Consider the following 41,310-nt stretch of genomic DNA (forward strand, 5'->3'; position numbering starts at 1 on the left):
ACTGAAAGCCACACCCGACACCCCTGGGAACCAGGACCCTACGACTGGCCCGGTACTCCCGGAGCAAAACGGTAGGGACTACTGACCGGGAACGTTCAATGCAGTCCGGGTCCCGCGAGTACAACCCGGCGAGCAGACTGCGCCGCTACCAGTACTGATGCCGTTTTCCGTCGGTGCCGGCGACGCATGACCGCGCCGGTGCCGTCCAGGTCTGCCGGGTTGAGCGGGATGTGGCCGGGCACGATCGGCTCGCGCCGATCGACGGGGCAAGCGCGGCAGGTCGTCGGTTCGGGGGCTTTCGTCAGTTCGGTGCGGGTTCCGTGCTGGGTTCCGGCCGTTCGAGTTCGGTGGTGGTGAGGTCGAGCAGGATCCTCAGCAGGTCGTCGGGGGCGTCGCGCATCAGGTTGTGTCCCCCGTCCAGGGCGTGGGTGGACCAGTCGGCGTCTCGGCACAGGCGTTCGTAGACCGGGGTGAACGGTGAGGGGGTTTCCCAGCCGGCGGCGTAGACGTAGGTTCTGCGCCGGATATGGGCGAGGTCGGTGGCCAGCTTCAGCGGCTGGAGGAGCGCGGCCAGCGGGTGGGGCGTGGTTCGCGGGTCGAAGAACGGTAGGGGGAGGACCGCGGCGCCGGTGTCATCGACGTCGAGATACCACTGCCTTTCTCGGTCGGAGACGAGGTCGAAGCAGGAGTCGCCATGTCCGGGAACCATGGCGTCCACGTAGACCAGCGAGCTGACCCGGTCGGGTGCACGGCCGGCGGCGCCGGTGATGACCATGCCGCCGTAGCTGTGGCCGACGAGTACCGCGTTGCGGATGTTCTCGGCTTCCAGCACGGCGGTGACGTCCTGGATGTGGGTGTCGAGGTTCACGAGGGTGTGTCGTAGATGGCGGCGTTCAGCGATTCCGGTCAGCGTCAACGGTATTACCCGATGACCGTGCCGGTGGAGTTGGTCGGTGAGCTGGTCGAAGCACCAGCCACCGTGGCACATTCCGGGGATCAGAACGAACGTTGTCATGGCGGATCTCCTTGTCGGGATGGGTGGGTGTGGCGATGGGTTGGGTCGCGGCGATCACTGCAGCGGCAGCGCAGAGAATCGCTGCCCATGCCAACGTCGCGACAGTGCCGGTGTGATCGGCGACGAAGCCGGCCAGCCACGGACCTGCGGTCTGCCCGATTGCGAACACGGTGGTGCAGGCCGCGAGCGTGGCGGTCCAGTCGGACTGTGGAATGGTGTTCTTGACGAGGGTGGTGACCACTGCGGGAACCGTCATGAACGTCGCGCCATAGATGGCGGCGGAGCCGATGATCGCCGCCGGGGTCGGCGCCACAAGTGCCAGCGCCGCGCCGCCACCGAGAACTGACAACACCGCCGCGAGCGTTCTGTTGGTCGGCCAGCGGGAAATCGGCCGTCTCCACACCAGCGGAGCCGCGACAACGGCAAGCCCCAATGTCAGCCATACGGTGATGACCTGGGCGATCGAGGTGTCATGATCAGCGAGATAGGCGGACAGAAAGGTGATGTAGGTGATGTAACCTGCCGCGAACAGCAGGTACGCGAGCAGCGTTGGGCGCAACGGCCGCAGTCGTGCCCGACCGGCATAGCCCGGAACCGGTGCGTTGCCGCTGCCGTCGGCAGAGGACCAGCTCACCACCGTCGCGAGTCCCGCCGCAATCCCCAGCGCGATCCACGCCACTCGCCAGTTGTCCTGCAGCGCAGGCAGGGTCGCACCACTCGCGATGATGCCCAGCCCGGCGCCGGCGAAGTACACGGTGATGGGCAAACCGGATGAGCTTCGCGCGGCGAGACGCGACGCGATCACTCCGCCACTGATGAATACGGCCGCGCCTGCCGCGCCCGCCACTGCCCTGGTGGCGAGCAGCAACAGATAGTCGGCGCAAGCGGCTGAGGCGGTCAGCGCGACGGCGGTCAGCGCCATGGCGCCCCGGAAGGTGGTCGCAGTGCCCAATCGAGCAGCGATCGCCGTGGTCACCAAGGCGCCGAAGAGGTAGCCGAGCCCGTTGGCGGTGGCGAGCATGCCCGCCGCCGACAGGCTCCACCCCAAGTCGTCTCGCATGGCCGGCAGGAGCAAACCGTAGGCGAAACGCGCGAACCCGAGCGCCGATGCGGTGCCGAGCGCGAGGCGAGCCGCCTGCCATGCCGGCCGGAGCTGCTCGGTCACTACGACCATCCGAGCCACCCCTGCGAGCCGGCGCGGGCCGCGGGTTGATTCGCGCAGTCCAGGCGTCCGGCCATATGGGCGACCTCCGACATGGCATCCTCCAGATAGAACCGATCGGTACTACCTCGTACGCTAGCACGCCATCGAACTCATCGGTACTATCTGGTCATGCCCGTTGCCAAAGGCTCGACGATCGACCCTGCTCGCACGCGCGCCACAATCATCGAAGCGGCCGGTCCACTGCTGTACGAGCGGGGACTCGATGGCCTCGGGGTGGCGGAACTGTGTGCGCGGCTGGGAATTTCGAAAGAGACACTGTACCGGCATTTCGGCACCAAAGACGGGCTCGTGCACGCCGTACTGCAAGCACGCAGCGACGAGGTGGTCGCCTGGCTGACCGAAGCGGTCGAATCTGCGGGCGACGATCCAGCCGAGCAGTTGACCGCCGTGTTCGATGCCCTCGGTCGGTGGTATGCCGAACCGGCCTTCCGTGGCTGCGCGATGGTGAACGCCGCCGCCCAGCACCACGACGAATCCGTATTGTCCATTACCGCACAGCACCTCGCCCGATATCGCGACCTACTCGCCGACATCGCGACCCGCGCAGGAGCCTCCGACCCGGCGCGACTGGCCGGTCAACTACTCATGCTCGTCGAGGGGGCGACCATCATCGCCGCGCATCAACCTTCGACAGACGAACAGAGCACCCAACGGCGGTGGAGACCCGTGTGTAGACCCGTCAGCGAAGAGGCCCGCGCCGCAGCCCTCACCCTGCTTTCAGCCAGCCGAAAGGGCACAAAGGCATAGCAGGCGGGTTCCACATTCCGGGCGGGTACTGGCCGGCTCGCATCGACACGATTCGCACTCGAATCCGAGCCTGGAGTGTCCGCTGGCGGCAAATGGGTTGGCCGCCACAGGCAAACCTACGGTACCGTAGGTTTGCGTCGTGGATCAGCGCGAACCTGTCCGCGACCGGGCGATCGGGGTGCTGGGCAGTTTCCACCAGGCGTTGCTTCGGGTGATAGTCCATTCTGCGGGTATACGGGCACAGGCCCGAGATACAGGTGACCGTGCGGCCACACCGCCAGCACCTCCGGTCGAACCCGACCACACGGACCGTCATCCATACCGCCGCACCGGCGGTGACTGCTGGGATCGAGGCGTCGGGGAGAACACCCGATGGGTGTCGGCGAGCAGGTGGTGGTGGATCGCACCGGGTTCACTGGGGTCGCGGGTGTGTGGGCCGCGGGGAACGTCAGTGACGTACTGGCGGGTGTTCCGCAGGCTGCGGCAGCTGGGGTAGCGGCTGCCGCAGCGGTCAACATGGATCTGCTGATGGTTGATGCCCGCAGTGCTGCCGAGTCCCGCGGGGCGGGCGTCGATGTGTTCAGCGGGTCGATGGAGGCCGAGGTGTCGCGGCGTGTCCTGGGGGCCCGGGTGCACGGGTTGGATGTCCAGCACTGCGACAGCTGAGACGAGACTGCTGATCGCAATTCCGGTCCGCTTCGGCGATGCGGTCAGAGTGATCCCGGCTGCGGCGGCGGACCCTCGCATGATCAAGGGCTATCGAACTCGTCGTCCGTGCTCCAACTGTGCCCCAGCAGTTTGCAGATCCGGCAAAGATCTTTGTCGGTTCGTCATCGGTAGCGACACCCGTCGTGGCAGAGCAATCGACTACACAGAGCGACCAGCTACAAGAAGAACGACGAGTGGACGCCGAATTCTGGGATGTCCGATATCGCAGCCGCGACAAGCTTTTCAGTGGCGAACCCAATACGGTACTTCTCGTCCAGGCCTCCGGATTGCCGGTAGGGCAAGCGCTTGATGTGGGATGTGGTGAAGGCGCCGACGCGCTGTGGCTGGCCCGGCGCGGCTGGCAGGTCACTGCGGTCGATGTCGCGTTGACCGCGCTGCAGCGAGCCGCAGTGTCGGCGACGGACATCTCAGGCCGGATCGCATGGGTGCGAGCCGATTTGACCAGCACGCCGCCGCCGGAAGATTCATTCGATCTGGTGTCTGCACAGTATTTCCCGCTCCGGCGTCAGCCACCATGCCGTACTTCGCGGCCTGCTTTCCGCTGTTGCTCCAGGCGGCACCTTCCTGTGTGTCGGCCACGACTTCCACGACTTGTCCCCCGCTGATACCGAGGGCCTCGATCCCGATGACTTCTACCAACCTGCCGAGATCGCGTTCACAACGCGCCCGTTCTCGCGGACCTTCAGCACCAGCGCGTCCGCGGCGACGAACGTATATGGGCCTTGGTCGAGTGGGCGGGTGCGGAACGCCTCGACCTGAGCGTCGAGATCGCGGGCCATCATCGATACCTGCGACTTGGAAAGGCTTGTGATGCCCAAGGATTCGACGAGTTTCTCCATCCGTCTTGTCGAGACGCCGAGCAGATAGCAGGTGGCGACCACCGAGGTCAGGGCCCGTTCGGCGCGTTTGCGGCGTTCGAGCAGCCAATCCGGGAAATAGCTGCCGGACCGTAGTTTCGGGATCGCCACGTCGATCGTGCCGATGCGGGCGTCGAAGTCGCGGTGGCGGTAGCCGTTGCGGTGGTTGACGCGCTCGTCGCTGCGTTCGCCGTAGCCGGCGCCGCAGGCGGCGTCGGCCTCGGCGCTCATCAGGGTCTGCACGAAACTCGACACCATGGCGCGCAGCAGGTCCGGGCTGGCTGGCCATCGCCAATTGTTCGGCGAAGGGCTTGGCAGGGTCGATAGGCTGGAGATTGGTCATCGCGTGGTCTTCTTCCTTCGGAGCGACTTGGTAGGTCTTCTGAAGGATCACGCGGTGGCCACCCTGCTGTCCGGGGATTACGACAGACTCAACAGCCGATCGCTGCTGCTACACCACGCTATTGGACGCAACCTACAACGCCTGCCCACAACACTGCCGGCTTGATCAGAGGCTCGGTGCCGACGTTCAGCGATGACACAAGCTTCATGAGGGGATGACGTCTTCCGTCTGACGCGTCGCAGCGCCATGGTCGAGTTGTCGTAGCGCGAGCAGTCCGCCGGCGCCCGGAACGAGGGCCAGGACCTTGGCGGCGGCCGGAGCCTGCGCGAGGCGCCAGGTGGTGATCACGACGAACAGGTAGGCGCAGCCGTGGGTGGGGCCCAGCAAGGATGAGATGGGCGCGAGGTGGACGGTGAACACGTTGGCCAGCATCACGATCAGCGAGATCAGCTCAGCGTGAGCCGCGATGCGCAGGTGGCGCGGAGGCTGGAGGTGCATGCTCATGCTCCCGTGGTGGAGCCGGGACGGATGATCATCAGTACGGTGACAGTGGCCCAGAGCAGGTTGAAAATGCCGGTGAGCATGGCGAGGCGACCCGGCGTCAAGGAGATTGGCAACGGCGAGGCGGAACCTGTCGTCTCGGCCAGGGCGCGGTCCTGGGCGGGCAGGAGCAGCAGTGCCAGTACGCCGGCGGCTGTGGCGGTCAGCAGGATCGCGATGATCAGCCAGGTGTCGCCGAGGACGCCGAGACTGCTGGCCGTGGCGAAGCCGAAGACGGGAACCGCGATGCCGATGCCCGCGTAGACCCGGCAGATGCGGTGCAGCGTCCGCAGGGTAGTGCGGGCGTCGCTGTCACGGGGCTCGCCAAGGGCGCGGCGCAGCGTCGCGGGGAACATGCTCGCGGCGACAGTGACCGGACCGACGGCGATGATGGCGGCCAGGACGTGCACGGACAGAAGGAACTTGGTCATGCCTGATGCTCCGGGGCGGTCTGGCGCTCGCCGATGACCTTCGAGGACGGCAGACGGCCGGCCTTGGAAGTCCCCCGGAGGGTGTCACCGTCGACGGTCACGTCGAATGCCAGGTTCAGCCGCATGGGCTTGGTGATGGCCTGCTTCCACGTCAGCCGGCCTCCGTTGAGGCAGATATCAGTGAGTGGTACGTCCTCGCCGGCTCCGTGGGCGACGCCGGTCAAAATGCCGTCCTGCTCACGGAGTTCGACCACGGCCTTGATCTTGCCGATGGGGGTGGAGATGGACATGTTCCAGGTGCCTACGACGGACATGCTGAAGTAATTCCTGACTGTGCAAATGGGGATGGGGGGCGCCTGACAAAGGGAAGACTGCTCAGAAGGTGGTGGGCGTCAGACCCTGGGTGCGCCAGACGGTGCCACGCCGCTCGTGGGCGAAGAGTTCCTCGACGGCGTGCGCGATGCGGGGGCCCAGCTCGCGCTCGAGCAGGTACAGGCCCAGATCGAGCCCGGAGGTGACACCCGCGCCGGTGATCAGGTCGCCGTCGTCCACGATGCGGGCATGGACCGCGTGGGCGCCGGTGGCGTCCAGCATGTCCAGGCCCATGTGGTGGGTGGTGGCGTGACGCCCCTCCAGCAGGCCCGCCAAAGCCAGGACCAGCGAGCCGCCACAGACGGTGGCGACCGTGATGTCCGGGTCCTTCATCGCCTGCTCGAGTAGCGCGGGCAGCTCGGTGGTCAGCGTCCGGCCCAGCAGCACCGGGATGAACTCGTCCTGCTTCCACTCCCTGGGGCCCACTTCTTCCTCCGGGATCTCGCCGGGTTCGCCCACGCGGCCGGAGGCGCCGGGCACCATGAGCATGTTCGCGCGCTCCAGATCAATGGCGCCGGCGGCGCGCAGCGTCAGTCCTCCGGTGCCGCTGACCACCTCACGAGGGCCCTCCGCGGTGACCAGCTCGACAGTTACCGCGCCGTCGGATGCCGAGCCGCCGGCGTACAGCACCTCGTAGGGGGCGATGACGTCTAGTGGGTCGAAGCCATCGAACAGGACAATTTGGATGTGCATGGATGATTTCCTCGGGGTCGATTTCTATCGGACGCTCCGAAGTCAACAGGCTGCCGCGATGATCGCCCAGTGGCACTAGTGACAGGTTTCAACGGAATAATGCCAACACCTCCCCAGTAGGTTGGAGCTGCGCTGATATGGAGGTTCCGAGGCATTGGCCGGGGTTCACTCAGTCCGATGGGGAGGTAGGTTCTCGCCATGCACACCGTTGCCGTTCTCGCGCTAGATCAGGTGATCCCGTTCGACCTGTCCACCCCGATCGAGGTCTTCTCACGGACCCGCTTACCCGATGGGCGACCCGGCTACCAGGTCCGGGTCTGCGCCGAGCACGGAGAGATCGACGCAGGAGCCTTCACCCTTCGCGCCCCCTGGGGCCTGGAGGGCCTCCAGGACGCGGACACGATCATCGTGCCGGGCGTCACCGATCCCACTGCCACGCTCCCGCCCGCCGTATGCGAGGCGCTGCAGTCGGCCGCAGCCGACGGCACCCGGATCGCCTCCATCTGCGCGGGCACCTTCCCCCTGGCTGCCACCGGACTCCTCGCCGGGCTACGCGCCACGACCCACTGGCGTGCGGCCGGGCTTCTGGCCGCCACCCACCCCGACATCGACGTCGACCCGGACGTCCTCTACGTCGACAACGGTCAGTTCCTCACCTCGGCCGGCGCCGCCGCGGGTATGGACCTGTGCCTGCACATGATTCGCCGTGACTACGGCTCGGCCGTCGCCGCCCACGCCGCCCGCCTGTCGGTGATGCCTCTCGAACGCGAGGGCGGACAAGCACAGTTCATCGTCCACGACCACACCCCCACACCGCAGGGCTGCGAGCTCGAGGCGCTGCTCACCTGGCTACAGGAAAACCTGGCCCGCGACCTCACCCTCGCCGACATCGCCAAGCAAGCCGGGACCAGCACCCGAACCCTGATCCGGCGCTTCCGCGACCAAACCGGGACCACCCCACTCCAATGGCTCCATCGAGCCCGCATCCGCCAAGCACAGCACCTCCTCGAAACCACAGAGCACTCCGTAGAACGCATCAGCAGCCAAGTCGGCTTCGGCTCATCCACCACCTTCCGTGACCGCTTCAAACGCACCACCGGCGTCAGCCCGCAGACCTACCGGCGCACCTTCAGCTGAACCAGCGACTCGGAGCCGCCGCCGATTCGGCATTGGTCGCTACGCTCTCCGAGGTCGACGACGACCGCTCCCAGGCTTCGCCGATGCACACGGCCTGCGGGCCTGTGCTGGATCCGCACCGATTGTCAACGGAACGCCAATCCAGACCTATGTGTCCATTGAAAAAATATCGAGCATGTGAGCGAATTTCGAATGGGCCAATCAGGCAAAACGCGCCAGATCCGGGATCGGTGTCTAGTTGCCGATATCGAATTCGAAGTAAACGATCTGCGGGTGCGGGATCGGCAACGGGATTGTGTTCCTAAGATCTCAGGACACTTGTAGCCTGGTTGCGACGCGTTTCATGACCTCCTGCAATGAGCCGATCATCGGGGCTGTGCGCGCTTTCGTTCGGGCGGTCAGTTCCGGTCCAGCCAGCTCCGGGGTACCAACATTGAAAAGGGGAGTAGGCGCGTATTCAGCTTGCAGGATAGCCTCGCGTGCCGCTTCATCGCCGTATAGGATTTGAATCAGCCGCACCGCAATCTCGAAACCTCCGGTTGCAGGACCTGCGGTGATGCGATTGCGATCCTCGACCACGTTGCCGGGAGAATGGATCGCACCTACATAGGGCAGCAGGTGCACAGCTTGGAAGTTCGCAGTGGCCCGGTAGCCCTTGAACAGACCTGCCGCCCCCAACAGCAGGGGACCGGTACACGAACCTGCGATCCAACGGGCTCGGGCACCGCGGTCGGCCAAGAATTCGAGAGTCCGAGTATCTTCGAAATTGGTGCTGCTGGTTGCTCCTGCGTAGAGAACATCCAAGTCGCGAGGACAATCTTCATAGCTGGTGGTCGGTCGTGTCGGAAAGGTCGGTACGCCTATCACCACCTCGTCTGTGTTTTTCCAAACGAGATGTGTATTCACGCCCGGCATCATGCCGAATGCCGTATACGCACTGACGATGTCCACCGGCCAGTAGCCGGGAGCGACAAGGATGGCGATCTCGAGCTTGCGCCCATCGGTGGAACCAGACAGCGGCGGCGGCTCGCTCGCTTGTGCAGCCGTGCTGTTCTCGGGCTTGTTCAGCAGTTCGTAGCCACCCCATCCGAGTGCGGCGGCGCCTGCCGCCCCGATGGCGCCGCCCAGCACCGCGCGCCGCTTGAAGGGTGTGTTGCCGGAGCTTCCACCGTCATGATCAACCGTCATGCGTTAATTCAGTCACCAGCGCACCAGAGCCGCTACGGGTTGTACTGCCACGATTCGACGGATTAGCGCCAAACAGCCCTCCTCCCAACTGGACTCCCCGGCAGGTCGCGGTTGGATTCAGCAAAGACATTTGGCCGCCGTGCGGGATCGTGTTGTGACCGAGTTGGGTCGCAGCCTTCAAGCGCACCGGCTCGGACAGCACCTTCCGCACGCAGGAACGGTCAGGACCTCATGGGCCCTTATTTCACTGCCCCTCAAGAATTCCGCGAACCAATTTCTCTTCACCAATACGGACGGCCCCGGAACCACAAACCAGAGCCGCCCTCGACCGCTGCCCCCCAGGGGGACGGGACCGCGGCCTCACCGCGATCATGCCAACCCGCACCGACAGAACTGGTCCGCTCGATAGCACCATGCCTCGGGGACCAGCCCTGCTAGCGCCAGCTTCCGTTCAACTGGACCCCACATGCCTTGTCCCGTTCTGTCGATGTCGATGGACCCGTGATCGATTGGGTGCGTGTCCGCGTTCGCTAGGACCGCGAACCAGCAGCCGCCCCAGACTGCGAGCAACGCGGGCTTGGGCGGTTCCTTCCAGCCCAGTACACCGGTAAAGAGCGCCCGCATGCGATCTTCGGCGCCGGGGTGGGCAAGCAATCTGGACGTGACGAATCATGGTTCCCCGCCCTGCGTCCGTTACGGGACAAGCGTACTGTTTGGCGGCGACGACCGCCGACTGAAACGTCCGGAACTGCCGCAAACCGCGCTGACCGAACCGGCCAGCGTGGTACCGCCGGCGGCGAGATCGACGGCGGCCCAGAGACATCCGCTACTGCCGCTGATCGCTCGGTACAGCCAGCCGCGGCACCGCCCTATGACCGTACTGATTTGCCAAACCACCTCGATCCATACGGCCAACCGACTGCCACCTAGGGTCCGCCGCGAGCGCGGCAGGCAGCATGGAGACCGTGCCCTTTTCACGCAACTTGGCCCGACTCGAGCGCCGGGTCATCAACCGTCTGGCATTCCGGATGATGCAGTTGGTCCCTGCCTGGGCAGTGCTGGTGCATCACGGGCGCATTTCCGGACGCGAATACCGAAGCCCGGTGGCAGTGTTCATCCATCACGACCGGTATCGCATCGCCTTGAGCCATGGCCGAGAGTCGGACTGGGTCCGCAACGTGTTGATGGCGGGCAGGTTTGAGCTCGAGTGGAACGGGCGAACCGTCACATTGGTAGAGCCGATACTCGGATCCGACCCGACCTTTCGTTGGGCGCCATCGTCCGTGCGGCTGCTGTTGCGCGGCGCGGGTGCACCGGACTACCTGGAGGCGCGGCCCGCCTGATAGCGCCTCCACCGGACGCACTCATGTGCCGCATGGCGCGCTGACCGAACCGGCCAGCGTGGCGCGAGTTAGGCGCTGGGTGGGCATCTGCGCTAGTCATCGACCGGCGCTGACTCTTCTACTCGATGCCATCCGAACCACATGTCGGTGCCCTCGACTCGATACCGATCGCCTTTGTCGAATCGCATCTCGGCCACCAGTTTTCGAGCGTTCGCTGGAACCTGACGATGTGTGGCCAGCAGAGCAGCCAATTCGTCATAGCGGGCATCGATGCCGCCGTGGCCTGGATGACTGTCGGTTCCGACCTCGCCGGCCACGTAACGCTGATCCCAGCGAGCGAAGATCGCCCACCATTCCAGCTCCCAGGCCACCGCTTGCTCACTCGCAGGCCAGACGTTGAAGAGATACCCGCCCTCGACGCGATCGAAGGCCCAGCCCTCGAAATAGTGTGGCCGCCCATCGATGTCGGCGAGCCCTTCACGCGGCCAGTCATAGCGCCCCGATTCGACGTACACACGCTCGAAGCCATCGGCAATCAGGACTGTCTCGTCCCACTCGTTACCCAACACGGCCGAATGCTAGCCCGGAGCCACAGCGATCGCATTGCTCGCGACAACGCCCTGAAATGCCGCATACCGCGCTGTTCGGATCGGCCAGCGCGGCCCTGCGGAAGACCAACTCCGTGAGATCTGGGGGGGTGTCCCTATGGATTTGGTCAAGTCGATCGCTCGTGGTTGGGCGAGTCGTCGGGGGTGTTCGGCGCAGCGGTCTCGATGTCAGTTCAGTCGTAGGAGACCGGCGTTGGTGGTTCGGAATCCGCAGGCGTCGCGATAGAAGTTGTCCAGGTGTGGTTCGTAGTCGACGTGGAGCCATTCGACACCGAGTTCGCGTAGGTCGCTGATCAGGGCTTCGACCAGGCTGGCGCCGATGCGCTGATGGCGCAGGTCCGGGGCGACCGCGGTGTCGAGGAGGAAGGCATGTCTTCCCCCGTCCCAGACTGCGTGCACGAACCCGACGAGCCGATCACCGACGAACGCTCCGACCCATGACCTGCTGTGCCGTTCCAGACGCGCCTTCCAGGGGGTCAGCATGTGGTCACCGCCGAAAGCGTCGGTGTGTAGCTGTGAGAGTGCTTCGTCGTCGACAGCGAAACGAATGCGCAGATCCGCGGTCATGCTGTCCTCTCGGCGCAGATCGTCATCATGGACTTGGTCAGGTCATCGTGGCATCACGGCGATGCTGGAACCAGCGTATTTCGGTAGGGCTGTTTGGTTTTGAGCATGGCGTAGAGGACGTCGCAGCGGCGGCGGGCCAGGCAGATGAGGGCGGCGTTGTGTTTCTTGCCCTCGGTTCTCTTGCGGTCGTAGTAGCAGCGGGAAGCGGGGTCGTGTAGCGCGGCGAACGCGGACAGGAACAAGGCGCGTTTGAGTTTGTGGTTGCCGGACCGGGCGGGGTGCTCGCCGCGGATCGAGGAGCCGGATCGGTGGGTGACAGGGGCGATGCCGGCGTAGGCGGCCAGATGGCCGGAGGAGGCGAAGCCCTAACCGTCGCCGACTTCGAGCAGGATGCGGGCTCCGGTCCTGACTCCGACGCCGGGCATCGAGGTCAGGACCTTGGAAAGAGGGTGCGCATCGAGCATCCTCTCGATGTCGTCTGCGATCGATTTCCTCTGCTGGAGAACGGATTTGAGTTGGTCGGCCAGTTTCGGCAGGACGACTTCGGCGGCCTTGCTGCCCGGGACTGTGACCGTCTGGGCGGGCAGTGCGGCCAGGATCTCCTCGACCAGGCGGGCACCTATGCGGGGTGCGTGTTTGACCGCGATAGCGGTCAGTTTCCGTCGCCCGGCGGTGCGGATTCCGGCGGGGCCGCCGCAGCGGGACAGGATCTCGAGGACCGCTGGGTGGGTGACTCGTGGTCCGAGGACTCGTTCGAGGGCGGGATGGATGCCGGTGAGCAGGCCGCGGATGCGATTGCTGGTGCGGGTCGCTTCACCGGCGAGGTCGTCGTCGTATCCGACCAGGACACCGAGTTCGGTCAGGGCTTCGTCGCCGGTATCGACCCGACGCAGCGCGTGGGGCATGGTGCGGGCGGCGTCGGCGATGATGAACGCGTCGCGGGCGTCGGTCTTGGCCTGGCCGGGGTAGAGGTCGGCGATGCGACGCATCGCCAGACCGGGTAGGTAGGCGATGTCGTGGCCGCAGGCGCGGGCAACAGTGACCGGTAGAGCTCCGATGGTGTTGGGCTGGTCGACCACGATCAACAGCCGACCGTGGCTGGCGAGTCGATCGAAGACCGCGCGCAACTTGGCCTCGTCGTTCGGTAACGCCCGGTCGTGCAATCGTTTTCCGGCCGAATCGAGCCCGACCGCGTGATGTTCGCCCTTACCAACGTCAACGCCGCAGTACACGGCATACGCCTGTGTCAACCGTCGTTCCTTCGTCGCATCGAACCCGGACGGCCGCCGATCCGGCATCGACGCCCGGCACCCACGTTACGAAGAGACCTACGTTCGGCCCTGTCCCTATCAGCGGTCCGTCGATGCCACCAGGACCCGGCGACACCACCCCCCGGATCATGCGAAAGACAGGGGCAAGAAGTCATACCGGGCCTGGCGACCGTGGCCCTGGTTCAGGACCATGAAGAAGGTAACGGGGGCTTTTTCGGCTGTTGGCGACGCAGGCGGTGTTTCATGCCAGCAGCTCGAGGGCGTCGAAACGGTGCGTGGCCCAGATGGGGCGTGAGGGCTCCTGCAGGTATGGCCGGTCGGTCGCCGTGGTGCCGTAGACGCGGGTGGTGCGGGTGTGTGGATTGTTGGGTGCCCAGCCGGGGTCGCCGCTAGCGGCGAATGTCGCCCAGTCGGTGCGCATCTTGTCGGCGACGTGGGTGAATTCGCTTGCGGCGTTGGGATGGGCATGAGGGTGCGCGGCGACTTCTGTGGGGCTGAGGGTGCCGAAGACGAGCAGGAAGTCCAGGCAGTGCGAGGCGCCCTGTCGGGAGTTGAAACTCCAGGCCAGTTCGTAGAACTGGACACGTCCGCCGCCGGCATGCGCGGACTGCGCAATCCTCAACAGCTTCACCAACATTCGGCTCCCGACGCGGGTCACGAACTCCGGGATCGACCAACAACAGATCGAGCCCGTCGACTCCAGCGTCGTCGCCGCCTCGCTGCGAACCGCGTTCGCGCACGCCGAACGGTATCGAGTCATCGACTGCTGGCGCCCGATCGTCCCGGGCCTCAACAACAGCGCCGAACACCTGCAATGGGACTGGAACTGACCAACCATGCCCACGCGACGGAATTCACCGGCCCGTTCTGCAAGGCCCAGATCTAGGAGTACTTCCAGGTCCACGGCCTGCCAGAACCCTACGAGGAAGGACCGCGACGCAAGATCCTGCCCGAGACGCTCGGGCAGCGGATCCTCCTCACCGCAGCGCAGGCATACGGTGTCGGATCGCCGTTGTTCCGGAAAACCTCTTGCGCGGTGACCTACGCTCACCAGGTCGCCGACTACAACGGCCACTACAGAATCCGCGAGCTGTGCGACATCTGCCCGGTCGCGCAGATTCAGCGCGGCGACGCCGCGTGGAAGCGCCCCAACGAGGAGGAGGCGACGAGTTCGCACGCCAGCTCGGCGGAAAGCTCATCGAGATCAACGGCTGCGCCGATACGAGGCGCGGACTCGGGTCGGGGGTCAGTACATGCTGCGTAGTTTCGATTCCATGTCGACGAGCCGGTCGATGATGTCGCGGCGACGCATCTGCAGATCGGTGAGTTTGCTGCGCTGGCGGCTGATGCTCTCGTTGCGTTTGCCCACGATCTCCCACCGCCTGGGATTGGTGTAGGACGGGTCGGGGCGGCTCATCAGGTCCGACAGGCGCGATTCGGTGTCGCGGATACGGTCCTCGGTGGTGGCCAACGCATTACGCTGGCGCTGCACCGCTTCGGTCATGCGCTCGATGCGTTCGCGCTTGGCGCGTTCCCAGGCTTGGTCGGCCGCGTTGTTGAAGCGGTCGCGTGCACTGTTGAAACGTTGCCATAGATGGTCCTCGTCGTCGCGCGAGGCGCGGCCGGCTGTCTTCCATTCCGCGCTCAGCGATTTCAGTTCCTGGCGCGCGGACTTGAAATCGTTTGTACTGCATAGCAATTCGACCCGACTGATAATGCGTTCCTTGGCCGTTTTCGCTTGTGCCTGCTTGCGTTCGCGATCGCGGCGCTCGTCGTCTCGGCGCTGACGCAGGTGGTCTTGCGCGCGCTGGAAGTCCTGCCACAGCCGATTTTCCTCCTCGCGCGGCGCATGCGGTGCGGCCTTCCAGCGCTCCATGAGCGAGCGCAGTGTTTCCCCGGCCGCCCGCAGGTCGCTGCCCTGGGCCGCGGAGCGGGCCTCACGGACGATCGCCTGGCGCTGCTGAAGCCCTTGGGCCTGTTCTGCTTTGAGCTTGTCGAAGTGCTTGTCGCGGTTGCGCTGAAAGGTCTCCCGGGCCCGGTTGAACTCTTCCCAGAGCCGATGATTATCCTCCTTCTTGCAGCGACCCGACGCTTTCCACCGATCCTGCAGTTTGCGGAGCGCCTCACCGGCGGCCTTCCACTCGGTGGAGCTTGCCAACCTCGATGCCTCGGCGACGATGTTCTGCTTCTCGCGTCTGGCGTGCTCGGCCTCACGATCGAGTTGCTCGAAATGTCGGGTGCGCCGGTCGAAGAACTGCTCCTGGGCTTGACGGAACTGCTCCCACAGCCGATCGTTGTCCTCGCGCCGGCATCGGCCGGCCTGTTTCCACTCGGCAGCCAGTTGTTTGAACCGCTGGGCGGTGTCTTTCCAGTCGGTGGACGAGGCCAGCGATCGCGCGGTGTCGGCTATGCGTGTTTTCTGGGCCAGCGTATGGGCTTCGAGTGCTTTGCGTTCCTCGGCCGCTCGCCGTCGCGCCTCGTAGAACTCGTCCTGGCACTGCCGGAACTCGCGCTCCAAGCGATGGCGTTCGTCGAATTGCGGATGATCGGGCCTGAACTTGTATTTCGGGTCACGCCAGGCGGTATTCCATTGCTGTTGAAGCTCTTTCATCGTGCCGGTTGCCGTGGGCCAGCCGGGGTCGGATTGCCGTGTCGAGGCGAGCACCGCTCGTGCCTGGGCCGTCAGGTCTCGCAGGTGCCCCAGCTCGACGATGGTGTGTTCTCGGCGAGCGTTCTTGTGTTCGTTCTTTCCGGGGACACCGGGAAAGATCTGCGCCGACCAGCGGGTGTCGTGGTGGTCCGGACGCGGGCCGTGCTGATTCCAGGCATGGACGTGGTCGTCGGTGGGCTGGAGATCGTCGTGGTGACCGAGTGCGACGAGAATGTCGCCGCCGTCCACCGAGTACTTCAGCGTCACATATCGGCCGTCGTCTAGACTGCCCTGTACGACATTCTGGCACCCGTGCTTGTGGCAGACCAGGTTCTGGCAGTCTCTGCTCCTGGCAGGTCGGCACCATTCACGCACCGCTGGCCTCCGTCGTCGTCGGTTTCGGCGTCGGATCCAGCGTAGGTCCAGCGGACGGACGGCACTGGCGATGGCCGGAAACTGTCCCGCTGGAAGGGATTTCGGACGTTTCGGGCCGGGGCGCGACGGCTGGGGGGTGCAGTGCGGTGTGGTCGACGAGTTGAGTAGTTGAGTGTTGGGCTGGTCAAAGCCTAAGGCTCGCAGTACATCTTGCGGGCCCGTCTGGTTTCGGCGTGCCAGCGCATCGATCCAGGAGTCGAGCGACTCACCGTCAACGATGGAAGTGCGCAGCGGCAACGGCCGCAGCGGTCGTCTCATCCGCACCGGCCTCCTTGTTCGGCAGCGGTGCAGCGATGACGTCAGCTTCCGTCGGTGCACACCGTCTGCGGCAGATGGTGTTCGGCATCGGCCAGCAGAGCCGAGGGCGTAGTGGACACGGCTTCGGCCAGATCCCACAGACGATCTGTCTGCACGCTGCTGGTGCCCAGTTCGATACGCGCGATGGCCGGCCGCGAGACTCCGGAGACATGCACTCCGTGAGGTGCTGTTGCGATGCACTGGATCGACCAGGGCATGGGCCCAACATGGCGTCGGGCGTGGCAGTTCGAACCAATTGCCGAATGGTGGAAGTCCCGATCGATGGTCGCGCCGCCGTTCTCGCCAGCAGGACGTCAGGGCGTCGCAGTGCTGCAAACGGCCGGATGGGTGACCTCTGACCGGAACGCTGGCTCGCTGTGCCCAGGGCGCCGCTACCATATCCGATTCTACGGTGACCACGTATCACAGATGCCCGCACACGTAGTCGGCGCAAGTGTTGCTCGATTCATCAGCGACTACCGCCGCTGTCATGGCGGTCGGGGGCCAGGATAGGCCGAGATCGCCGCCGCCGCAGTCGATCCCCGTGGTGTCCCACTGTTCTTCAACCCTCTTGACGCTCGCGCCCAGCGACGCTGGCTACTGGCTGACGGTTGGATCCGGATCTACCGTGGACATCTTCATAGAGGTCCTCGTGGCGACGCTGACGCATTCCGGTCGTGTCGCAAGCACTCCGCCGCCGGTCTGGCGACTGCGTCGTAGCGTTGAGTCCGCGAGGCGTCGCGATCATGATGTGGTTCGGCGCGATCCGGTCGTCCCCGAAACCTATGGACAGTCACTCAGGCTGGAGCGCGAATCCTCTGAGAGACCGAGCTGTCCGTCAAACAGGCGCACCGGATTTCGCAGATCCACTTGCGCAGCGAATGGGTGCAGTGCAGGCAAAGCGGTAGCCCTGCGGACACTCGAATCCGCGAGTCGATTGCGCTGCGCGTTCGAAGTGGAGGCGGCGCAGTCCGTGGCGAAAGTCCATGCAGAGGTGAAGCGACCCTGGTACCGACACCCGGCGAAATCACAACTCACAACTCCGGTGCGGCGCTCGCTTCGTCGACGGTGTCGAGGTCGGCATTCACGACCGGGAATCGGATCTCGATCTCGAACTTCAGTTCGGCACCATTCTTGGTGTGCTGAATCTCGATTTCGGTGTCGAACCGGTCGGGTATCGTTATGGCCCCGGCGGATTCGGGTTGTCCGTAGGTCAGCGTTGCCCCGGACCGGAGCTCGGTAGCGATGCGCTCGAACTCGGCGGCCAGTTCTGGGCGGCTGAGAGTGCGGTGGTCTTCGTAGATCTTCTTGTGCGTCATACAGTCCAGCACACAGGACGCCACCCAAGAAGAACCAGGGACGATCCGACCCTGCCCTAGGGGCGGAAGTCATAGGTTTCTGCCTGCCGACTTGCTTGGTGCAGAGAAGCTGCGCGAGTTCGATGTGCCGGCCGCGACGATCATCGCCTGGGCCCACCGGTCGATGCCCAGGAGGTTTGTGCCGACCGCGCTACGGCTTTTCACCGCGTGCAAGATGTCGGCGGCCCTGTCCACGCTCGGCGCGGTCCTCAGATCCGCCAAACGATTACGCGCGGGCCAGGTTGGCCTTGTGCAAGGTCCGGCGCCCAACACCGCGGACAACGGCAACCGCTGGTGGTTGTCGATCAGGACCAGATTCGCCGCGCGCAGTGTTTTCTTCCCGAACATTTTGGCATCGCCGGGTTACGTCCACTGGGGCCGACACCCGCCGCGTCGGTGCCGGTGGCGGGTGGCGTCACAAAGGGGCGGGTCTAGCATGGGGCGGTGCGATCATCGTCGGGCCAGGCGTCGCTGGATCCCAGTGCTCTCGAGGCCCTGCGAGTTCCGTTGACGGGGTACTGCTATCGCCTGCTGGGCTCGGCCGCCGACACCGATGACGCTGTGCAGGAAACGTTGATCCGTGCCTACACCCGCTTCGATGCCTACGACCCGAGTCGGGGGCGACTCTCGACGTGGGTGCATGCCATCGCTACCAATGTCTGCCTGGACATGCTGCGCGCCGCACGCCGTCGAATGCTGATGTGGGAGGGCCCGGCGACGGGCGGTTTCGATCCCGACGCGGTGTTACCCGCCGACCGGTGGCTGGACCCCATGCCCGACGTGCGCCTGATCGACGCCGCCGATCCGGCCGAACTCGTCACCCAACGCGAATCGGTGCGACTCGCATTCGTTGTGGCGCTACAGCACCTACCGCCGCGCCAACGTGCCGTACTCATTCTGCGAGAGGTCCTCGCGTTCACCGCGGCCGAGACCGCTGACATGCTGGGAGTCAGCACGGCTGCGGTGAACAGCGCGCTGCAGCGCGCCCGCGCGACCCTCACCACGGCCCGGAATACCGACCTGGATCCGCTCGACCCCGACTCCTCTGTGGACCACGACCTGGTGCAGCGTTACGCGACGGCGTTCGAAGCCCACGACGTCGACGGGTTGGCGTCGCTACTGTGCGAGGACGCCGAGTCAGGCATGCCGCCGTTCGCATGGCGGATGACCGGGCGCGAGACGATCGTCGCCGTGTTCGCCGCCAGCGATGGATGCGCGGGCGATCGTCTCGTACCGACACAGATCAACGGGTCGACCGGGTTCGGCCAATACCGTCCCGATGCCGACGGCGTGCTTCGCCCCTTCGCGCTGCTCGCCGTGGAAACGCGGTCAGGCCGGATCGCGCGGTTGGTGACCTTCCTCGGCGCTGGGGACCGGTTTGCGCAGTTCGGACTGCCCGAGACGATCGGACCACGGACCGACCGATGACTTCCGCCGGCCTTGTTCGTAGTAGAGGTGAACCTGTCTCCTACGACGAATGGGTCAGCCCGTGACATCCACCGACCACACCGCCCTGGTACGCGAGCACACGGTCACCGAACGCGTACGCCTCGCCGATCTCCTTGCCACGCTCACTACCGACCAGTGGGCGACGCCCTCGCTGTGCGACGGCTGGCGCGTCCGCGAGGTCGTCGCCCACATGACCATGCCCTATCGAACCACACCGCTGAGATTCCTGCGGGGGATGGCCGCCGCTCGCTTCTCGTTCAACCGGTACGCCGACAAGGCCGCCCGCAGCGACACCGCCAGGATGTCCGACGCCGACCTGCTCGCTGCCCTGCGCGACAACGTGCAACACCCGTGGCGGCCGCCGGGCGGCGGCGCGGCGGGTGCACTGAGCCACGACGTCATCCACGGTCTCGACATCACCGAACCGCTCGGCTTGCCCCCTGCGCCGCCGGACCGCATCGCCGTGGTCATGAACCAGCCCGGCCCCCGCTCCTTCGCCTACTTCGGGGTGGACCTGACCGGCATGCAACTGCGTGCCTCAGACGCAGACATCGTCCTCGGTTCTGGCACCCCGATCACGTTGAGCGCCAAGGACATCCTGCTCACCGTCACCGGCCGACGGGCACTCGGGGGTTGAGAGATACCTGTGCGAAAGGTAGCTCTGGTCCGAGGTGACACCACGGCCGGATTGCTACTGGGCTGATCCGATTTTGCTGCGCCGCAAGGGTTCGTACGTTCATGCGAAATCTAGCTCTAAGGATTTTCCGCAGAAGAGAAGCCATTATCTGCGGCTCGGATGCCGACCTGGGCGAATGCACTGCGTGGGCGGTATCGACTCGCGAAATTTCTGCGGTAGCCGGTCTTACCGTGACTTTTCGGCCGTGCGGACCTCACAGGCCTCGTCATCGCCTCATACCCATGCCGCAAATATCCATCAAGAGCAAGGACGTAGATGTAGGTAACCGACATTCGGACCGACGCGGTGCCTCAGGCGAGGTCCGACTCATCGAAGCGGGTGCGCGTGTATTCGATCTCGGGCATGTGCTTGTCGGCCCACCCGAGCAGGACGTCGACCGGGTGGCGAAGGGTCTTGCCGAACCGCCGAGGGGCGATTTGCTGTCGTGGGATTCGACCGCCGTCGTCGAATTGCGGCGACGCGCCTGGACGCACCGGCTCATCGACGTGGCGGCTAGCCGACCTGGTGCGCGCCTATGACGTCGAGCTCAACCGGACCGGTGAGGTGGTGGTCAGGCTCGGCGCGGTCACCGGTGTCGGACACGCCCAGCTGATCAACGAACGCTTCGGCACGCAAGCAGGCCGGACCGCCGAAAATCACCGACGTGGCCACGGCGCCACCCGATTACGCGTGGTACACGCGGTTCAACGCGAACCTGGCGGTCGTGATCACCAAGGGCGTCGGCACCATGTGGTGTGCGTACACGTGCGCCGCGCTCAGCTCGAGAGAATGTGAGAGTTCCTTCGAGGATCACGCGGTGAACACCCTCAATGTCCGGGCTTCGGCCTCATCGGCCGAGCTACGAGCTGCTACACCCGTCTGGCGGACGCAACCTCCGAGACTTCACAGGTCTCGACCCCCGCGATGTGGAGTGCGCGTGCGCGCAAGTATACGGGCGATGCTGTCGGGTGCGTCTCGAGGCGTAGCGCATCCATCTGAATCTGGTTCGGTTAGATGGTCGTTTGGCTTTGGCCGCGAAGCTCGTGGCGGAGGGACTTCCTGTCGAGTTTGCCGACTGCCGTCTTGGGGATGAATGAGCGGAACATGAGGTTGCGGGGCTTCTTGTAGGAGGCGAGTCCTTCGGCGACGAAGGCAATCAGTTCGGTGCGGAGCTGTTCGGATTCGTGATGGCCGGGTGCTAGGACGACAACGGCGGTCACGGCCTCGACCCAGACCGGGTCTGGTGCTCCCACGACGATTGTTTCGGCGACAGCCGGGTGCGCGAGCAGTCGTTCCTCGACTTCCCGGGGATAGACGTTGTATCCGCCGGAGACGATCATGTCGGAGAGCCGGTCTTTGAGGTAAAGGAACCCGTGCTCGTCGAAGACGCCGACGTCGCGGGTGTGTACCCAATCGCCGTCGGTGAAGGTGGCCTCGTTGAGTTCGGGTGCGTTGAAGTAGCCGGCCGCGGCGGATGGTGAGCGCACCACGATTTCGCCGGGTGTTCCTGGCTCGACGTCGTTTCCGTGTTCGTCGAGAAGTCTGATTTCGACGTCCAGGGCGGGTTGCCCGCACGAGAGCAGGCGCTCGCCGTGGTGATCCTCGTGGCGTAGGACAGTCAGGCACAAAGGGGCCTCGGTCTGCCCGTAGTACTGCAGGAACTGCACGTGGGGCAGGGCCGCCATCGCGTCCTTGATCGTGACGAGCGGCATGGGCGATGCCCCGTAGATCAGGTATCGCAGCGACGAGACGAGTTCGGGGTCGAAAGTGGTGCGCTGCAACAGCATCTGGACCATGGTCGGTACCAGGATGGTCGAGGTGACCCGGTGGGTGGCGATCTGCTCGACGAAGATGTCGGGATCGAATCCGGGAAGTACCAAGGTGGTGGCACCGCGCAACCAGAACGGGAGGACGAACACACCGCTGGCGTGGATCAGCGACGCCGAGTGCGCCATCACGTCGTCGGGCGCAACTGGCAGGAGGTTCAACAGCACGTTGCGTGCGATACCCGCATACGTGCGCTGGGTGTGCTGCGCCGCCTTGAGGACTCCCGTGGTGCCTGAGGTGAACAGGGTCAAGATCACGTCGTCGGGCTCGACGGCGACGTCGGGGACGGTGTTGGGCATGGTGGCCGCGGCCTCGGAAAGGGTGCGCGTGTCGTCGAACGACGACTCGAGGCCCACACATTGCAGCTGCGGGAACCGTGCGGCCAGTTGCTGCGCGCGATCAGCGAGGTCGGGGCCATAGAACAGGGCGGTACAGCCGGTTTCGGCGATCATCCGGCTGTGCTCGTCGACGGAGAGCCGGGAATTGAGCGGGACGCGGTTGATGCCTGCCTTGACGCATGCGAAGTCGGTCGGGACGGTGTAGACGCTGTTGTTGACCAGTAGCGCGACACGTGAACGGTATTCGCATCCTTGCTGAAGCATGGCATGTGCCAGCTGGCTGCTGAGTTCGTCGACCTCGCGGAACGTCATCCGTCGGTCTCCGCAGATCACTGCTGTCCGCTCGCTGTGCTGGCGGGCGCCCCGCACGATCAGGTCTCGGGTCAATGGGCTCATCGTGAAGATCCTTGCGTGTGTCTCGGAATCTCTTGTGTCTCAAACTGTTCGGATGTGCGTGAAGCTGCCGTGACGCCCGGCCCCGGATGCGAATCGTGCAGCACCAGCGACGCCCTCGCGCTCGACGATCGGCGCGCCATCGGTCCCTTCGGCCCTGAGCGCTGCATCGAGGGTCAAATCGAAAGACCGGTATGCCGACGTCCGGTCGACCAACATGCACTCCTGCGGGAACTGCAACAACTGATTCGCGATCTTGCGTGCTGCTTGCAGCGAAGTGCCCGCCTCGACCACCTGATTGACGAGCCCGAAGGAAAGCGCCTCGTCGGCCCCCACGGGGCGGCCGGTGAGAATCATGTCCAGCGCGCGCCCCTGACCGATGATGCGCGGAAGTCGCACGGTCCCACCGTCGATGAGGGGCACCCCCCATCGGCGACAGAAGACCCCGAACGTTGAATCCTGCTCACAGACTCGCAGGTCCGCGAGAAGCGCAAGTTCGAGTCCGCCTGCCACGGCATACCCACTCACCGCGGCAATCAGAGGCTTGCTCAGTACCATGCGACTCGGACCCATCGGCCCGGTACCGCCGCCGCGCGGATCGAGTTCGTGGCGACGCGCGGGGTCTCCCACCGCTGTGAGATCTGCACCGGCGCAAAATGTTCCGCCTGCCCCCCACAGAATGGCCACGCGCTGGGAGTCGTCGGCCTCGAACAGCTCGAACGCCTCACGTAGCTGCGCCGCCATCGGCCCGTCGACGGCATTACGCCGATCCGGGCGATTGAGCACGACAGTGGTGACACCACCGTCACGTTCGACGACGACGTCTGTCGCGGCCTGCGCGGGGACAGGGGAGTTGGCTGACACAGCCGGCCTCCTTACGGTCGGTTGGCGGTTGCGACGAGCGTAGCCACTTGTAACAAGTTTGAACAGAGTAGGATCAATTTGTGTTTCAAGTCGATGGGAGGCCCACCGCCACCCGGGTCATCCTCGACCTCCTGACGGCAAGTCCGGAGGCCGAGTTCGGGCTCGACATGCTCAGCCTCGCCGGCGAGATCATGGGACTGACCGCAGCGAACATGAGAGTGTCCGCTTCCCGGATGTGTGCGGAAGGGAGAATCACCCGCACCACCCGCGGCACATACAGGGTTCAGGCCGAAGCGTTACCTGCCTACACCGAGGTCAGCAGCTGGCGAAGCCGCATCGAGCGCATGGTGCCGTGGGACGGCACGTGGAACGCCGTCGAACACTCCCGCGTCAAACGCAGCGACCGAGCCGCACTACGTGCACACAACAACGCACTGTCGCTGGCCGGTATGGCCGACTGGACTCCCGCGGTAGCGCTACGGCCGAACAATCTCGATGACGGCACCGACGGGCTTCGCACCACCTTGTCCAGACTTGGCGCCGCGCCCGAATGCCACGTGTACCGAATCGACGAGTTGAGCACCGAAGACCTTGACGCCGTTCGTCGCCTGTGGGACATCCCATCTCGGACACGACACCTGCACCAAGCGTCTCGAGCACTCGCGGACGCGGCCCGCACCAGCGCTCATCGGACGGTTGCAGAAAACGCCCGCACATCGCTCCTGCTCGGCAGTGCAGTAATCAGCACTATCGTGCGCGATCCGCTGCTTCCAGAGGAACTCGCCCCCCCGAAGCCGCTCGTCGAACTGATCGAGCAGATGAAAGAGTTCCAAGATCACGCTCTGAGGTTGTGGCTCGAACTACTGGACGACGGACAGAGAACCTGACCAATCATCAATGCCCTCATACGATGTCGACTCCGGGGGCGGGTAGGACGCTGCCGAACTCTGCGTCGGAGCCCGATCAGTGACATATCCAATCCCGCTCACCGGCGCTCCACGCGGGCGGCGACGACAGATCCGCCAGATCCGACTGCACTCGCTACAGCTGAGCACCCGTGCCCTTCTATCGGACCGATCACTGCTCAGGCAACAGCGATTCCCCCAGCTCGAAGGGCACGTTTCTCATTCATCGAGCCGCGTGAAACTGCTCATAGGACTTGGGGTAGGTCGTGGATGGTTCCCTCTGTGAGCGTAGGCGACCGCACGGGATATAGTTGCGCTATGCAACACGGTGTTGGGCGGTGGTCGCCCGATCTGGTAGCGGTCCACGACGGACTGACGCAGATCGTGCGGGAGATCATCGCGGGGCGCCCTGCCGCCGAGGGGCTGCCGTCGTTTGCGCAGCAGTCGGCGCTTTCGTACATCGAGCGGAATCCGGGGTGCCGGGCTACGGAGATCGCCGAGGCGTTCGGGGTGCATCGGTCGACGGTGTCGCGGCAGGTGCGGGCCTGTGTGGAGGTGGGCTGGGTGGCGGCCGGGGAAGGCAGTCTGCATGCCGGGTATCCGCTGACCCTGACCACTGCGGGGCGGCGCGTGCTGGCGGCGGCTGCCGGGCATGATCTCGCTGTGCTCAGCGAGCGGATGGCCGACTGGACTTCTCGCGAGATCGCCGATTTCGCTCGCGCGCTGCGGCGACTCCGTCAACCCGATCAGACCATTGGAGATGACCATGCGTGAGTTCGCGGCGGCGGCCACATTCACCATTGCCGAGGACGAAACCATCGTCGGCTCGGTCTATACCCAGGCCGAGCAGGCTCCGGGGCGAGTGTTGTTCTCCCGGCCGGTCGGCGACGGCTGGCTCGAAGTGACCGCCGAGGAGTTCGCGCGGCTGGTCTCCGCGGTCGCGAAGGGGTTGATCGCCAACGGGATTCAGCCTGGGGACCGGGTGGTGCTGATGTCGGCGACCCGGTTCGAGTGGTCGCTGCTCGACTTCGCGATCTGGGCGGCGGGAGCGGTCACCGTACCGGTCTACGATTCATCTTCCACCGAGCAGGTGCGGTGGATCCTCGAGGACTCCGGGGCGGCCCTCGCGGTCGTGGAGACCGCCCGGCACAAGGACCTGCTCGACGGCGCGCCCGACACCCTGCGGCGGATGCTGGTCATCGACGATGGAGCCGAAGCCGTCCTGATCGGCGACGGCGAGAGCGTTTCCGGCGAACTCCTGCGAGAACGGCTCGACGGTTTGCGCGCCGGCGGCCTCGCCTCGCTGGTCTACACCTCCGGCACCACCGGTCGCCCCAAGGGCTGCATGCTCACGCACCGCAACTTCCTCTCGGAGGTGCGCGGCATCCTGAGCGCCAGCATCGGCGAGGTCTCTCGTCCCGGGCAGCGGATGCTCACCTTCCTGCCGCTGGCGCACGTGCTGGCCCGTGCGGTGTCACTGGCCGCCTTCGAGGGCGGGATGACCCAGGCGCACTGGGCGGACTTCAAGACCATTACCGGGCAGTTCGCGCGCTTCCGCCCGCACGCGATTCTCGGGGTGCCGCGCGTGTTCGAGAAGGTGCGCGACGGCGCGGAAAAGAAGGCGCGCGACGGCGGCAAGGTCAAGGGGGCGATGTTCGGATTCGCCGAGCGCACCGCGATCCGCTGGAGCGAAAAGCTGGATCGCACAGGCAGATTCGCGCAGCGTCCCTCCTTGCTCCTGCGGGTTCAGTACGCCCTGTGCAACCGGCTGGTGTACGCGCCGCTGCGCGAAGCTCTCGGCGGCAACTGCGAATACGCGATCTCCGGCGGCGGAGCGCTGGCACCGCGGCTGGGGCATTTCTTCCGCGGCGTCGGCGTCCCGATCTACGAGGGCTACGGGATGACCGAGTCCACCGCGGCGCACTGCGTCAACGTGCCGGGTGCGGTGAAGATCGGCAGCGTGGGACAACCCCTGGGCGACAGCGCGGTCCGGATCGCCGAGGACGGCGAGATCGAGCTGTCCGGTGGTGTGGTGTTCGCCGGATACTGGCGCAACGAGCAGGCCACGGCCGCGGCGATGCCCGACGGCTGGCTGCGCACCGGCGACATCGGCGTCCTCGACCAGGACGGCTTCGTGTCGATCACCGGCCGCAAGAAGGACCTGCTCATCACCGCCGGCGGCAAGAACGTCTCACCCGGTCCGATGGAAGACCGCATCCGTTCCCACACGCTGATCTCGCAAGCCGTCGTCCTCGGCGACGGGCGCCCGTTCATCACCGCGCTGATCACCCTCGACCCGGAAGCGTTCACCACCTGGAAGGCCGCCAACAGCAAGCCCGCCAAAGCCACCATCGCCGACCTGCGCGCCGACCCCACCCTCCGAGCCGAGATCCAGCGCGCGATCGACGACGCCAACAGCACCGTCTCCCACGCCGAATCCGTCAAGAAATACGCCCTGCTCGACCGCGACCTCACCGAGGAATCCGGCGAGCTCACCGCCACCCTCAAAGTCAAGCGCCACGTGATCGCCGAACGATTCGCCGACGCGATCGAAAACATGTACCGGCACTGACCGTCCAGGACTTTCCAACACGACACCCGGCCAGCGCGGCCCGAAACGGCCACGCCGCATGCCGGAAGACCAGGGCCTGTCCAGATAACGGCTCTGTCGCACTTTCGGTGGTGATGGCCCGGCGAATCAAGCCAGCAGGATCCGGTGCCGGAGTAGGTCGAATCCTGCTCGGCCAAACATTTGTCGTTTGATCAGTTTGGTTTTCGTGTTGATGCCTTCGATCGGGCCGCTGCTGTAGGGCAGGGTCAGGCCCGCGACGACGGCATCGTGGTCCTGGTCGACACCGGTGAGGAACGGTTCGAGCTCGAGGAGGCCAGACTCGCGGACCTGCTTGATCCAGCAGTCGATTTCGGCGCCGCGCCGGTTGGCCATGATCTGCGCGAACTCGTGCACGAGCTGTGAGAGGGCGGTCAGTTCCGGGCAGACAGCCAATAGTTCGTCGAGGTGGGCGCGATGCTGATCGGGCAGCTCAGCCGGGCGCGTCATGATCCAGCTGGTCAGCCGCCGCGGCGAAGGCGGGATTCGATCGCTGAGGTGACGTCCCTGGTTGAGGTATTTGTGCAGCAGGTTCAGGCTGCCGGTGTAGCCGAGGGTTTTCAGCTCCTCGAACAGATGTGAGACGGGGACGCCGGGTTCGTCGGCGCGGCGGGTTCGCAGGTGATCTCGGTAGGGGTCGACCAGGCAGGCGCGATATTGAGGTGGGCGGCGTAGTCGATCCGGTTGCGGGACACGGGCATAGCGTTTGACGGTGTTGAGTGCCAGATCGAGCCGCCGCGAGCAGTCCAGCAGTCCGACACCTTGGTCGAGCAGCGCGTGAACGTCGTGCCGGCGTTGCAACGTTGTTGTCTCGCGGGTCAACTGCTGGCGTTTGGGCCCGGCCTCGGCCCAGCAGGCGCTGTGGGCGACTACCGCTTTCTCGACCACCCGGCCCAGTCCGTTCCAGAGATGCCAGCGGTCAGAGGCTTGTACGACGTCGGGTAGGGCGCGGCGGGCGCCTTCGGCATAGGCGGTGGACCCGTCTCGGACGATGACCTCGACGCCGGGATGCTCGCACAGCCAGGCGCGCAGCGAATCGGACTTACGGTCCGGCAGTATGTCGATGCGTTGGTGGGTGGAGGCGTCGATCAGGACGCTGGCGTAGTGCTGGCCGCGGCGCAACGCGAAGTCGTCCACGCCCAACGCTTTCGGTGTCGACCGATGCGGTAGCGGGATCCGCAACAGAGTGCGGATCGCGGTGTGACGCGACAACCGGACCGGCAGCGCCGCGAGCAGCCGAATGCCCGCACGGCCGGCCAACTCCCGCACCACCGACCGGACCGCGACGGTCAGGCGCGCGGTTCTCCGCTGGTAGCGTTCCAGCACATCGGGCACTTGTTCGCGGAAGGTGTTGCGGCAGTCGAGTGTTGGGCAAACATGTCGGCGTGCTCGTACCCGCACCATCTCAACCCGTCGATCCAGGACAGGTCGGCCACGATCCGCTGGTGATACCCGTGCACCCGTGCGGACTCCACCCCGCAGCCCGGGCATGCGGCCGGACCACTCGGTGTCCGCGCCTGCACCAGAATCCGGCCACCCTCATCGACAACACCCTCCACCACCAGTGGATCCAAACCTGAAAACACCACGGCAGCAGGCACATTCACCTCACGCACCGCAATATCGTGCCGTCAGAGACCCTCCGGCACCACCGGAAGTGATCCAGAGCCGTTAATTCCGATACTCCCGTCGTTGATCAGGACCAGCTTCAACTGAAGGCGACTTCGAACATCACTGCAGAGGACTTCGAAACCTGACACCGATGGTTTGTCTCTAAAACGATCGGTTTCGAGATCCGTTGTGCGGCTGTGAATGTTCGAAATAGTGTTCATCACTGACGTGCGGATACGGCGCCGATTGAAGGTGACTTCGAACATCGGCGTGTCTCGAACTCCGGCTCAGTACCGTGCCTTTGACTCGTACTCGTCTTCAGCACGGGGGTGTCCGGGATGGCCGGGGATTCGTCGCTGTCGGATCGTGGTGTGCTGACCACAGCGGAGACACATTGGCAGACGGCTGTGCGCCGGGCGGAGGTGATCGGATCGCTCGTACAGCTGAATCGGGTGAGCGTGCCGGACGCCGCGGAGGCCGCCGCTCGGTTAGGAGTGACGCAGCGGCGGGTCTACGCGCTGGTGAAACGCTGGCGCGCCGGTGAGGGGGTGGCGTCGGATCTGTTGCCGGCCTCACCTTGCGCGGCCTGTGCACACGACCGCATATCATTGACTCGGCCGAAGCACGACACTGTTACGCAGTTAGGGGCTACGCGATGGATCCGATAAACGTGGACATATTCGCTGATGCGAAAGAAAACGAAGCATTCCGTCGTGTTATAGCGACAGGTGAGCATAGCCAGGTCGTGTTGATGACCATCCCGCCGGGCGGTGATATCGGCGAAGAGGTGCATCGCGTTGACCAAACATTGGTTTTCGTCGAGGGTGACGGTTCGGCAATCATCTCCGGTGAGACCACGCCGATTCACACTGGAAGCCTCGCATTCGTCCCGGCTGGAACGAAGCACAACTTCATTAACACAGGTTCGTCGCCCCTTCGGCTTTTCACGATCTACGCGCCGCCACAGCACGCGCCTGGCACGGTGCAGCAGACCAAGGCCGACGCCGAAGCCGCGCAGCATTAGCCTCCATTTTTCATGTGGCCTCACGGCGGGCGGATGAACTGGCTCGGGGCAGGCGGGGATGCCGATCGGGGCATGGGGGTGTGACAAGTCTGAGGCTGCGCCCTGGAAGTGGACGCCCTGACAATGGTTCGCAGAAGAACCAGGAGGGGTGTCTGTGCCTGGCGCACGCGGCCGCCGAACGGGCGGAGCGAGCAGCGGCTGCGCTGGCGCAGCAGGCGGCCGACGCCTAGGTTCTGTCTCGAAGTGGTGAGGGCGGGCGTGTGGCCCGCTCTCACCACTGCCGGAGCCATTGGTTGATGACAGCGACATGGATCGTGGCCTGGTATCGGATCGCGAGCTTGTCGAACCGGGTGGCGACCGCTCGATGTTGTTTGAGCTGATTGATACCGCGCTCGACAGCGTTGCGGTCACGGTATATCACCGGATCGAACGCCGGTGGCCAGCCTCCGCAGCTGCCTCGTCGCCGCCGGTGCCCGGCCTGATCGGCAGGGACCGGGATGGTTGCTCGAATCCCGTGACGCCGCAACCATTCCCGGTTACCGAGACTGGAATACGCCCTGTCGCCAACACCCTCTCCGGCCGCACTCGCGCACGCCCGCCACCGAGTTTCGGCACCGCGATACCGTCGAGCACCGCCGTGAACTGCGGACTGTCGCCGGCCTGCCCTGCGGTGACCAGCGCCGACAACACCCGGCAGCCTTGCGCACACGCCAGATGCAGCTTGCTGGTCCAGTCTCCCCGCGAGCACCCCAATCCGATCACGGCCGCTAGCGCCCATTGCCCGCCCTGGCGGCGTTTGGCCTGTTGCGTCGGTTTCGGGGCCGGTGCGGGCAGCCATGGCTGCGGTTCGGTGTATTGCGCCGGTTCGGGCTGGGAGTAGCTCGGTTCGGTTGTGCGCCACGAGGATCGGGTGGGGGAGGGCTCGGGATCCTCGGCGGCTGCGGTGGTTTCGGCGGCTGTGGTGCGGTAGTAGGGCTGGGGGCGTTCCCAGTCGGCAAGATCGAAGGCCCTGGGCTCGGCCGGGGTCGGGTCAGCGGGCTCGGGCTTGGACGCGGCGGGCTTGGCCAGGGCGGGTGCTGCGGGTTCAGGGTCGGCGGCCGTGGCTGTGATGGTGGTGATGGGGAATCCGGCGGCGGTCAGCTCGGCATAGGTGACGCGCTTGTCGGGGTCGCGGTTGGTGTGGCCGAACCCGAGCGCTTCGAGCACTTTCGATACCCGGGCGGCGGTCCAGGCGACCTCACGGTGGGCGCGCCGGTCGGCCCACGTGCGCAGCTGATCGGCACTGAACACCGTCACGTCCTGTCCGGTGGGCATGGGGATCTGGCCCTTGTCCAGGATGATCGGTCGCCCCGGCCAGGAGACCACGACCACCAGGCCCTCGACGTAAAGGTTTGCCTCGGTGGCGGCTTCGGCGAAGTTCTTGAACCCGAACAGTACCTTCGCCAGCTGGTCGAGCGGGTTTCCTTCGGCCTGGGTATGGACCGGATCACCAGGGATGCCGGGCAGGGACCAGTCCCCCTGCACCGGACAGTACAGGCGTCCGCCCAGGCGCTTGACCAGGCCCTTGACCTCGAGGACCACCGCCAGGTTCGGCAGGATCACCAGCAGGTCGGCCTCGGCGGAGCCCCCTGCGGATACGGGGACCTTGGCACCCGATATCGCGATACCGGGAACATCCCAAGCCCGCAGGGCTGCGATGACTTGCCGTTCGGTGTCTGCGATGCCGTCTCGTGCGGCGTTGACTACCCGCATGGTCATCGCCCCCGGCCGTGCGTGGTGGTGTTGACAGAGCCGACAAACATCCGGTCTCCCCCTTGTATTCGATTGTGCTGCTGACGATTTGGGGATAAGAGTTAATACTCGCGCTGGTCAGGGTCCCACGTGATGGTGACAACCCGTCGGGTATACGGTCCAAGACCAAATCGACGCCATCCCCGAGGTAGGTGGTGCCGAGGCCTACGTGGCGGTGCACCGGCGGTCGAGGTCGGATCCGCCACCGCCCTCGCCGGACCGGCTGTTCTGAACGGTCTCCGCAACCGGTGGCGCAGCCATCGTTTCGGCCGGATGAGCAGGGGCTTGTTTCGCCGGACGAAATTGCGGAAGTGAACGGCCAGAACGCAAGACACAGCCACTCGACAAGCCGCACAGCCGACGAAAGGGCTGGCCTGGAGCTGGTTGGTCCAGCCGGACAGCGCGACGAGCGCACCCTGTACGACCGATATCTCCGAAGCGAGTGAAGGACGAAGTCCGGGCCTGCCGGGGAGCCGAATACCTGCCGGCTCCATCACTCGTGGGGTCGATACGCCCGCTCGCCCATCCTTCGGACACCGCAATCCGGACATTCGTGCAGGCGCATCGTCGGCGGCCATACCGAACGCTCTGCTAGATGCAGGGCAGATCGGTTGCGGCGCACCATCACCGGATGGGTGACTACGACGACATCAACGCCCGCAACGCCGACAAGGCGCGGGCTGGCCGGAGCTGATCGGGGACCCCCAAGCAGGTCGGTTGGGCGATTACCGTGCGGCAGAACAGCATCGACGAGTTCGACAACGGGCCGATCACCGAACCGCACCGCAGCCAGATGCGGGCGGCGCGGGGGCGCGGTAGAACTCGCCGAAAATCCAACGAAGTTCGGCATATGCACTGATCAGCGCTAGGGTTTTGGCGCGGTCACCACGGGTGGAGCGGCGCAGGAGCCGGGACAGGTACGTCGGAGGTGCCAAGTTCGGCGGCCTTCACGGGCGCTTGGTGATCGGCGGGTGGTCTTCTGTCATTGTCGCGGGTCAGCGCGAAGTCTGCGGGCCGTTGCCGCGGCGTAGTTCGCGCAAGGGGCTCGATACCTCGCGGCCGGTGCTGAGTCGGGGGCGGTCCGACGGCACCTCGGTAAGTGGTGCGGTCTCCCGTATCGAGGCCAACGATCTCCTGGCCAATTCTTGATAGACCTTCACGCCGTTGGCCTTCCACCGCAACGTCTGCTCATCCAACGGCCGGGTCTCCGTGACTGGATTGCCGACCGCGAGATGCTCGTCAGGGATCGTCGTCTCCGCCCGAACCACGCTGCCGGCGCCGACGAGTGCCCGCGCTCCCACTCGGGCACCGTCCATCACGACGGCGTTCATACCGATCATCGCTCCCGACCCGATGACGCAACCGTGCAAGACCGCACCGTGGCCAATGTGGGATTCGGCCTCCAGCACCATCTCTCGCCCCGGAAACGAGTGCAGCACGCAGCCATCCTGAACGTTGGACCCTGAACCGATAATGATCGAGCTGAAATCGCCTCGCAGGCTGGCCGTCGGACCGATGTAGCAGCCACTCTCGATCACGACATCCCCGATCAGCACCGCGGACGGGTGCACGAACGCGCCGACGGCGACGACCGGGATCACTCCGTCGATTTCATAGCTGGGCATACCCTCTCCAATCCTGCTGTGGTGCTGTGCGGGGCCGGGACGACTCCTTCGCGATCTTCAACGAAACCGCTCGGCCGGTCATTTCTCGGAAGATCCTGGTACTCCGAAAACTTCGGTGGCCGAGGTCCTGCGGCGATAGATGGCCGTTCTATGCGGCGTCGGTGCTGTCAGTGCGCAGATAGTTATAGACGGTTTCGCGGCTGATGCCGAATTCGTTGACCAGCGCCGATTTCGGTTCGCCGGCGGCCGCGCGGGCACGGAGTTGGTTTGCCTGCTCGGCGGTGAGGGCGGGTTTGCGGCCGGTATAGACGCCGCGGGTCTTCGCCCCCAAAACGACAGCCTCACATGCATTCAGAGGGGTCGCGCTGGCCGGTTCGGTCAGCGCGGTATGCGGCTAGTTAGAGGATATTCGTCAGCAAAGAGCAGGGGTCACAGGTGTGGAAGCATTTCGGGCTGCGCGAGTCGCTTGAGGGTTTCCGTGAGGCTGCTATCGGTGCGGCCGAAAACGGCGTTGAAGTAGGCCAGCAGGGACGAGCGTTGGAGGTCGATCGAGCGGCTTGGATCGATCGAGCCGATCGCGGCGTTCTTCGCGTCATCGGGAAGAAGGCCCGCCGCGGCCAGTTCTGCCACGATCACCTGTTCGTCGGTGAAGGACATGTGGCGGGTGCCTGCGATGCGCAGGGGCAGCTTCAGTCCGGTGTTGGTTGCCCAATTCGGTTCCCAGCCCGAGTGTCCGAACCACGGCGAGGTGTCGCTGGCGATCATCAGCAGCGGCCGATCGAGACCGTCGGTGGCAACGGAGCCGAGTACAGGGCCGTCCAGATTGACGCCGGCGGCGACGCGCGCGTCGTCGTGCATGGTTTGAGCGGTGGTCGACCCGCCGAGAGAATGTCCGAACATACCGACCTTTGTCAGGTCCAGATCATCGGCGAGGTGTTGCGGTAGCCCAGGATCCGCATCGGTGGAATGTCCGGCCGCGGCGGCGAGCTGATCGAGAACGAAACGCATATCGGCGACTCGGGTCGGAAGCAACTGGTCGGACAGGACGCTCGGCGGCGAATCCACCGGCACCGCACTGTGTTCGGTGTGCCCATCGGGGAATTGAACTGCGAATGCCTCGTGAGTGTGGTTGACGGCGACCACGACGTAGCCGTGGCTGGCAAGATCCTCGGCTTGAAAGGTGTTCAGCCCGGCGGTGTCGTCCAATCCTGGCGAGTTCAGCAGGATCGGAAACCGCCCGCCGCCGACTCGGGCTGGCTCGCTGCGGCCATGACTCGGCGCGAGCGCCCAACTGTCCGAAGCGACACCGGCCTGGGTCAGGCCGAAGCGCTGTTCTTCTCGGGCGCCCGGCGCCATCCACGGTGCCAGGGGCGAGGTATCGGCGTCCTCAGCTGGATACCAGATCTGCACCATCAGTTCGCGTCGGTGGCCGGGATCCCATGGATCGGCGCGATTGGCATCGACGAGATGCCATTCGGTGACGCCGACCGGATCGGGCCCGGTCGGAGCGGGCAATGTGATCGTGATCACCGGATCCGTGGGTGTGCCGGGGCTCGCTTCCGCGACGCCAGCGGCAGCTGTGACCGCCATCGATGCTGCGGCGACGGCCAGGATGTGCCGTCGTAAACCCTTGTGTTCCAAGATAATTCCCCCGAGTCGATGTGGGCATCGGTTGGTCACCATACAAGATCAGAAACGGGGGTGGGTCACTGATCGTCGAGTCCGGATCAAGACCCGCCGTAACCGAGACTTTTGATAACCCTCGGCTCGAGGTGGTCGGCCCAACTGGCTTGGGCCGCGGATTGGGCACGGCCGGTTGAACTTCCAAGGCCCGCACTGACCGCTTCGGTCAGCGCGGTCAGCGGCAAGAGAGTGTGTTTGCACCCAGCTGAAAATGATCACCGCGTGGACGAGTCCATTGACTAGCAGATCAAGGAAGTCATGCTTTGTGGAGGGGATGAATCAACCAGTCGAGCTGGGTGATTCTTCTGTTGCGGTCTCTCGTCCCGTGAGCGCTCGACCTTGGTTGGTCAGCTCGGTGAGCGCGGCCAAATGGGCTTCAAAGGATTCGAGGCCGATCGGCGTGAGGCAGAGCCATGTTCGTGGGCGACGGCCCACGTAGCCTTTGCGGATGCGCAGGTAGCCCGCTTCTTCCAGGGTGGTCGCCGCTTTCGAGAGTGCGGAAGCGGCGATGTCGCATTTCTGTGCGACGACGCCGAATTCGGCTTCGGCGCAGCCGGCCAGGAAGGCCGCGACCTTGAGCCGGGGCATCGTGGCGAAAGCTTCGTCGAGGGCGGTCACCGGGTTCGACGCGCCTCCATGGACAGACGCCACCAGGTCGAGGCCCCCAGTAGGACTCCCAGTGTGATGGCGGCCCAGCCGACGCGGTCGGTCACCAGCCAGACCAGCCCGGCCACCGCGATCGGCAGCGGAATCATGCCTCCGGTCGACAACCAGACCCAGCGCCGCGGGATCATTGGCGTCGTAGCGCTCGCGCGCGGCATGACCCCCGCGCGCAGCCACTGTCGAATCAGGATGGCGAAAGACGCGATATTGATGGCGCACAGCACAATTCCAGCGATTGCGAATGCTGCGCGCTCGCTTCCGAGGGTCAGTGCCGAGACGCCGAGTAGAACGAATCCGAGCCCGTAGCTCAGGCCGGCCAATGGGGGGAACCAGCGGGGCACCCTGACCGCGCCGACGGCGGCGCCGCGGGCGGCTGCAGCGGCGTCGAGTGCGGCTTCGGGGGATGTTTCGCTACTCATGATGTCAGCGTAGCATCTACTTTCCATTTGGAAAATGAATACATCGGGGCCCAACCGACCTTCGAACATGGTTCCGGACAGCCCACGCTGATCGGTTCGTCCGCACGCTCATCGGCAATGGCGGACATTCTGTGCCGCACCAGGTTCCGGGCGCCGGCGCCACCTGAGGGTGCGACAAGACCGCCATCTACCGCTGCGAGTCGACCGAACGCGTAGTGAGGTTCAGCGGTATGGATGTGGCTGCGCGAGAAGCTGTTGCAGGTCTTGGTATGTAGTGGTGATGGGTTTGGCGCCGGGGGAGAGGCGGCGACTGTATTCCAGGCGTATCGAGAGTGTGTGGCGGGCGTGGTAGATCTGTCGGCGCCATCGGGCTTCGGGGCTGTCATCGAGGCGGCCGTAGGCATTCCAGAATGCGTCTCGCTGGGTGCCTGGTTTGCGGAGTGCCATGAAGATCGGCCAGTCGGCTTCGGGATCACCCCACCAGGTTCGGTCGTTGTCGACGATGCCGGTGATGGTCGGCCGGTCGACGGAATCGGCGAGGATCAGGTTCACGATCCACAGGTCGCCGTGCAGCAGCCGTGGCGTGCGTATGTCGTCGAGCACGTCGCGGTGGCGGTCGAGCATGCCGATCACCTCCCGGGCATCGGCGGCATCCAGCCCGGCATCGGTCAGATCGGCGACCGCGCACTCGAACCAGGAGATCAGCGCCTCGCTCCAGGTCGGGTACTGCGGGCCGGCGACTCGCCCGAATCCCGGCCCGGACACCTCGTGTATCGATCTTGCCCACGCTCCGATCTGCTGGAAGAACCCGGGCAGCCGGCCAGCGGGATAGCTCTTCAGTCCAGCCGGTGCCGGAATGCCATCGAGCAGTGTCTGGAACATGTAGTCGCGTCCGATGACGGCGTGGGTGAAGTCGATACCGAGGAGCTGTGGCATCAGTGCGGCGATCGGTGCGAGGTATGGGATGGTGGAGTGCTCGTTGCGCATCAATTCCGGTTCGATGCGGTGCTGGCGTCCCGGCTCGGGAGCGATGCGCAGGATAACCGGACGGCCGGCTCCGATGTCGACTCGGAAAGTGTTGTTATACGTCCCGTCGGCCAACTCGACCGCCGAGGTGATCCGGGTACCGGCACCGAAGATCCGGGCTGCCATCGCCTGCAACTCGCGCTCGGTCGGTGGTTGCTGGAACGCGTCCGCATTTCGTTCGATCGGTCGATACTGCATCGACTCCTCACCCTAGGCAACGGCCGGCGCAGATTCCCCGCCACCTCTCGGGCTGGGGCCACCAGAGGATCCACTGGCGCCATCTGACGACGCGGAATCACCGCCACTTATCACTGCGAGTCACAGGGAGGGCATCGTCGAACTGGGCGCTGTCTTGGTCGTCGCGGGGCCAAGGCCTTCGAGGTCGCGGGTGCCCGTGCTGGTGATCTTCCCCAACCACACCAGTTGCGGCATGGCTCCGGCTCAGTGTCGAGCGCGTCTTGCTCGGCCGCACGGACGCCGGGTTCGAACTCGGGGTGCAGGCCCCGGGAAATTGGCTCGGACGTAGCCTGGCGTTGACCTTGAACGCCTACGCTGGCGCAGGTCGGCCCCTCTGTGGTGGCGCAGACCCCTCGGCATCGTCCCTGGGCCCTACGTGGCATTCCTCGTGCGCGGTCGACCTCGGCGTACACCGCCGCCGCGAGTTGCGAATCCAGCCCGCCCGGTGAGCCCCGGCGTCGGGCACAGATTCGGAGGTGCGCCATGACAGCAACCCCACACCAACCGCGCGGTGACAGGCCCGCTCGCCGACCGGGAAGACGGCATCCGACCCCACCCGCCATCACCAGCGATTCCGATGACGACCTGCTGGTGGTGCACTGGCCAGAGCCGAGTCGGCTCGAATCGTGGTGGCACGCCGTCATGCACCCCGCCGCCGACCCGCTCACACCCACATGACCGGAACCGGCTCGATCGGAACACAACGGTCATTCCCGGCACGGACCGTACGACGAATTTCCACCGGCAGTACGGGATTCCGGAGCCTCACGATGATGCGACCGTTCGGTAGCTTTCACGGGCAGCGTTTCGCGCATGGTGCGCCATCTGGCGCCGATGCTCGCCACGCCCGGGCCCGCTCCCGCCAACGACGACACCCGGTACGCCTACGAATGGAAGTACGACGGAATCCGCTGCCTGGCATGGATTTCCGGCGGCGTGTGCCACATGGTCAGCCGCAACGGCAACTCCCTCAACGCGGCCTTCCCGAGATCTCCCACGCCCTGGCATCGCTGGCGGCGGGATGGGAGATGACCCTCGACGGTGCACTGGTGGCCCCGGACCGCGGCGGGGTGCCGCGGTTCGCCCGCATCGGGCACCGCCTGGGCGTAACGAGACCGAGCCCAGCACTGATCCGGGCGGTGCCGGCGTGCCTGTCCGTGTTCGATCTGCTGGGTTTCGGCGACCGTGACCTGCGCACCCTGACCTACCTGCAACGCCGTGAGCGCCTCGAACGGCTGGGCCTGCCCCATGGCCCGGTCCTGCTCTCGCCGTACTACCGCGACATCCCGGTCTCACGGATGCTGGCGGTCGCCGCCGAGTACGACAACGAGGGCGTCATCGCCAAACGCGTGGACAGCACCCTGCCGTGCCGGGCGCTCGCAGGCGTGGCGCAAACTGCCGCTGCGCCGCTCCACCGAGGTGGTGGTGGTCGGCTGGCTTTGGGCGCGGCCGTCGCCTATTCAATTGTTCCCCACGCGAACGTAACATCGTCAGGTTATGGGCGCCCACGCGTCCAGGCCGCTGACCAGCATAATCACCATCCACGGAGTCCGACTGGAGGATCAGTAAGGTGGGATCATGAACGTCGGATGGCTTGCCTTGCGGAGGTGGTGGCGAGAACCGGTCGACTACCGCTGGGTACTGACGACCCTCCGAAACCACTCGGCGCTCGACCTGCTGAAAAACATGATCGGCACATGCGGGCTGGGCCTGGGCGTCATCGCTGTCATGGTCATGTCGTCGCCGGAAGGCCCGCAGAGCACGTTCGGCCGGACGGTGATCGGATTGTTCGGCATTCTCGGGGTGCTGACGGGTCTGCGCTGGTATCTGCTGCCCTGGCCGAGTGCTTCGGCATCACTGGCGTTGATAGCTGTTGCCGACGTTGCCATTACGACCACTGGTCTGCTGGTCTCCAGCCGTGTGGCGCTGGTCAACGCCACCGCCTTGATCCTGACCGGTGCGTATCTCACGCTCTTCCACGGCGCGAAAGCCCTCGCCGCGCATGCGGGGTGGTCCCTGTTGTCGGTGTTGCTCGTGACGATACGCATGCAGACCCATGCTGAGACAGACGGTGACATACCGCTCGCGGTGGCCACCACGCTGATCATGGTGCTCGCCGTCGTTTTCGTGCTGCCCATGCTCCAGTTCTTCTATTGGGTGCTGCGAACGGACGCGTTGTCGGATCCGTTGACCGCTCTGTCGAACCGGCGCGGGCTTGATTACGACCTACCCAGATTCTTCGAGGCCGGTACGCCGATCTGCGCCTTGATCATCGACCTCGACCAATTCAAGGTCGTCAACGACACCTTCGGTCACCAGGAAGGCGACAGGGTGTTGGCCAGAACCGCGGCTCGGCTTCGCGACACAGCCGACCCCGGTGCCGCCGTAGCGCGCACCGGCGGGGAGGAGTTCACGATTGTCGATCACCTGGATGCCATGTCCGCCCGGACGCTGGCCGAGCGGATCCGGCGCGCTGTCGAGGATTCGAGCGACGTGGCTGTGGGGGTCACCGCCAGCATCGGGGTGGCGGTTTTCGAGCGCGGTGAAATGGCCGACGACCGCTCCGCGCCCGAGGAGCTTCTCGGTTGCGCCGATACCGCCATGTATCTGGCGAAGGAACGGGGCGGCAACACCGTCGTCGTCCACGAACTGCGCGACCCCCTTGCTTGAGAGCTTCATCGTCCGCCAGGCATGCGCCGCTATCCGCGAAGAAACCGGCTCGGGACGTCCGCCACCAGTTGGCGATCGACGATGTCGGTGAGCAGATCGCGCACCCGGGTCACCGTCCGCTCGGTGTCGTCGTAGCGGTTGGCTGCGCCGGGGCGGGTTTTCACCTCGATCAGGACACCGTCCACGATCAGGTCGGCATCGGCGGCGCACAGCTTCGAGGCCGAGAATGTCGGGCCCAGGACCGCCACCGGCGTTGTGGTGGAGAGGAAGTCGGCCAGTTCGGCCAGCGCGAGCTGATACAGCGACCGCACCTCGGCGACGGCGTCGCCAGGAGCGAGCGTCAGCAGGTCCTCGGTGGTGAACCGGCCACTGCGAATCGGTTCGGCCAGCGGCGCGACAAGACGTTCCAGCGTCGTCACACCCTGTGGCAGCAGCACGCGGCGAGTCCGCAGCCACGCCACCGCGCCGGAGAAGATCGCTTTCGGGCCGTCGCCGGTCATCCACGCCCGCGACCCGGACACCGGCGACCACCGGGTCACCGACGGCGAGGAGTACCTTGGTCGGATCGCCCGTCAGGTCACCGCGACCGGGCGCCGCGGGCGCTGGCAAGCCCTCGACCCGCACAACACGGTCCTGCGCGGCGGGCCGTGGAACACCATCGACGAAGCCCTGACCGCGCTACTGGCTCACCACCTCGAACTGCAGGAGTCGTGATGCCCCGAATGTCGGGCGCCGAGTACGCCGACGACCTGACCCAGCGCGTCCACGAACTGAGCCGCCGCGCCGACGAGGAAGTCCGTCCAGGAACGATTCCTCGGACGCCCCGGCCCCGACCGCGCCGTCTACGCCGGCCGCAGCCCCGAGGACTGCCTGATCGAGGAACTCACCGAAAACCCTGCCATCCAGAACATCCCGGCGCTCCGCCGCGGCGGAGCGCCTCGACGAGGACGGGGCGTCACCGACGAGTTCCGCGCGGCATCGCGTTCGTGATCGCACTGCTCGCGGATACGACCTTCGATTCCTAATCGGGATGTCAACTGCTTCGAAGGTTGGGAATGCCCGATCTCAGGCCCCTTGCCGACGTCCACTCCGGCCCAGAGGCCCGTTCCAATGTCGACTCCTCGGTTCATCGAACATGTTGTCCCGCAGACGACTTTGCTGGCCAGTCCCTACACAGCGACGAGTTCGCAATTCCTAATCAGCAGCCGAGTCGCCCTGGAGGGTGCCGGGCGGCCAATCGAACCGAGCCACACCAACGGCAGACTGCTGAAAGCCACACCCGACACCCCTGGGAACCAGGACCCTACGACTGGCCCGAATACTCCCGGAGCAAAACGGTAGGGACTACTGACCGCCGAAGCCAACCGCGCCCCGGCCGCAACGTCCGCTGGCTGATCGGCAGTGCCCGGAAAAATTCTGTAGTGGAAGCTCTAGACATTCCGTATGTGGCTGTGTAATTTCACTGTCGTCTAAAGTGAGAGATCGAGTGACTGGGCAGGTGAACTGCCTGGTATGCGGTACCCCCGCCCCCTCCGGGGCAGGCGAGAATCCGGCTGGCCCTCTGGCTGCTGGACCGCCGCCGGAGGGGCGGGGCACAGCAAGGCAAGGACTTTCGCAGGCAAGACCCGTACGTATGGAGGTGGTGGCCACTGAGTAGTCGACAACCTGTTCCGCGACCCGAGACGTCTCGGGTGC

General features: G+C 65.3%; 39 protein-coding genes and 4 pseudogenes. 14 read left to right on the top strand and 29 right to left on the bottom strand.

Annotation, left to right across the window (positions count from 1 at the left end):
- Positions 1–301: 301 nt before the first annotated feature.
- Both ON33_RS31495 and ON33_RS43670 read right to left on the bottom strand, forming a co-directional pair.
- Positions 302–988 carry an alpha/beta fold hydrolase gene (locus ON33_RS31495; RefSeq protein WP_245550909.1) on the bottom strand — a complete coding sequence of 229 codons (687 nt, stop codon included), beginning with the start codon at positions 986–988 and terminating at the stop codon, positions 302–304.
- Positions 894–2,180: a YbfB/YjiJ family MFS transporter gene (locus tag ON33_RS43670; protein WP_245550888.1), complete on the bottom strand. Its 1,287-nt coding sequence runs from the start codon at positions 2,178–2,180 to the stop codon at positions 894–896. Before ON33_RS43670 ends, ON33_RS31495 begins: the two co-directional genes overlap by 95 nt.
- A gap of 168 nt (positions 2,181–2,348) precedes the next feature.
- Between ON33_RS43670 and ON33_RS31505 the strand changes: the two genes are divergently transcribed.
- From ON33_RS31505 to ON33_RS40155, 3 genes are all read left to right on the top strand, one after another.
- Positions 2,349–2,987, top strand: a complete 639-nt coding sequence (locus ON33_RS31505; RefSeq protein ID WP_040862793.1) for a TetR/AcrR family transcriptional regulator — start codon at positions 2,349–2,351, stop codon at positions 2,985–2,987.
- Positions 2,988–3,359: 372 nt separating this feature from the next.
- A complete protein-coding gene (locus tag ON33_RS31510; protein WP_040862794.1) occupies positions 3,360–3,653 on the top strand; it encodes a hypothetical protein in 294 nt (97 codons plus the stop codon).
- Between the two features lie 236 nt (positions 3,654–3,889).
- Complete coding sequence (locus ON33_RS40155; RefSeq protein ID WP_245550897.1) at positions 3,890–4,321, top strand: class I SAM-dependent methyltransferase; 432 nt, start codon at positions 3,890–3,892, stop codon at positions 4,319–4,321.
- A gap of 51 nt (positions 4,322–4,372) precedes the next feature.
- On the opposite strand, the pseudogene ON33_RS31515 reads toward ON33_RS40155, so the two are convergent.
- From ON33_RS31515 to ON33_RS31540, 5 genes and pseudogenes are all read right to left on the bottom strand, one after another.
- Positions 4,373–4,862: pseudogene (locus ON33_RS31515) on the bottom strand (transposase); the annotation flags it as partial.
- Positions 4,863–5,120: 258 nt separating this feature from the next.
- Complete coding sequence (locus ON33_RS31525; protein WP_040862796.1) at positions 5,121–5,420, bottom strand: hypothetical protein; 300 nt, start codon at positions 5,418–5,420, stop codon at positions 5,121–5,123.
- Positions 5,417–5,887, bottom strand: coding sequence for a membrane protein (locus ON33_RS31530; RefSeq protein ID WP_040862797.1), 471 nt, complete (start codon positions 5,885–5,887; stop codon positions 5,417–5,419). Before ON33_RS31530 ends, ON33_RS31525 begins: the two co-directional genes overlap by 4 nt.
- A complete protein-coding gene (locus tag ON33_RS31535) occupies positions 5,884–6,201 on the bottom strand; it encodes a hypothetical protein (RefSeq protein ID WP_040862798.1) in 318 nt (105 codons plus the stop codon). Before ON33_RS31535 ends, ON33_RS31530 begins: the two co-directional genes overlap by 4 nt.
- Before the next feature lie 61 nt (positions 6,202–6,262).
- A complete protein-coding gene (locus ON33_RS31540; protein WP_040862799.1) occupies positions 6,263–6,952 on the bottom strand; it encodes a DJ-1/PfpI family protein in 690 nt (229 codons plus the stop codon).
- Positions 6,953–7,150: 198 nt separating this feature from the next.
- On the opposite strand from ON33_RS31540, the gene ON33_RS31545 reads away from it, so the two are divergent.
- Positions 7,151–8,089, top strand: a complete 939-nt coding sequence (locus ON33_RS31545; protein WP_040862800.1) for a GlxA family transcriptional regulator — start codon at positions 7,151–7,153, stop codon at positions 8,087–8,089.
- 309 nt (positions 8,090–8,398) lie between these two features.
- Here the strand turns inward: ON33_RS31545 and ON33_RS40160 are convergent, their stop codons facing one another.
- Positions 8,399–9,277, bottom strand: coding sequence for a DJ-1/PfpI family protein (locus ON33_RS40160; RefSeq protein WP_083869440.1), 879 nt, complete (start codon positions 9,275–9,277; stop codon positions 8,399–8,401).
- 956 nt (positions 9,278–10,233) lie between these two features.
- Between ON33_RS40160 and ON33_RS31550 the strand changes: the two genes are divergently transcribed.
- On the top strand, positions 10,234–10,620 hold the full coding sequence (locus tag ON33_RS31550) for a nitroreductase/quinone reductase family protein (RefSeq protein WP_040862801.1): 387 nt from the start codon (positions 10,234–10,236) through the stop codon (positions 10,618–10,620).
- Positions 10,621–10,712: 92 nt separating this feature from the next.
- Here ON33_RS31550 and ON33_RS31555 read toward each other — a convergent pair whose 3' ends face one another.
- The 8 genes and pseudogenes from ON33_RS31555 to ON33_RS40170 all read right to left on the bottom strand — a co-directional run bounded on the left by ON33_RS31555 (position 10,713) and on the right by ON33_RS40170 (position 18,154).
- Positions 10,713–11,189 (bottom strand): hypothetical protein, encoded by a 477-nt coding sequence (locus ON33_RS31555; RefSeq protein WP_218001540.1) that lies wholly within the window; start codon positions 11,187–11,189, stop codon positions 10,713–10,715.
- A 207-nt stretch (positions 11,190–11,396) separates the two neighbouring features.
- Positions 11,397–11,795: a GNAT family N-acetyltransferase gene (locus tag ON33_RS31560; RefSeq protein WP_040862802.1), complete on the bottom strand. Its 399-nt coding sequence runs from the start codon at positions 11,793–11,795 to the stop codon at positions 11,397–11,399.
- 53 nt (positions 11,796–11,848) lie between these two features.
- Positions 11,849–13,045 (bottom strand): annotated as a pseudogene (locus ON33_RS31565) (IS110 family RNA-guided transposase).
- Positions 13,046–13,307: 262 nt separating this feature from the next.
- Positions 13,308–14,141 carry a hypothetical protein gene (locus tag ON33_RS41820; protein WP_157184814.1) on the bottom strand — a complete coding sequence of 278 codons (834 nt, stop codon included), beginning with the start codon at positions 14,139–14,141 and terminating at the stop codon, positions 13,308–13,310.
- Positions 14,142–14,312: 171 nt separating this feature from the next.
- Positions 14,313–15,983: a DUF349 domain-containing protein gene (locus ON33_RS31575; RefSeq protein ID WP_040862804.1), complete on the bottom strand. Its 1,671-nt coding sequence runs from the start codon at positions 15,981–15,983 to the stop codon at positions 14,313–14,315.
- 467 nt (positions 15,984–16,450) lie between these two features.
- Positions 16,451–16,624 carry a helix-turn-helix domain-containing protein gene (locus ON33_RS41825; RefSeq protein WP_157184815.1) on the bottom strand — a complete coding sequence of 58 codons (174 nt, stop codon included), beginning with the start codon at positions 16,622–16,624 and terminating at the stop codon, positions 16,451–16,453.
- A gap of 858 nt (positions 16,625–17,482) precedes the next feature.
- Positions 17,483–17,767, bottom strand: coding sequence for an amphi-Trp domain-containing protein (locus ON33_RS31585; RefSeq protein WP_157184816.1), 285 nt, complete (start codon positions 17,765–17,767; stop codon positions 17,483–17,485).
- Positions 17,768–17,836: 69 nt separating this feature from the next.
- Positions 17,837–18,154 carry a hypothetical protein gene (locus ON33_RS40170; RefSeq protein WP_083869442.1) on the bottom strand — a complete coding sequence of 106 codons (318 nt, stop codon included), beginning with the start codon at positions 18,152–18,154 and terminating at the stop codon, positions 17,837–17,839.
- Between the two features lie 96 nt (positions 18,155–18,250).
- Here ON33_RS40170 and ON33_RS31590 point away from each other — a divergent pair, with 96 nt between their 5' ends.
- Positions 18,251–19,234, top strand: a complete 984-nt coding sequence (locus ON33_RS31590) for an RNA polymerase subunit sigma-70 (protein ID WP_051153177.1) — start codon at positions 18,251–18,253, stop codon at positions 19,232–19,234.
- A 61-nt stretch (positions 19,235–19,295) separates the two neighbouring features.
- Complete coding sequence (locus ON33_RS31595) at positions 19,296–19,892, top strand: maleylpyruvate isomerase family mycothiol-dependent enzyme (protein ID WP_040862823.1); 597 nt, start codon at positions 19,296–19,298, stop codon at positions 19,890–19,892.
- Between the two features lie 552 nt (positions 19,893–20,444).
- On the opposite strand, the gene ON33_RS41830 is transcribed toward ON33_RS31595, so the two are convergent.
- From ON33_RS41830 to ON33_RS31610, 3 genes are all read right to left on the bottom strand, one after another.
- Entirely contained in the window at positions 20,445–20,603 is a 159-nt protein-coding gene (locus ON33_RS41830) for a hypothetical protein (RefSeq protein WP_157184817.1), read from the bottom strand.
- 338 nt (positions 20,604–20,941) lie between these two features.
- Positions 20,942–22,492 (bottom strand): class I adenylate-forming enzyme family protein, encoded by a 1,551-nt coding sequence (locus ON33_RS31605; RefSeq protein WP_040862807.1) that lies wholly within the window; start codon positions 22,490–22,492, stop codon positions 20,942–20,944.
- A 39-nt stretch (positions 22,493–22,531) separates the two neighbouring features.
- Positions 22,532–23,353 carry a crotonase/enoyl-CoA hydratase family protein gene (locus tag ON33_RS31610; protein ID WP_040862808.1) on the bottom strand — a complete coding sequence of 274 codons (822 nt, stop codon included), beginning with the start codon at positions 23,351–23,353 and terminating at the stop codon, positions 22,532–22,534.
- A gap of 80 nt (positions 23,354–23,433) precedes the next feature.
- On the opposite strand from ON33_RS31610, the gene ON33_RS31615 reads away from it, so the two are divergent.
- From ON33_RS31615 to ON33_RS31625, 3 genes are all read left to right on the top strand, one after another.
- Positions 23,434–24,240 carry a hypothetical protein gene (locus ON33_RS31615; protein WP_245550899.1) on the top strand — a complete coding sequence of 269 codons (807 nt, stop codon included), beginning with the start codon at positions 23,434–23,436 and terminating at the stop codon, positions 24,238–24,240.
- 336 nt (positions 24,241–24,576) lie between these two features.
- Positions 24,577–25,032, top strand: coding sequence for a MarR family winged helix-turn-helix transcriptional regulator (locus ON33_RS31620; protein ID WP_051153181.1), 456 nt, complete (start codon positions 24,577–24,579; stop codon positions 25,030–25,032).
- Positions 25,025–26,830 carry an AMP-dependent synthetase/ligase gene (locus ON33_RS31625; protein ID WP_040862825.1) on the top strand — a complete coding sequence of 602 codons (1,806 nt, stop codon included), beginning with the start codon at positions 25,025–25,027 and terminating at the stop codon, positions 26,828–26,830. Before ON33_RS31620 ends, ON33_RS31625 begins: the two co-directional genes overlap by 8 nt.
- 126 nt (positions 26,831–26,956) lie before the next feature.
- Here ON33_RS31625 and ON33_RS31630 read toward each other — a convergent pair.
- Positions 26,957–28,488, bottom strand: a pseudogene (locus ON33_RS31630) (ISL3 family transposase).
- A gap of 659 nt (positions 28,489–29,147) precedes the next feature.
- On the opposite strand from ON33_RS31630, the gene ON33_RS31635 reads away from it, so the two are divergent.
- The gene (locus tag ON33_RS31635) at positions 29,148–29,501 is read left to right on the top strand and encodes a cupin domain-containing protein (protein WP_245550903.1); all 354 of its coding nucleotides are present in this window, start codon (positions 29,148–29,150) and stop codon (positions 29,499–29,501) included.
- 271 nt (positions 29,502–29,772) lie between these two features.
- Here ON33_RS31635 and ON33_RS44135 read toward each other — a convergent pair whose 3' ends face one another.
- The 8 genes from ON33_RS44135 to ON33_RS31670 form a co-directional block, all read right to left on the bottom strand.
- A complete protein-coding gene (locus ON33_RS44135; RefSeq protein WP_281033255.1) occupies positions 29,773–30,027 on the bottom strand; it encodes a transposase in 255 nt (84 codons plus the stop codon).
- Positions 29,919–31,259: an NERD domain-containing protein gene (locus ON33_RS44140; protein WP_051153184.1), complete on the bottom strand. Its 1,341-nt coding sequence runs from the start codon at positions 31,257–31,259 to the stop codon at positions 29,919–29,921. Before ON33_RS44140 ends, ON33_RS44135 begins: the two co-directional genes overlap by 109 nt.
- Positions 31,260–32,287: 1,028 nt before the next feature.
- Positions 32,288–32,917 (bottom strand): gamma carbonic anhydrase family protein, encoded by a 630-nt coding sequence (locus ON33_RS31645; RefSeq protein ID WP_040862811.1) that lies wholly within the window; start codon positions 32,915–32,917, stop codon positions 32,288–32,290.
- Between the two features lie 148 nt (positions 32,918–33,065).
- On the bottom strand, positions 33,066–33,248 hold the full coding sequence (locus ON33_RS31650; RefSeq protein ID WP_040862812.1) for a helix-turn-helix domain-containing protein: 183 nt from the start codon (positions 33,246–33,248) through the stop codon (positions 33,066–33,068).
- Between the two features lie 98 nt (positions 33,249–33,346).
- Positions 33,347–34,558 (bottom strand): alpha/beta hydrolase family protein, encoded by a 1,212-nt coding sequence (locus tag ON33_RS31655; protein ID WP_051153186.1) that lies wholly within the window; start codon positions 34,556–34,558, stop codon positions 33,347–33,349.
- Positions 34,559–34,879: 321 nt separating this feature from the next.
- A complete protein-coding gene (locus ON33_RS31660) occupies positions 34,880–35,218 on the bottom strand; it encodes a transcriptional regulator (RefSeq protein ID WP_245550905.1) in 339 nt (112 codons plus the stop codon).
- Positions 35,215–35,682: a hypothetical protein gene (locus ON33_RS31665; RefSeq protein WP_157184818.1), complete on the bottom strand. Its 468-nt coding sequence runs from the start codon at positions 35,680–35,682 to the stop codon at positions 35,215–35,217. The genes ON33_RS31660 and ON33_RS31665 overlap by 4 nt, the downstream gene beginning before the upstream one ends.
- A gap of 222 nt (positions 35,683–35,904) precedes the next feature.
- Positions 35,905–36,906 carry a phosphotransferase family protein gene (locus ON33_RS31670; protein ID WP_040862814.1) on the bottom strand — a complete coding sequence of 334 codons (1,002 nt, stop codon included), beginning with the start codon at positions 36,904–36,906 and terminating at the stop codon, positions 35,905–35,907.
- 852 nt (positions 36,907–37,758) lie between these two features.
- Between ON33_RS31670 and ON33_RS43675 the strand changes: the two genes are divergently transcribed.
- The 3 genes and pseudogenes from ON33_RS43675 (at position 37,759) to ON33_RS43680 (ending at position 39,615) form a co-directional block, all read left to right on the top strand.
- Positions 37,759–37,977, top strand: a complete 219-nt coding sequence (locus ON33_RS43675) for a DNA ligase-like domain-containing protein (RefSeq protein WP_245550907.1) — start codon at positions 37,759–37,761, stop codon at positions 37,975–37,977.
- A pseudogene (locus ON33_RS44550) lies at positions 37,974–38,246 on the top strand (hypothetical protein); the annotation flags it as partial. The gene ON33_RS43675 and the pseudogene ON33_RS44550, both read left to right, overlap by 4 nt.
- A 277-nt stretch (positions 38,247–38,523) precedes the next feature.
- Positions 38,524–39,615, top strand: coding sequence for a GGDEF domain-containing protein (locus ON33_RS43680; protein ID WP_051153191.1), 1,092 nt, complete (start codon positions 38,524–38,526; stop codon positions 39,613–39,615).
- Between the two features lie 29 nt (positions 39,616–39,644).
- On the opposite strand, the gene ON33_RS42585 is transcribed toward ON33_RS43680, so the two are convergent.
- Positions 39,645–40,154, bottom strand: a complete 510-nt coding sequence (locus tag ON33_RS42585) for a DUF4158 domain-containing protein (protein ID WP_040862816.1) — start codon at positions 40,152–40,154, stop codon at positions 39,645–39,647.
- Positions 40,155–41,310: the final 1,156 nt, after the last annotated feature.

The organism is Nocardia niigatensis NBRC 100131, assembly GCF_000308655.1.
Classification (GTDB): domain Bacteria; phylum Actinomycetota; class Actinomycetes; order Mycobacteriales; family Mycobacteriaceae; genus Nocardia; species Nocardia niigatensis.

What these genes read in the sequence shown, in the direction of transcription:
- ON33_RS31495 (WP_245550909.1), bottom strand. Translation starts at nt 988, where the DNA reads ATGTGCCACGGTGGCTGGTGCTTCGACCAGCTCACCGACCAACTCCAC.
- ON33_RS31505 (WP_040862793.1), top strand. Translation starts at nt 2,349, where the DNA reads ATGCCCGTTGCCAAAGGCTCGACGATCGACCCTGCTCGCACGCGCGCC.
- ON33_RS31510 (WP_040862794.1), top strand. Translation starts at nt 3,360, where the DNA reads ATGGGTGTCGGCGAGCAGGTGGTGGTGGATCGCACCGGGTTCACTGGG.
- ON33_RS31525 (WP_040862796.1), bottom strand. Translation starts at nt 5,420, where the DNA reads ATGAGCATGCACCTCCAGCCTCCGCGCCACCTGCGCATCGCGGCTCAC.
- ON33_RS31530 (WP_040862797.1), bottom strand. Translation starts at nt 5,887, where the DNA reads ATGACCAAGTTCCTTCTGTCCGTGCACGTCCTGGCCGCCATCATCGCC.
- ON33_RS31535 (WP_040862798.1), bottom strand. Translation starts at nt 6,201, where the DNA reads ATGTCCGTCGTAGGCACCTGGAACATGTCCATCTCCACCCCCATCGGC.
- ON33_RS31540 (WP_040862799.1), bottom strand. Translation starts at nt 6,952, where the DNA reads ATGCACATCCAAATTGTCCTGTTCGATGGCTTCGACCCACTAGACGTC.
- ON33_RS31545 (WP_040862800.1), top strand. Translation starts at nt 7,151, where the DNA reads ATGCACACCGTTGCCGTTCTCGCGCTAGATCAGGTGATCCCGTTCGAC.
- ON33_RS40160 (WP_083869440.1), bottom strand. Translation starts at nt 9,277, where the DNA reads ATGACGGTTGATCATGACGGTGGAAGCTCCGGCAACACACCCTTCAAG.
- ON33_RS31550 (WP_040862801.1), top strand. Translation starts at nt 10,234, where the DNA reads ATGGAGACCGTGCCCTTTTCACGCAACTTGGCCCGACTCGAGCGCCGG.
- ON33_RS31560 (WP_040862802.1), bottom strand. Translation starts at nt 11,795, where the DNA reads ATGACCGCGGATCTGCGCATTCGTTTCGCTGTCGACGACGAAGCACTC.
- ON33_RS31585 (WP_157184816.1), bottom strand. Translation starts at nt 17,767, where the DNA reads ATGACGCACAAGAAGATCTACGAAGACCACCGCACTCTCAGCCGCCCA.
- ON33_RS40170 (WP_083869442.1), bottom strand. Translation starts at nt 18,154, where the DNA reads ATGTTCGGGAAGAAAACACTGCGCGCGGCGAATCTGGTCCTGATCGAC.
- ON33_RS31605 (WP_040862807.1), bottom strand. Translation starts at nt 22,492, where the DNA reads ATGAGCCCATTGACCCGAGACCTGATCGTGCGGGGCGCCCGCCAGCAC.
- ON33_RS31620 (WP_051153181.1), top strand. Translation starts at nt 24,577, where the DNA reads ATGCAACACGGTGTTGGGCGGTGGTCGCCCGATCTGGTAGCGGTCCAC.
- ON33_RS31625 (WP_040862825.1), top strand. Translation starts at nt 25,025, where the DNA reads ATGCGTGAGTTCGCGGCGGCGGCCACATTCACCATTGCCGAGGACGAA.
- ON33_RS44140 (WP_051153184.1), bottom strand. Translation starts at nt 31,259, where the DNA reads ATGACCATGCGGGTAGTCAACGCCGCACGAGACGGCATCGCAGACACC.
- ON33_RS31645 (WP_040862811.1), bottom strand. Translation starts at nt 32,917, where the DNA reads ATGCCCAGCTATGAAATCGACGGAGTGATCCCGGTCGTCGCCGTCGGC.
- ON33_RS31665 (WP_157184818.1), bottom strand. Translation starts at nt 35,682, where the DNA reads ATGAGTAGCGAAACATCCCCCGAAGCCGCACTCGACGCCGCTGCAGCC.
- ON33_RS31670 (WP_040862814.1), bottom strand. Translation starts at nt 36,906, where the DNA reads ATGCAGTATCGACCGATCGAACGAAATGCGGACGCGTTCCAGCAACCA.
- ON33_RS43675 (WP_245550907.1), top strand. Translation starts at nt 37,759, where the DNA reads ATGGTGCGCCATCTGGCGCCGATGCTCGCCACGCCCGGGCCCGCTCCC.
- ON33_RS43680 (WP_051153191.1), top strand. Translation starts at nt 38,524, where the DNA reads ATGAACGTCGGATGGCTTGCCTTGCGGAGGTGGTGGCGAGAACCGGTC.